Source organism: Lysinimonas soli (assembly GCF_042655435.1).
Classification (GTDB): domain Bacteria; phylum Actinomycetota; class Actinomycetes; order Actinomycetales; family Microbacteriaceae; genus Lysinimonas; species Lysinimonas soli.
On sequence record NZ_JBHSMG010000005.1, the window covers coordinates 1 to 57259 of the forward strand.

Annotated in this window: 54 protein-coding genes (1 of these 54 cut by a window edge); 29 read left to right on the forward strand and 25 right to left on the reverse strand. The window is 65.5% G+C overall.

Annotated features, from left to right (window positions below):
* Positions 1-175: integrase core domain-containing protein (locus ACFPJ4_RS14135; RefSeq protein ID WP_386741253.1), on the forward strand; the 175-nt coding region annotated here is incomplete at its 5' end.
* On the opposite strand, the gene ACFPJ4_RS14140 is transcribed toward ACFPJ4_RS14135, so the two are convergent.
* The 3 genes from ACFPJ4_RS14140 to ACFPJ4_RS14150 all read right to left on the reverse strand — a co-directional run bounded on the left by ACFPJ4_RS14140 (position 176) and on the right by ACFPJ4_RS14150 (position 3994).
* A complete protein-coding gene (locus tag ACFPJ4_RS14140; RefSeq protein ID WP_386741100.1) occupies positions 176-1765 on the reverse strand; it encodes a hypothetical protein in 1590 nt (529 codons plus the stop codon).
* An 82-nt stretch (positions 1766-1847) separates the two neighbouring features.
* The gene (locus ACFPJ4_RS14145) at positions 1848-2828 is read right to left on the reverse strand and encodes a glycosyltransferase family 2 protein (RefSeq protein WP_386741101.1); all 981 of its coding nucleotides are present in this window, start codon (positions 2826-2828) and stop codon (positions 1848-1850) included.
* Positions 2825-3994, reverse strand: coding sequence for a glycosyltransferase family 2 protein (locus ACFPJ4_RS14150; RefSeq protein ID WP_386741102.1), 1170 nt, complete (start codon positions 3992-3994; stop codon positions 2825-2827). Before ACFPJ4_RS14150 ends, ACFPJ4_RS14145 begins: the two co-directional genes overlap by 4 nt.
* Positions 3995-4005: 11 nt before the next feature.
* Here ACFPJ4_RS14150 and ACFPJ4_RS14155 point away from each other — a divergent pair, with 11 nt between their 5' ends.
* From ACFPJ4_RS14155 to ACFPJ4_RS14165, 3 genes are all read left to right on the forward strand, one after another.
* Entirely contained in the window at positions 4006-5055 is a 1050-nt protein-coding gene (locus ACFPJ4_RS14155; RefSeq protein WP_386741103.1) for a glycosyltransferase, read from the forward strand.
* A 65-nt stretch (positions 5056-5120) separates the two neighbouring features.
* Positions 5121-6197, forward strand: a complete 1077-nt coding sequence (locus ACFPJ4_RS14160; RefSeq protein WP_386741104.1) for a hypothetical protein — start codon at positions 5121-5123, stop codon at positions 6195-6197.
* Positions 6198-6244: 47 nt separating this feature from the next.
* The gene (locus ACFPJ4_RS14165) at positions 6245-7285 is read left to right on the forward strand and encodes a glycosyltransferase family 4 protein (protein ID WP_386741105.1); all 1041 of its coding nucleotides are present in this window, start codon (positions 6245-6247) and stop codon (positions 7283-7285) included.
* Here the strand turns inward: ACFPJ4_RS14165 and ACFPJ4_RS14170 are convergent.
* Entirely contained in the window at positions 7252-8412 is a 1161-nt protein-coding gene (locus ACFPJ4_RS14170; protein ID WP_386741106.1) for a glycosyltransferase family 4 protein, read from the reverse strand. The genes ACFPJ4_RS14165 and ACFPJ4_RS14170 overlap by 34 nt on opposite strands.
* A complete protein-coding gene (locus tag ACFPJ4_RS14175; protein WP_386741107.1) occupies positions 8409-10025 on the reverse strand; it encodes a DUF2142 domain-containing protein in 1617 nt (538 codons plus the stop codon). Before ACFPJ4_RS14175 ends, ACFPJ4_RS14170 begins: the two co-directional genes overlap by 4 nt.
* 52 nt (positions 10026-10077) lie before the next feature.
* Between ACFPJ4_RS14175 and ACFPJ4_RS14180 the strand changes: the two genes are divergently transcribed.
* The 9 genes from ACFPJ4_RS14180 (at position 10078) to ACFPJ4_RS14220 (ending at position 20611) form a co-directional block, all read left to right on the forward strand.
* A complete protein-coding gene (locus ACFPJ4_RS14180; protein WP_386741108.1) occupies positions 10078-11019 on the forward strand; it encodes an ABC transporter permease in 942 nt (313 codons plus the stop codon).
* Positions 11020-11023: 4 nt separating this feature from the next.
* Positions 11024-12247, forward strand: coding sequence for an ABC transporter ATP-binding protein (locus ACFPJ4_RS14185; RefSeq protein ID WP_386741109.1), 1224 nt, complete (start codon positions 11024-11026; stop codon positions 12245-12247).
* Positions 12248-12333: 86 nt separating this feature from the next.
* Positions 12334-12786, forward strand: coding sequence for a hypothetical protein (locus ACFPJ4_RS14190; RefSeq protein ID WP_386741110.1), 453 nt, complete (start codon positions 12334-12336; stop codon positions 12784-12786).
* A complete protein-coding gene (locus tag ACFPJ4_RS14195) occupies positions 12783-15080 on the forward strand; it encodes a hypothetical protein (protein ID WP_386741111.1) in 2298 nt (765 codons plus the stop codon). The genes ACFPJ4_RS14190 and ACFPJ4_RS14195 overlap by 4 nt, the downstream gene beginning before the upstream one ends.
* A gap of 84 nt (positions 15081-15164) precedes the next feature.
* The gene (locus tag ACFPJ4_RS14200; RefSeq protein ID WP_386741112.1) at positions 15165-16352 is read left to right on the forward strand and encodes a glycosyltransferase; all 1188 of its coding nucleotides are present in this window, start codon (positions 15165-15167) and stop codon (positions 16350-16352) included.
* Positions 16349-17275, forward strand: a complete 927-nt coding sequence (locus tag ACFPJ4_RS14205; protein WP_386741113.1) for a sugar nucleotide-binding protein — start codon at positions 16349-16351, stop codon at positions 17273-17275. The genes ACFPJ4_RS14200 and ACFPJ4_RS14205 overlap by 4 nt, the downstream gene beginning before the upstream one ends.
* Positions 17272-18303 (forward strand): polysaccharide biosynthesis protein, encoded by a 1032-nt coding sequence (locus ACFPJ4_RS14210; protein ID WP_386741114.1) that lies wholly within the window; start codon positions 17272-17274, stop codon positions 18301-18303. The genes ACFPJ4_RS14205 and ACFPJ4_RS14210 overlap by 4 nt, the downstream gene beginning before the upstream one ends.
* Positions 18300-19439: a non-hydrolyzing UDP-N-acetylglucosamine 2-epimerase gene (gene wecB, locus ACFPJ4_RS14215; RefSeq protein WP_465262171.1), complete on the forward strand. Its 1140-nt coding sequence runs from the start codon at positions 18300-18302 to the stop codon at positions 19437-19439. The genes ACFPJ4_RS14210 and wecB overlap by 4 nt, the downstream gene beginning before the upstream one ends.
* A 38-nt stretch (positions 19440-19477) precedes the next feature.
* Positions 19478-20611 (forward strand): glycosyltransferase, encoded by a 1134-nt coding sequence (locus ACFPJ4_RS14220; protein ID WP_386741115.1) that lies wholly within the window; start codon positions 19478-19480, stop codon positions 20609-20611.
* Here the strand turns inward: ACFPJ4_RS14220 and ACFPJ4_RS14225 are convergent.
* Complete coding sequence (locus ACFPJ4_RS14225) at positions 20572-22395, reverse strand: ABC transporter ATP-binding protein (RefSeq protein WP_386741116.1); 1824 nt, start codon at positions 22393-22395, stop codon at positions 20572-20574. The two genes, ACFPJ4_RS14220 and ACFPJ4_RS14225, sit on opposite strands and share 40 nt — an antisense overlap.
* Before the next feature lie 105 nt (positions 22396-22500).
* Between ACFPJ4_RS14225 and gmd the strand changes: the two genes are divergently transcribed.
* The 4 genes from gmd (at position 22501) to ACFPJ4_RS14245 (ending at position 26202) form a co-directional block, all read left to right on the forward strand.
* Positions 22501-23538, forward strand: coding sequence for a GDP-mannose 4,6-dehydratase (gene gmd, locus ACFPJ4_RS14230; protein ID WP_386741117.1), 1038 nt, complete (start codon positions 22501-22503; stop codon positions 23536-23538).
* Positions 23535-24269, forward strand: coding sequence for a glycosyltransferase family 2 protein (locus ACFPJ4_RS14235; RefSeq protein WP_386741118.1), 735 nt, complete (start codon positions 23535-23537; stop codon positions 24267-24269). Before gmd ends, ACFPJ4_RS14235 begins: the two co-directional genes overlap by 4 nt.
* On the forward strand, positions 24266-24646 hold the full coding sequence (locus ACFPJ4_RS14240) for a DUF2304 domain-containing protein (RefSeq protein WP_386741119.1): 381 nt from the start codon (positions 24266-24268) through the stop codon (positions 24644-24646). The genes ACFPJ4_RS14235 and ACFPJ4_RS14240 overlap by 4 nt, the downstream gene beginning before the upstream one ends.
* 86 nt (positions 24647-24732) lie before the next feature.
* Complete coding sequence (locus ACFPJ4_RS14245) at positions 24733-26202, forward strand: DUF2142 domain-containing protein (protein ID WP_386741120.1); 1470 nt, start codon at positions 24733-24735, stop codon at positions 26200-26202.
* A gap of 2 nt (positions 26203-26204) precedes the next feature.
* Here the strand turns inward: ACFPJ4_RS14245 and ACFPJ4_RS14250 are convergent, their stop codons facing one another.
* Genes ACFPJ4_RS14250 through ACFPJ4_RS14265 form a run of 4 tightly spaced genes read right to left on the reverse strand, consistent with a single transcriptional unit; the run spans position 26205 to position 30548 of the window.
* Entirely contained in the window at positions 26205-27389 is a 1185-nt protein-coding gene (locus tag ACFPJ4_RS14250) for a DegT/DnrJ/EryC1/StrS family aminotransferase (protein ID WP_386741121.1), read from the reverse strand.
* A gap of 5 nt (positions 27390-27394) precedes the next feature.
* On the reverse strand, positions 27395-28336 hold the full coding sequence (locus ACFPJ4_RS14255; protein WP_386741122.1) for an NAD-dependent epimerase/dehydratase family protein: 942 nt from the start codon (positions 28334-28336) through the stop codon (positions 27395-27397).
* A complete protein-coding gene (locus ACFPJ4_RS14260; protein ID WP_386741123.1) occupies positions 28333-29364 on the reverse strand; it encodes a hypothetical protein in 1032 nt (343 codons plus the stop codon). Before ACFPJ4_RS14260 ends, ACFPJ4_RS14255 begins: the two co-directional genes overlap by 4 nt.
* On the reverse strand, positions 29355-30548 hold the full coding sequence (locus ACFPJ4_RS14265; protein ID WP_386741124.1) for a glycosyltransferase: 1194 nt from the start codon (positions 30546-30548) through the stop codon (positions 29355-29357). Before ACFPJ4_RS14265 ends, ACFPJ4_RS14260 begins: the two co-directional genes overlap by 10 nt.
* A 477-nt stretch (positions 30549-31025) precedes the next feature.
* Here ACFPJ4_RS14265 and rfbF point away from each other — a divergent pair, with 477 nt between their 5' ends.
* Positions 31026-31796: a glucose-1-phosphate cytidylyltransferase gene (rfbF, locus tag ACFPJ4_RS14270; protein WP_386741125.1), complete on the forward strand. Its 771-nt coding sequence runs from the start codon at positions 31026-31028 to the stop codon at positions 31794-31796.
* 2 nt (positions 31797-31798) lie between these two features.
* Positions 31799-33601: a thiamine pyrophosphate-binding protein gene (locus ACFPJ4_RS14275; protein WP_386741126.1), complete on the forward strand. Its 1803-nt coding sequence runs from the start codon at positions 31799-31801 to the stop codon at positions 33599-33601.
* A 15-nt stretch (positions 33602-33616) separates the two neighbouring features.
* Here ACFPJ4_RS14275 and ACFPJ4_RS14280 read toward each other — a convergent pair whose 3' ends face one another.
* The gene (locus ACFPJ4_RS14280) at positions 33617-34546 is read right to left on the reverse strand and encodes an NAD-dependent epimerase/dehydratase family protein (RefSeq protein WP_386741255.1); all 930 of its coding nucleotides are present in this window, start codon (positions 34544-34546) and stop codon (positions 33617-33619) included.
* Between the two features lie 119 nt (positions 34547-34665).
* Between ACFPJ4_RS14280 and rfbH the strand changes: the two genes are divergently transcribed.
* Together rfbH and rfbG are read left to right on the forward strand one after the other, a co-directional pair.
* Positions 34666-35979 (forward strand): lipopolysaccharide biosynthesis protein RfbH, encoded by a 1314-nt coding sequence (rfbH, locus tag ACFPJ4_RS14285; RefSeq protein WP_386741257.1) that lies wholly within the window; start codon positions 34666-34668, stop codon positions 35977-35979.
* Between the two features lie 4 nt (positions 35980-35983).
* Positions 35984-37000: a CDP-glucose 4,6-dehydratase gene (rfbG, locus tag ACFPJ4_RS14290; RefSeq protein WP_386741127.1), complete on the forward strand. Its 1017-nt coding sequence runs from the start codon at positions 35984-35986 to the stop codon at positions 36998-37000.
* Here the strand turns inward: rfbG and ACFPJ4_RS14295 are convergent.
* The 3 genes from ACFPJ4_RS14295 to ACFPJ4_RS14305 are packed head-to-tail and all read right to left on the reverse strand — an operon-like array spanning position 36997 to position 40004.
* Positions 36997-37974, reverse strand: coding sequence for a glycosyltransferase family A protein (locus ACFPJ4_RS14295; protein ID WP_386741128.1), 978 nt, complete (start codon positions 37972-37974; stop codon positions 36997-36999). The genes rfbG and ACFPJ4_RS14295 overlap by 4 nt on opposite strands.
* Positions 37967-38896: an NAD-dependent epimerase/dehydratase family protein gene (locus ACFPJ4_RS14300; protein WP_386741129.1), complete on the reverse strand. Its 930-nt coding sequence runs from the start codon at positions 38894-38896 to the stop codon at positions 37967-37969. The genes ACFPJ4_RS14295 and ACFPJ4_RS14300 overlap by 8 nt, the downstream gene beginning before the upstream one ends.
* The gene (locus ACFPJ4_RS14305) at positions 38889-40004 is read right to left on the reverse strand and encodes a rhamnosyltransferase WsaF family glycosyltransferase (protein WP_386741130.1); all 1116 of its coding nucleotides are present in this window, start codon (positions 40002-40004) and stop codon (positions 38889-38891) included. The genes ACFPJ4_RS14300 and ACFPJ4_RS14305 overlap by 8 nt, the downstream gene beginning before the upstream one ends.
* A gap of 241 nt (positions 40005-40245) precedes the next feature.
* On the opposite strand from ACFPJ4_RS14305, the gene ACFPJ4_RS14310 reads away from it, so the two are divergent.
* Complete coding sequence (locus tag ACFPJ4_RS14310) at positions 40246-41133, forward strand: glycosyltransferase family 2 protein (protein ID WP_386741131.1); 888 nt, start codon at positions 40246-40248, stop codon at positions 41131-41133.
* Here the strand turns inward: ACFPJ4_RS14310 and rfbA are convergent.
* The 4 genes from rfbA to ACFPJ4_RS14330 all read right to left on the reverse strand — a co-directional run bounded on the left by rfbA (position 41114) and on the right by ACFPJ4_RS14330 (position 44341).
* Entirely contained in the window at positions 41114-41986 is an 873-nt protein-coding gene (gene rfbA / locus ACFPJ4_RS14315; protein ID WP_386741258.1) for a glucose-1-phosphate thymidylyltransferase RfbA, read from the reverse strand. The two genes, ACFPJ4_RS14310 and rfbA, sit on opposite strands and share 20 nt — an antisense overlap.
* A 5-nt stretch (positions 41987-41991) precedes the next feature.
* On the reverse strand, positions 41992-42603 hold the full coding sequence (locus ACFPJ4_RS14320) for a dTDP-4-dehydrorhamnose 3,5-epimerase family protein (RefSeq protein ID WP_386741132.1): 612 nt from the start codon (positions 42601-42603) through the stop codon (positions 41992-41994).
* A 23-nt stretch (positions 42604-42626) separates the two neighbouring features.
* Positions 42627-43700, reverse strand: coding sequence for a glycosyltransferase family 2 protein (locus ACFPJ4_RS14325; protein ID WP_386741133.1), 1074 nt, complete (start codon positions 43698-43700; stop codon positions 42627-42629).
* A 398-nt stretch (positions 43701-44098) separates the two neighbouring features.
* Positions 44099-44341, reverse strand: a complete 243-nt coding sequence (locus tag ACFPJ4_RS14330) for a hypothetical protein (RefSeq protein WP_386741134.1) — start codon at positions 44339-44341, stop codon at positions 44099-44101.
* Positions 44342-44477: 136 nt separating this feature from the next.
* Here ACFPJ4_RS14330 and rfbB point away from each other — a divergent pair, with 136 nt between their 5' ends.
* From rfbB to ACFPJ4_RS14345, 3 genes are read left to right on the forward strand one after another with little or no spacing between them, the layout of a single operon-like run.
* A complete protein-coding gene (gene rfbB / locus ACFPJ4_RS14335) occupies positions 44478-45461 on the forward strand; it encodes a dTDP-glucose 4,6-dehydratase (protein WP_386741135.1) in 984 nt (327 codons plus the stop codon).
* Positions 45458-46324: a dTDP-4-dehydrorhamnose reductase gene (rfbD, locus tag ACFPJ4_RS14340; protein ID WP_386741136.1), complete on the forward strand. Its 867-nt coding sequence runs from the start codon at positions 45458-45460 to the stop codon at positions 46322-46324. The genes rfbB and rfbD overlap by 4 nt, the downstream gene beginning before the upstream one ends.
* Complete coding sequence (locus tag ACFPJ4_RS14345; RefSeq protein WP_386741137.1) at positions 46321-47445, forward strand: glycosyltransferase family 4 protein; 1125 nt, start codon at positions 46321-46323, stop codon at positions 47443-47445. The genes rfbD and ACFPJ4_RS14345 overlap by 4 nt, the downstream gene beginning before the upstream one ends.
* Before the next feature lie 22 nt (positions 47446-47467).
* Here the strand turns inward: ACFPJ4_RS14345 and ACFPJ4_RS14350 are convergent, their stop codons facing one another.
* The 3 genes from ACFPJ4_RS14350 to ACFPJ4_RS14360 form a co-directional block, all read right to left on the reverse strand.
* Positions 47468-48976: an LCP family protein gene (locus ACFPJ4_RS14350; RefSeq protein ID WP_386741138.1), complete on the reverse strand. Its 1509-nt coding sequence runs from the start codon at positions 48974-48976 to the stop codon at positions 47468-47470.
* The gene (gene purE / locus ACFPJ4_RS14355) at positions 48973-49440 is read right to left on the reverse strand and encodes a 5-(carboxyamino)imidazole ribonucleotide mutase (RefSeq protein WP_386741259.1); all 468 of its coding nucleotides are present in this window, start codon (positions 49438-49440) and stop codon (positions 48973-48975) included. The genes ACFPJ4_RS14350 and purE overlap by 4 nt, the downstream gene beginning before the upstream one ends.
* A 94-nt stretch (positions 49441-49534) precedes the next feature.
* Positions 49535-50650, reverse strand: a complete 1116-nt coding sequence (locus ACFPJ4_RS14360; RefSeq protein WP_386741139.1) for a 5-(carboxyamino)imidazole ribonucleotide synthase — start codon at positions 50648-50650, stop codon at positions 49535-49537.
* A 130-nt stretch (positions 50651-50780) separates the two neighbouring features.
* Here ACFPJ4_RS14360 and ACFPJ4_RS14365 point away from each other — a divergent pair, with 130 nt between their 5' ends.
* Positions 50781-51347, forward strand: a complete 567-nt coding sequence (locus tag ACFPJ4_RS14365; protein ID WP_386741140.1) for a GtrA family protein — start codon at positions 50781-50783, stop codon at positions 51345-51347.
* Here the strand turns inward: ACFPJ4_RS14365 and ACFPJ4_RS14370 are convergent.
* Positions 51271-51804, reverse strand: a complete 534-nt coding sequence (locus ACFPJ4_RS14370; RefSeq protein ID WP_386741141.1) for a PH domain-containing protein — start codon at positions 51802-51804, stop codon at positions 51271-51273. The genes ACFPJ4_RS14365 and ACFPJ4_RS14370 overlap by 77 nt on opposite strands.
* 9 nt (positions 51805-51813) lie before the next feature.
* The gene (locus tag ACFPJ4_RS14375) at positions 51814-52602 is read right to left on the reverse strand and encodes a biotin--[acetyl-CoA-carboxylase] ligase (RefSeq protein WP_386741142.1); all 789 of its coding nucleotides are present in this window, start codon (positions 52600-52602) and stop codon (positions 51814-51816) included.
* 42 nt (positions 52603-52644) lie between these two features.
* Here ACFPJ4_RS14375 and ACFPJ4_RS14380 point away from each other — a divergent pair, with 42 nt between their 5' ends.
* The 3 genes from ACFPJ4_RS14380 (at position 52645) to ACFPJ4_RS14390 (ending at position 55380) form a co-directional block, all read left to right on the forward strand.
* On the forward strand, positions 52645-53445 hold the full coding sequence (locus ACFPJ4_RS14380) for a polyprenol monophosphomannose synthase (RefSeq protein ID WP_386741143.1): 801 nt from the start codon (positions 52645-52647) through the stop codon (positions 53443-53445).
* 76 nt (positions 53446-53521) lie between these two features.
* Positions 53522-55153, forward strand: a complete 1632-nt coding sequence (locus ACFPJ4_RS14385; protein WP_386741144.1) for an acyl-CoA carboxylase subunit beta — start codon at positions 53522-53524, stop codon at positions 55151-55153.
* Positions 55150-55380 carry an acyl-CoA carboxylase epsilon subunit gene (locus tag ACFPJ4_RS14390; protein WP_386741145.1) on the forward strand — a complete coding sequence of 77 codons (231 nt, stop codon included), beginning with the start codon at positions 55150-55152 and terminating at the stop codon, positions 55378-55380. The genes ACFPJ4_RS14385 and ACFPJ4_RS14390 overlap by 4 nt, the downstream gene beginning before the upstream one ends.
* Before the next feature lie 404 nt (positions 55381-55784).
* On the opposite strand, the gene ACFPJ4_RS14395 is transcribed toward ACFPJ4_RS14390, so the two are convergent.
* Complete coding sequence (locus tag ACFPJ4_RS14395) at positions 55785-56828, reverse strand: hypothetical protein (RefSeq protein WP_386741146.1); 1044 nt, start codon at positions 56826-56828, stop codon at positions 55785-55787.
* A protein-coding gene (locus ACFPJ4_RS14400; RefSeq protein WP_386741147.1) for a sensor histidine kinase crosses the window boundary here: on the reverse strand, positions 56825-57259 show its 3' end. It continues 843 nt past the right edge of the window; the window shows 435 of its 1278 coding nt (coding positions 844-1278); its start codon lies beyond the right edge, outside the window; it ends in the stop codon at positions 56825-56827. Before ACFPJ4_RS14400 ends, ACFPJ4_RS14395 begins: the two co-directional genes overlap by 4 nt.

Sequence of the window (57259 nt, forward strand, 5' to 3'; positions counted from 1 at the left end):
CCGCACCCTCGCCGACGGCTGGGCCTACTCGCGCCACTACAACTCCGAGTCAGCCCGCCGCGCCGCTCTCCCGGCATGGCTGCACTTCTACAATCAGCACCGGCCCCACACCGCCATCGGGAAGCTCTCACCCATCAGCCGCATCTCAAACAACCTGGCCGGGCACTACAGCTAGTCAGCTACTCGGTACCCGAAAGTTGTAGTTCTCGAACGTCCAGATCTCGCCAGCGTAGTACTGCTCGATGTAGGCCGTTTCTGCAGGGTTCATCGTGTAGAAGTGCTGCTGGTACCGCGGGCTCCAAAAACGTGCGACCTGGGTAGTAGCCGCGGCGCTCGTGCCTTCGGGGTACACGTAGAAATCGACACCCTCGTAGGACCACACATGGCTTGCGTACCGGGAGACAACCGCATCTCTCTCCTGCTGGCTAGCAGTGAAAAAGTGGCCCTGAAGGTCCGGACTCCAGAACCGATAGAGCGGTACAGTTCCCGATTCCTGTGTCGCGAAGGCTTGATAAGCGACACCCTCGTACCTCCAGAGTGACGGATAGAGGCGCAGAATCCCCTCGGCTTCGGTCACGTTCATCGTGAAGAAATGATCATTGCTGCTGGGGAGCCAGAAGCGGAACACGTTCTGCTCGGCAAGCGGAGTGATGACGTTGACCGATGGGTTGCCATGGTTGAAATTGATGACGTGCAGATTGCCACTCATAGTGTCCAATCCCGCGACGAAGGACTGAGCGCCGACCTGCAGTTCTTCAACAAACGATTTCGTCGCTGCGCTGAAGACGCTCACCATGCCGAGCGCAACGCCCGGGCCCGTCGGACCGGCAGGGTCGGTGAACGCACTGGTAGATGAGAGCCCATAGACGAGACTCCGTGACTCATCGATGTAGACCGATTCAACTTGGGCGTCGTCGTAAGCGAGCATGGTCGAGGTGACCGCACCTGTGGAGCCGTCTACCCCGTAGATCCCGTATGAAGTGCCCCCGTAGGAATCCCCTCCCGAGAAGCCGACGTACAGCGTGTTGGTCAGCGGATCGACATCGATACCGCTTAGTCGTATGGCACTGCCGTAGTAAGTCCTCTTCTTGACTGCCAGCGTTGAGCCATGGAGCACCGCGATGCTCGCATTGAGGTGATAAGCGTCGTACTCAACAACATCAAGAGTGCCTCGGCTGCGATCAATGGCGAGTCCCTCGACGGCCCCGACGGTGAGAGTGCTGGCAATTGCGCCGAGCGTCTGCCCGTCAAAGGCAGTCAGAACGCCTGGCTCAGTGGAAGGATTGTTGCTGGTGTAGCTGTAGATCGTGCCACTGGCGGTGTTCACCAAGAGCGCATTCACGGTTTCACTTGGGACTCCAGACAGGGCACCAAGGATCGTTCCCGTGGAGGGGTTGATCACCCAGACCTTCGAGCCGCCCAACTCCCCCACGTACAGGCGGTGGGTCTCGGAGTCGAAAGCGAGCGCGTTCGGATCGCCGGGAACGGAGATTGCTCTCATGATCGCATGCGTGGTGAGATCGACGACCTCGACGACACCCGTGTGGTCAGTTGTGTAGTAGACCCCCGCTGAAGAATCGATCACGACCTTGGTTTCGCTTGTGCTCAAAGCGATCGTCGGACTGACCGAGGGCGCCGTGCCGGGAGCCGGTACAGGAGCCGAGACCCGTACCGCGGGCATCGTCGACCCGTTGGCGGGCTCGGCGCCTGCAACAGAGGGCATAGCGAGGCAGGCACCCAGCATCAGAATCAGAATCGAGCGCATTCAGAGTCTTTCTCGAGGTTTTGGCCCATGCTACTGGATCAGGCAAATCACCCATAGGCCGAACGATTGAATGGCATAGGGGTTAGGGTCTCTGCACCAAGTCCCGAGCGATGTCGAGACTCCCCTGACTTGACAACCGCTGGTAGGAGCCGGAACGCAACTCACGCAGCGCAGGCAGGATCCGACGGAACCGGCGGGGGTCGTACCCCGCGCGTACATTCTCAAATGAAGCCTTGCGACGGGCAAGGGCGCGCCAGACCAGCGGGGCACCGAGCTGGTCAAGTCGGGCGGACAGTTCGACCGATCGCGCCGCAAGGACCTGATAGCGCGTTCCCCTGCTCTCTACCATCCGTTGTACTCGGTACCGAAGGGTCGGAGCCGTGACCCCGATGGTGTTCTCGCCGTGCTGTCGGTAATCGATGAGGGGCTGAGGGTCGACAGCAAGTCGTCCCACCGCCGCGGCCACGATCGCCAGCCATTCGTCGTGCACCCAATCCTGGGGGAACGGCTCAGCGGCCCTGAGGAGCTCGCGGCGAAACATTACCGTTGCTCCTGTGACGAGATTCCGCCGGATCAACAGTGCGAAAGCGTGACGACTACCAAGTTGCTCCAACTCACGTGCTCCGACGCCGAGGGCCCCAAACAGAGTGAGAGGCATAGCCACACCTGCCGCGTCGATGAGCCGCGCATCGCTGCTCGCGAGCATCACGCCGGGCTCGTCGAACCGAGTGACAGTCCGAGACAGTCGGTCCGGGCGCCAGACATCGTCTTGGTCGCTCAACGCGATCAAATCGCCGTGGGTGGCAGCGATCGCCCGCTGGAAGTTCTCTCGCACATTGAGACGCGAACCGTCCGCGAGTATCTGCCATCGGACACCCTCGCCGTCCCGTTCGAGCACCCCGCGCGCCACCCGCACGGTGTCATCCGTCGAACCGCCGTCCGACACCACCACTTCGTCGGGCCGACGAGTCTGGGCAAGGATGCTCGCCAACTGCTCGGCGATGAAGCGGCCACCGTTGTAGCTCGCGAGTGCGACCGAGACGACCGGGGCAACGGCAGTCATTGCCTCCGCAGCCCCACCGAGAGGACCCCCAAGAACATTCCGGCCATGACACTCTGTGCCCCGAGGATCATGAGGAGGACGGCGGGAACCGCGATGCGGATGGTCGCCGTCGGGTCGAGAGCGCCGAACCCGCTTGCCGCCCATGTCGAGAACTGAATGATCGCGATCACGAACCCGACCAGGAAGAGCACGACGCCCAGCACGGCGAGGCTCTCCAGGCTGACGCGTTTCTCGAGACGCTCGAAGTTGCGCCCACGTGGGATGTTGAATCCCTCGTGTTGCGCGTAGATCTTCGTCAGCACGGCGAACAACAGACCCTGGTACCCGACGATCGCGAGCGCCACCAAGTAGATCTGGCTCGAGACGTCGAGTCCGATCCCGCCGAGCCTGATCGGACCGAGCATCAGCAGCGCGCTTCCGAGCAAGCCGATGAGCATCAGTACGACGCCCGGAATCATGAACAGCCAGCGTGGGCTGAAGATCAGCAGAAAACGCAGATGTCGCCAGCCGTCCCGCCAGCTCCGAAGGTGCGGTGCACGCGAACGACCGTCCTTCTTCAAGGTGGTCGGCACCTCGCTGACCCGAAGGCCGCTCAAGGTCGACTTCACGACCATCTCGCTCGCGAACTCCATGCCCGTCGTCTGAAGGTGCAAGCCCAGGATCGATGCCCTGTCGAAGCCTCGAAGGCCGCAGTGGAAGTCCTTGATCGGGGACCGGAACAGGAGCCGACCGATCGTCGACAGAACCGGGTTGCCGAGGTACTTGTGCAGAGGGGGCATTGCCCCGGGAGCGATGCCACCCCGGAAGCGGTTGCCCATGACGAGTTGATCCCCGGCCCGCAGGCGCTGCAGAAACCCCCCGAGCGAACCGAAGTCGTAGCTGTCGTCGGCGTCCCCCATGATGACGTACTCACCGCGGGCAGACGTGATGCCGCCGATCAGTGCGCTTCCGTAGCCCTTCTTCGCAATCTCCACGACCCTCGCGCCGTGCTCCTTCGCGATCGCCTGCGAACCGTCGGTGCTCCCGTTGTCGGCGACGACCACCTCTCCGGACACGCCACTCGACGCCAGGTACTGCTGAGCCTTGTCGACGCAGACCGCAATCGTCTCGGCTTCGTTCAAGCAGGGCATCAGAATCGTCAACTCGACGGGAGACGAGGATGGCATGGAGATATCCCTTGGCGGATGGGCGGCACTGCACCCAAATCCTACTCAACGATTGGTGGCGGCCCGTGGCCAGGGCCGCCATGAGAGAGTTGGGCGAGCATCCACCAGCCAGAAGGGCGCCTAGCGTGAAGTTCACCGTGGACGTGATCGTTCCGGTCTACGGCAACTGGAACCTGACGCGGGTCTGTCTCGACAGTCTTGTGCGACAGACGATCCCCCATCGCGTGATCGTTGTCGACGATGCCAGCCCCGATGACACGCTCACACGCCTCGCCGCCGACTACCCGGCAGTCGAAGTGATCGCACTGGAGGTCAACTCCGGTTTCGCCGCGGCGTGCAATCACGGGCTGCGTGCCTCCACTGCCGACATCGTGGTACTGGTGAACAACGACGTCGAGGCGCAACCGACCTTGCTCGAACGCCTGATCGAGCCGTTCGCTGATCCGGCAGTCGGCAGCGCCAGTCCATTGGTCCTCCGTCCGGATGGTCGGATCGACGCCCTGGGGATCACCGCCGACGTCACGATGGCCGGCTTTCTGCGACTGCACGGTGCGCCCGATAACGCGGTCGACGGCCCGACTCAGCGACTTGCCGGGCCTTACGGCGCCGTCGCCGCCTACCGGTCGACGGCGCTCGCGGAGGTCGGGCTGCTCGACGAGGGCATCGTCATGTACGGCGAAGAACTGGACCTCGCTCTCCGTCTGAGTGCTGCCGGATGGAGGCCCGCCGCGGCGCCTGCCGCGCGCGCGGTTCACCTCGGCGGCGCGACATCGGGAAGGGGGTCGACGACGCAGCGGCTTCGAGCCGGCTACGGCCGCGGCTACCTGCTGCGCGCCTACCGTGTACTCCGGCGTCGGCATGCCGTGCGCGCGATCGTGACTGAGTTCATCGTGTGCCTCGGTGATCTCGCGCTGTCACACGATCTCGCGTCCGCCCGCGGTCGTCTGGCGGGGTGGCGGGCTGGTGCCCGCGCCACCCCGCGCACTGCGGCGGTCCCCGACGTGGATGCCTCGATCGGTCTCCTCGCCTCGCTCCGTCTCAGGGTCAGGGCTCGATCGTGAGCGCGCGGGGTGGCGGTCTCCCGGTGCGTCAAGCGTCGCTCTCGGTAGTCAGTCTCGTTGGCGGGGTGTCGTCGGCCGTGGTCCCCGCCGCCATACTCTCCATCGCATCGCACACCTTCTCGACATCCCAGCAGGGCTTCATCTCGGTCACGATCACGGCCTCGACGTTCGTGAGCCAACTGGTCTTCGCTGCGATCGTCGAGGCTCGACTCAGCTCCCCCTTGACGGCCCGCAGGGTGATCTTCCCGCGGTGGCTCGCCGGAGCATCGATCCTGGCCGCCATCGTCGTCGCCGTCGCATTCTCACAGCCGATCGCGCTCTGCGCCGCCCTACCGGTTCTTCTCACATCGCTGGAAGTCGGGCGCGGCGTCTCAGTCGCGGAACGCCTGGACAGCCGAGAAGCCGCCGCCGCGATCCTCGTCGGAGCCGGAGCGCTTGCGGGGGTCGTCATCTCCTACCTGGGCGGCCCGTGGGGCCTCATCCCATTGGCTGTCGGGATCGCCAGCGCCACGATCGTCCGCTCGTCACCGATGCAGCACGCGGCAGTCCCCCCGCAGCCCGGAGTGCGCGCCTGGGTCGTCGCCGATGTCGCGATCACCGGCGTGATCTACCCCGCCCTGAACACCCTGATCCTGCTGTTGATCGGTCCCGTCGGCGCGGTGCTCTTCACCGCGATCTCGACCGTCTCGGGCCTTCTTGCGATTCCCTTGAACTTCATGCGACTGCGGCTTCTCAAGGCCCACTCGTCCCTGGACGTCTGGGTCTCGGCCGCCGCGGTCGCCCTTGCGACGATCGTGATCGGAATCCTCGAGTTCAGCGGGATCCTCGGCTTCGTCTTTCGCGGTTCCTGGACCGTGCCGGCGACCGCAGCGGCTCTCGGGATCGCCTGCCTCTGGCGTGCCGCTTCCCTCGCGACGACCCTGCCGTTCGCTGCTCTTCGCCGGGCCGGACACGTCAAGCTGCTCACTGTTCTTCGGGGATGCTGCGCGCTGGTGACCTTCGGCGCGGGAGTGCTCTCACTCTCGCTGCACAGCCTGACGATCGTGTTCGTCGTGCTTCTCCTGGGAGAGCTCGCCCAAGCGAGCAGCTATGAGATCGCTCGGCGTCGGCTCAGGGCGCGGTTGGGCAGTTCGCCCGTATGACCCGCGTGCTTGTCGATCTTCTGTACTTCACGGGGAGGAAGGGCGGGATGGAGTCCTACGCCCATCAGCTCTACGAACACGCCGGTGATCGCGGAGTCGAATTTGTGGGCCTCGCCTCCACCGAGTTGATGGCGAGGGGCGCACCGTGGTTTCCCGGAGAACTGGTGCCCTCCGGCGTCTCGGGCGAAAGCCGAGTGGCATGGGCCGCCGGCGAGATCCTGAAGGTGTCGGCGGCAGCAACGCGAGCCGGAGCCGACCTCATCCACTGCCCCGCCAACATCGGTCCATGGTCCGGCACGATCCCCGTGGTCCTCACCGTGCACGACCTGCTTCCCTTCCGGCACCCCGAGTTCCTTCCGGGCCCCTACGGCCCTGTGCTGCGGACGCTCGTGCGCCGCGCCGTGGCCCATGCCACCCGGATCATCACGATCAGCGAGCACAGTCGCGTCGACCTCGACGAGGTCCTGCACCCTCGCGCCGCAATCGACGTGATCCCCCTTGCCGGTGGCACTCCGGTCCCGCCGGTGGTGACCCGACGCGAGGGAAGCCTGCTTCTCGCGCTCGGCAATCGGCTGCCGCACAAGAACTTCGAGCGGCTCCTCGCCGCGCTCGCAGGGATTCCGGAATCGGCTCGTCCGACGTTGATCCTCACGGGCGGCGGCGGCGACGACGACCCGTTGCGACAAGTTGTGGCCCGGCTCCGCCTCGAGCGGTGGGTCGAACTCGCTGGCTGGCTGGCACCGGACGAGGTCGAGGCACTGTACGCCCGCGCGACGGCGGTCATCATTCCCACCCTCTTCGAAGGCTTCGGGCTCCCCGTCCTCGAGGCCATGAGCCGCAGCTGCCCCGTCATCTGCTCAGACCTGCCGGTACTCCGCGAACTCGCGGGAGACTCGGCTGTGTACTTCGATCCGCTCCAGACCGATTCCATCTCGACGGCGATCGTGACGACCCTGGCGAAGCCGTCGCTGCTCGCCGAACTCGCCAGCCGAGGCCTCGTTCGGAGCAGAGGTTACTCGTGGCTTCGCACCGCCGAGTCGACGATCGAGACGTTCTATCGGGCTCTGGACCGCCGCCACCGCGAATAGCGCAACAACAACTCGTCGACCGAAGCGCCGAGCCCGTGCGCGACGCTCTCTTGGAGATACCACTGCGCCGTCCTCCGACGCATGGCCCCGTCACGCACGACCCGAACGATCGCCCCTCCGAGGTCTTCGGGGGCGACCGACGAGGCAACCGTGCCGTTCACACCGTCCCGGATCAGGTCGACAGCGGCATTGTCGACGCCCGCGACGACCACACTGGGGACCCCGGCCGCCGCCACCTCTGCGACCACGAGACCGAAACCTTCGCGGGAGGACGGGTTCACTAGGGCCGATGCCCCCGCGACGAGCGCTGCGAGACGGTCGTCGTCAACACGCCCGACCACCTCGGTGAAGGCGGACATCCCGGTGCGCTCCAACTCTCTGTGCAGCGCGGGCGTATCGGGGCCGTCTCCAGCCACGATCAGACGAAGATCGCGAATCGACGATCTCGCAACGGCGAGAGCAGCGGGAAGGGCCGCGATCCGCTTGTCGGGAATGTGACGGCCGACGAAGAGGATGTAGGGCGGAGACGAGGCACTCACCGCGGGGCGCGGTGCGCCTCCGAGATCGACCAGTCCGAGGACCAGCGGATCCATGCCCGCTCGAGTGAGCCTCGCCGCCGTGAAAGAGCTGTTGACCGTGTCGAGATCCGCACAATGCACGCCCAAGGACTGCAGCACGAAGGCAGCCGTGCCCGAGAGCGCGCCGGCGTACCCACGCCACTTCGACCAAGACCACACTTCAAGCCAATCCCCGACCAGCCAGACTCCGGTCCCCCTCAGCGCCAGCCGCACCGCGATGAGCGTGAGAACGGGAAGAGCGCTGGCGACCACGATGTCGTACTCCTGGCGGGTACGGCGCACGTGGCGGTAGCTCGCGAACGCGAATGCCAACGCTCCCGATGTGGTCCTCGCGCCTCGCGCGTCGTAGACGTCGCCGCGCCAGATCCCCTCGACGCCGAATCCAGGGCGAGGAGGGTCCGCCGCGCCCCACAGCTGTCGCGTGAGGTAGCGAACGGTCGCGCCTCGTTCGACGAGAAGCTCGCACAACCTGCGATAGACGCGCTCGCCACCTCCTGTCGTCAGTGGGAAGAAGCTGTCATAGACCACCGCCACGCGCGGGCCGCTCATGGCGAGCCGACGAGCGCGGGACCCGCGCGCTCCTGCCGATGTGCGGCGAGCACCGCGACGCGGATCACCCATGCGGACCAGCCCGCCACCACGAGAGCGAACAGAACAAGGAGCGCGACCCAGCCGAGGGGAGGCTGCCAGCCACGCGCGTGGACGATAGCGAACAGCGGCGCATTCATTCCCACGATGTACCGGTGGAGCGCGATGAAGAACGCCATGATGCTGAAGACCGCGAGCAGCGATGCCGCGATGACGGTGACCCGCACCGAGAGGAAGTCGACGCGGGGGCTTCGAACATTCGACAGAAGCCACCCTCCGATCACGGGAACGGCGAGGTAGAGGAATATCCCGTAGCGTCCCTGCCAGATGATCCCGGTTTGATGCACCGAGTAGCCCTGGACGAGGATGGGCACCGCGAACGCGGCCACGAGCAGCAGGATCATGGTCATCGCACCGCGTCGCCCCGTGGCCATGGCAGCCAGAACCACGACGAGTCCGAATGCCAGGTAGAAGAACGCGTAGAGCGAACCCGGAAGCCAGGTGTCCAGCCAGCCGAACACTCCCGCCGCCTGCTGGAAGTATCCCGAGGTGTTACGAAAGGTGTTCCAGACACCCTGCAGGAAGCTCCCGCCGACCAGGGGCGCATCGGTGGCGCCCGCCTGGCCCGACAGGCTCCCCGTGGCGAGGGTCCACCCGATCGAGAAGATGCCGGCGACCGCGACCACTCCGATCGGAAGATAGCTTCGGCGGGTCATCAATACACGCTTGGCCGCACCCCATCCGACGGTTGCCACGCTGATCGCCACCACGATCACGAGCCAGAGCGGACCAAGGGAACGGGCACAGGCCAGCAACGAGGCTGCGATCACGACCAAGATCCAGAGCTGACGACGCGATAGGACGTCACGATCATCGGGATCGGCGCGGTGGCGGGTGAACAAGCGGATCAGTCCGATCCACAAGGCGGCGGACGCCGCGATTTCAAGCCCTTGCGGGTTGATCATCGCCGCCAGGTACGAGACCATCGGACTCGCGAGGAAAAGCAGGCCGGCGGGCATCCATCGGGATCGCTTTGACGCCATGCCCGCCGTGAATCCCCATGCGAGCAGCGCCGCCGAGAGCAGCGCGCTCACGAGACGCATCGCCATGATGCCGACCGAACCGCCGAAGATGAGGCTCGGCCACCCCACGAGGTAGTAGTAGATCGGGTTGTAGCCGCTCACCCATGTCGCGAAGTAGTTCTGACCGTTCGCGTCGCCGAGCTGCGCCTTGCAGTCCGCGGACACGTCGGGGTGGGCCGCGAAGCAGATGATCTGCGGGCTGTAGCGGTACGAGTCGGGAAGATCGACGACGGGATACGCAGCACCGACCCGCTGGTGACCGGTGATCTCACCACGGAGTTGAGCGATCGCCTTGGTCGCGTGAGCGGTCTCGTCCGGGCCCGACAGGATGGGACTCGCCAACGCCCACAGGGCCGACATGGCCGCCAAGATGAGGAAGGTGGGAACGAACACCCGCCAACCGACGAATGGCCCACGAGTCGGCCGACTCGAGTCGGTCGTTCTCGACTCCTTGAGCTGCGGGCCGGTGCCTCCCGACGCGCGCGAAGTCATGCGTTTAGACTATCTGGCTAGGCGCATGGCCCCCCTGAACGAAAAGACACCCGTGGAATCGACGACTCTCGAAGACCAGCGCAAGCAGGAGCGAGAGCATCACATCGCCGATTCGCCTTTCGTCGATGTCGGCAGGAAGCCGGGGTTCTTCCGCGGAACTCTCGGGTCCCTCTCCGACATCTGGACGTTCCGCGAGTTGCTCGGCCGGCTGGTCCGCCGTGAGATCAAGGCCCGTTACAAGGACAGTTCGCTGGGCATCGTCTGGAGTCTCTTCCGGCCACTCGTCCAGCTGCTGATCTATTTCTTCGCGATCGGCAAGATCCTGGGCGCGGCGAAGTCAGTCCCCGACTACGCGATCTTCGTGTTCATCGGCTTGTCGATCTGGACGCTCTACGCCGAGACCATCACGGGCAGCACCATCTCGATTCTGAACAACGCGGGTCTGATCAAGAAGATCTACCTTCCGCGCGAGATCTTCCCGCTCGCCTCCATCGGCAGCGCGTTGGTCAACTTCGGCGTCCAACTCGTCGTCCTTCTCGCGGGCATTCTCATTCTCAGCCACTTCAGGCTGAGCTGGGACCTGCTGCTGGCACCTGCCGCATTCATCATGATCCTGACGTTCGGCACCGCCCTCGGCCTGCTGTTGTCGGCTCTCAACGTGTATCTCCGCGACGTGCAGCATTTCGTCGAGATCTACCTGATCGTGTTCTTCTGGGTGTCTCCGATCGTCTACCCGATCACGGCCGTCCAGCGCGTGCTCCAGGGCAACTGGCTCGAGCAGATCTACCTGGCGAACCCTGTCACGATGGCGGTCATCGCGATGCAGAAGGCGCTGTGGTCCGGTGGCGCGAGCGGCACGGGAGCCCTTGCGCAGACCTGGCCGGACCACCTCCCGCTCCGTCTTCTCGTCGTCTTCTTGGCGAGTCTCGCCCTTCTCTGGATCTCGCAGCGCATCTTCGCTCGGCTCCAGGGCAACTTCGCGCAGGAACTGTGATCTCGTGACCGTACCCACGATCGTCTCCGTCTCGGACGTCTCGAAGAGGTTCACCCTTCACCGTCACAAGTCGCTCAAGGAGCGGATCGTCAACCGCGGAACCGAAAGGGCCCACCGCGAGGACTTCTGGGCGTTGCGCGACATCAGCTTCGACATCCCGTCCGGGAGCACTCTGGGCCTCGTCGGCCACAACGGCTCCGGCAAGAGCACCTTGCTCAAGGTGATCGGCGGCATCATCGAACCGTCCTCGGGAACGGTGAGACGGCGGGGCCGCATGGCGGCGCTGCTCGAGTTGGGTGCTGGATTCCATCCCGACCTCACCGGGCGCGAGAACGTCTACCTCAACGCCGCGATTCTGGGACTCACACAGAAGGAGATCGATCGTTACTTCGACGCGATCGTCGACTTCTCGGGTATCGAACCCTTCATCGACACGCAGGTCAAGTTCTACTCGTCGGGGATGTACGTTCGGCTCGCATTCGCGGTGGCCGTGCACGTCAACCCGGATCTCCTGCTCGTGGATGAGGTGCTCGCCGTGGGCGATGAACCTTTTCAGGCCAAATGCATGGACAAGATCGAGGAATTCCAGCGCGAAGGCCGAACCATCGTGGTCGTCAGCCATTCGGCGGCGCAGGTCGCACGTCTGTGCGACCGCGTCGTGGTGATGAATCATGGCGAGATGGTCTTCGACGGCCCGCCCGCGGATGGCCTGCACGTGCTTCGATTCGGTTACGACGAGCAACGTCGCATCGACTCCCTGGGCGAGGAACTGGCGCTGGGGTCCAATTCCCACCAGAATCCCGCGATGATCACCGACGTTTCGATCGTCTCGGATCAGCCCGCCGACAAGAAGTCAGTCGCGACCGGCGATGACATGCGGGTCTCGTTCTCGTACGAACTGACCAAGTCGCACCCTCCGCTGGTCGCCGAGATCTCGATCGAAACTCCCGAGGGCGAGCCGATCTACCGGTTGAACACGGCCGACACGGCAACGGTCATCCCCGACACGGCGGGACAGCACGTGATCGACTTCGCCTTCGCGCGCGTCCCGCTCGGCGTCGGAGAGTACTCGTTACGGGGCAATCTCGAGACCCGAGAAGGCGTCTCGCTCGATCGTTCGCTGTCGTCCTCGTCCTTCTCCGTGACGGGCGCCGTGCCCAGTACCGGCTACCTCACGATGGATGTCGAGGTCGCGACGCGCTCCGATACCTTGAACCCCACAGGGTGACCCCCTGAACTGGCGGCAACCCCACTAGTCACATTCACCACTCCAGCATCTATGCTTGATTTCGTCAACGGCTCGGGGAGGGAACGATGACATCGTCGCGACGCACCCGGTTGACCGCTGCGCTCGTGCTGTCGTGCACCCTGCCCCTCGTCCTGACCGGCTGCTTCGCGGGTAATCCCACGTCAGTCGATTCGCTCGCGCAGACATCATCGACGCCAGGGCCGAGCGCACCTCCCAAGATCGCGGCCCACATGACGATTGCGAGCGTCGACGTCGACGGCAAGAACGTCACGGTGTCCGGCTACGTGAGCGGCATCGTCCAAAACAAGGGCACGTGCACCTTCATCGCCACGAGCGCGGCGACGAAGGCCACCGTCGAGATCGCAGGTACTGCGGTGTCCAACGTGACGACCACTTCGTGCGGAACGAAGTCGGAGCCGATCGGCTCGTTCTCGAAGGGCAGTTGGTCTGTAGAACTCCGCTTCGCCTCGCAGGACCTCGAGGCCACTTCCGAACCTCTCGCTCTGGAGATCCCATGACCGTTCGTGCAACTCTGGCTGCGGCGCTCGCGATCGTGGTCGCCGCAGGACTCATGACCTTCGCGTCTCCGCAGATCGAGTCGGCAAAGGCCGCCGACAGCTCGCAGTTCGACCCCGGCAACATCATCAGCGATGCGCTCTTTTACAACAACAACGCGATGGGATCGGCCGCGATCCAATCCTTCCTCGTGTCCAAGGAACCCGGCTGCACCAGTTCGTACGCCTGCATGTGGAACTACGGCCAATCCACTCCGGCGATGGCAGCGTCGAGCTACTGCTCCGCGATCGCCGCCACCGGAGTGATGAATGCCGCCAACATCATCTTCACTGTCGGACAAGCGTGTGGCATCAGCCAGAAGGTTCTGCTCGTGCTGTTGCAGAAAGAGCAGGGCCTCGTTACAGCGACGGCACCCACCTCTCGGAACTTCACCTACGCGACCGGCTTCAACTGCCCCGACACCTCGGGGTGCGACCCGTCGTACGGAGGGTTCTTCTACCAGGTCTACTACGCGGCGCGGCAATTCAAGATCTACCAGGCCCACCCGACGAGCTTCAACTTCCAAGCCGGGCGGGTGAACAACATCCAGTTCAATCCCAATGCGGCGTGTGGCTCCAAGTCCGTCTTCATCCAGAACGCTGCCACGGCAGGCCTGTACGACTACACGCCGTACACGCCCAATGATGCGGCCATGAGCAACCTCTACGGCACGGGTGACGGCTGCAGCTCCTACGGCAATCGCAACTTCTGGGCCTATTACACAGACTGGTTCGGGTCCACGACGCTGGGGACGAGCCTGGTCCGCACCAGTATCGACGCAACGGTCTACCTGGTGTCGGGCACGACGAAGTACCCGGTCACGTCGCCCGCCATCCTGGCTGCCCTGTTCCCGCTCGGCCAGACGGCGACCGTCTCGCAGAGCTACCTCGACAAGTTCACGACCAGTCACGCGGTTGGCCGCAGCCTCCGGGGCCCTGACGGAAGCATCTACTTCTTCGACGCTGGAATCCTCCTTCCGTTCACCTCGTGCACTCAGGTGACCGACTACGGCGCCAGTTGCGACCCGTCCAGCTACACGCAGTTGACGGACGCTCAGATCAAGTCCTTCTACCCCGGCCCGCTCGTCACGCCCGTACTCGGCACGACGAGCGGCACCCGATACTGGATCACCGGCGGTACCAAGCGGGAGATTCTCGACAACCAGTCTCAGGCGGCAGCGGGGCTTCCCGCGGCGATGAACGTGCTATCCGACAACGCGGTGGCCGATCTTCCCTATGCCGCTCCGGTCGTGCGCGACTCCGTGTTCATCGGCCAGAAGGGCACCGCCACCGTCGACTACTTCCAGACGAATGCGCTCTACCAGGTGAGCGGAGACCCGGCCCAGCTTGGTGCAACGAGCCGACTCGCGGGATCCCTCAGTTCTTCGAGCCTCGCTTTGCTCCCCGCGGGGACAGGGTCGTTCTCGGGCGCCGTCACGGCGCCGGGCGACAGCCGCACCCAATTCCTCGGAGCAGCCGGGCGTTACGTGTGGCCGGCGGGAGTCGGGGGATTCTCGGGAACCGGCGCCTTCGCGGCGAGCCAGACCCTTATTGACAGCTACCCCGTCGCAGGCACCATCGCGGTGGGCACCTTCGTGATGGCCTCTGGGAACGCGACCGTGTATGTGGTCACCGCCACGTCGCTCAAGCCGATCTCGTCCTGGTCTTCGCTCCTGTCCCTCTCGTCGACTCCCAACCCGACGATTCTGACCGTCCCGGCCGCCGCTATTGCGGCTGCTGCCACCGGACCGGTCGCCCTGACCGCCGGCTCGCTCGCGTACTCCCCGGGAAATGCGACGGTCTACTTGATCAACGGGCTCACCGACAAGATCCCGGTGTCGAGCTTCGACATGACGAGTCAGGCGGGAGTCACCGCTCTGGCGCAGTTCCCGGTTAGCCAGCTTGAGGCCTACCCGACGAACCCCTCGATTCTGGGATTCGGCTACGTCTGCGGAACCACGAAATACGTGGCGGCGGCGGGCAGCCTTCACCCGATCGCCGCCGCCGACCTTCCGAGGTTCCCGATCAGCTTCATCACCCTGGACTCCTACACCTGCACCCAGATGAAGATCGGAACACCCGCCGTCATCTTCATCCGCACCTCCGATGGGTCGATCTACCTGCTGGACTCGGACGGAACGAAGCGCCCTGTCTCGTCTCTCCAGCGCTTCCTGTACCCCTTGAACGGCGTGAACATCGGCTACCTGCAGGTCAGCCAGAAGCTCGCCGATCTGATTCCCACCGGCATCCCGGCCTGAGGCCGGGTCGCCGGTGCCCTCTTGTAGTCTGAGACGGCGAAGTGCGGCGGCCGGCCGGCCGGCCGCCGACTCGGGAGGAACATCGTGCGGGTGCTGTTCATCCACGAGGTGAGCTATGAGAACAAGGTCATCTACGAGATGCACGAGTTTCCCGAGCTCCTCGCGCTGCGGGGCCACGATGTCACGTTCCTCCAGTTTCCCGAAGGCTCGGGGCGCGCACGTCGATCGGCGGCGTCCGACACTCGCGAGATCAGCGGACGGGCCTACCGCGATGCGCGGCTTCGACTGGTGACCCCGCCCACCTGGGGCGGTTCGACGCTCGAGCGTTTCGTCGCTCCGATCATCGATGTGCCGACGATCCGCCGCGAAATCAGATCCGGTCGATACGACCTGGTGGTCCTCTACGCTGTGCCGACAACCGGGTGGCAGGCGGTATCGATTGCCCGACGCGCCGGCGTTCCTGTCGTGTTCCGGGCACTCGATGTCTCGCACAAGATCCGCAACACGATCGTGTCGCGACTGGTCCTGGCCGCCGAACGCTTCGTCTACCGCAACGCAACCCTGCTGTCCGCCAATAATCCGGCGATGGGCGAGTACTGCTCCTCGATCTCCGGACGAACGGGACCCGTCGTGGTCAACCTTCCCCCTCTCGATCTGTCGCACTTCGCGCGGGAGCCCCGAACCGACCTTCGGGCGGAGCTCGGCCTGGATTCCTCACACCGGGTCATCGTCTACATGGGCAGCTTCTTCAGTTTCTCGGGCCTCGACATCGTGGTGCGCGGCCTCGCTGCGGAGTTCGCCGCGCGGCCCGAACTGCGGCTGGTCCTGGTGGGCGGTGGGGAGCTCGATGAGGTGCTCCGGGCCACCGTCGACGAGCTCGGCCTCACGGAACGCGTCATCTTCACCGGGATCATCGACTACCAAGACCTGCCGGAGTACCTGCGCATCGGCGACGTCGCGATCAACCCGTTCGAACCGGAGTTGCTGACCAACGTCGCTCTTCCGCACAAGGTGCTTCAGTACATGGCAGCGGGAGTTCCCGCCGTCTCGACGTCGCTCTCCGGCTTGCGCGGGGTTCTCGGCGAGGAATCCGGCATCACCTGGGTCTCGGGACCGGAGCAGCTCGCTGCCGTCGCGAGTTCGCTCGCCGCCGGCGACCCCGCCGACCTCGCGCGGATCTCGCGAACGGAACGGCAGTTCGCCCAGGCGACATTTTCGAAGGAGAGCGCCATCGAGTCATTCGAACGGACCCTGGAATCGGTGATCCGATGAGCGCGACATTGCCCTCGGTCCTCGTCCTCGGGGGGGCCGGAATGATCGGGCTCGGCCTCATGCGGCACCTCGCGACGCTCGGCATCGAGGTCGCCGGGACGAGCCGCGAACCCCAGGGCGCTCCCCCGGAGCTGCGTGACCGTCTCGTCCGGTTCCGGCTGGGCGCCGATGATCTCGCGGAGGTGCTCGCTCCGTATGGGCCAGGAGACCTGGTCGTCAACTCGCTCGGCTTGATCAAACACCATATCGACGACAACAGCGCCGCGGACCGGCGTGCGGCGATCGCCGTGAACTCCGCCTTCCCTTACGCGCTGGCGGCGCTCGCCGAGGAACGCGGATTCCGCGTCATCCAGATCGTCACCGATTGCGTGTTCTCCGGGACGACAGGTGGGTACTCCGAGCAATCCCATCACGACGCATTCGACGTCTACGGTCACTCGAAGAGCCTGGGAGAGGTCCCGAGCCCGAACGTGCTGAATCTCCGTTGTTCCGTGATCGGGCCGGAACTCGACTCGCACGTGAACCTGCTCGAATGGGTGCTGTCCCACCCGAGCGGCAGCACTTTCTCCGGTTACACCGACCACACGTGGAACGGGGTCACGACACTGGCATTCGCTCGAATCGTCGCGGGCGTTCTGCTCAGCGACGAGCCCCTCGCGGGCACGGTTCACGTCGTTCCCGCCGACCATGTCAACAAGTCGGAGTTGTCGTCGATGATCCTGCGCGCCTACGGCCGCGAGGGAGTCACGGTCGAGCCTCGGCAGACGGGCACCCCGGTCGATCGCACCCTGACGACCATCGACCCGGCGCGCAACGAGCGCCTGTGGCGCCACGCGGGCTATCCGACGATCCCTAGAATCGTAGAGATGGTCAGCGAACTGGCGGAACACGAGACGAGCGGGAACACAGGACAGGTGTCATGAGCGGCAGACAGATCCCGGGCTCGGTCGTGACGATCACCGGCGGGACGGGATCCTTCGGGTCGACGATGACCCGCCACCTCCTCACGCAGGATGTGGCCGAGATCCGGGTCTTCAGTCGCGACGAGTCGAAGCAGGATGCGATGCGACACGCCATCCAGGATTCGCGCGTGCGGTTCTACATCGGCGACGTCCGCGATGAGAAGAGTGTCAATCAGGTGATCCGGGGAACGGACTTGGTGTTCCACGCGGCTGCGCTCAAGCAGGTTCCCTCTGGGGAGTTCTTCCCCATGGAGGCGGTGGCCACGAACGTGACCGGCAGCGCGAACGTACTGCAAGCTGGGCTCGAATACGGCGTGAAGTCGATCGTCTGCCTCAGTACCGACAAGGCCGTCTACCCGATCAACGCCATGGGGATGTCCAAGGCCCTCATGGAGAAAACGGCGATGGCATATGCGCGCAACAATCTCGACGCGGCAACCTCCATCTCGGTCACGCGGTACGGCAACGTCATGTACTCACGCGGGTCGGTGATCCCCCTCTTCGTCGACCAGCTGAAGCGCGGTGCGCCTCTCACCATCACCGATCCGACGATGACGCGATTCCTGATGTCGCTCGCCCAATCGGTCGACCTGGTCGAGTACGCGTTCACTCAGTCGGACACCGGCGATCTGTTCGTACGAAAGGCCCCCGCCAGCACTGTCGCGACCCTTCTCGCGGCGGTAGCCCGGATCGCCGGGGTCGACGATCCCGATGTGACGGTCATCGGAACCCGCCACGGCGAGAAGCTCTACGAATCCCTGCTCAGCACAGAGGAGATGGCGCACGCTCAGGACTTCGGTGACTACTACCGCGTCCCCCTCGACACGCGCACCCTCGACTACGCCCCGTACTTCGAAGAGGGCGAACAGCAGGCTCCTCTCGAGGCGTACACCTCGCACAACACCACCCGCCTCGGCGTGGAGGAGACGGTCGCTCTGCTCGAAACCCTCCCCGAGATCCAGCAACTGATTGGCAGCCGCACCTCGTGAAGATCCCCACTATCGTGACCATCGTCGGCACCAGGCCCGAGATCATCAGGCTCTCGCGGATCATCCCGCGGCTGGATGGAGCGGTCAATCACGTCCTCGTGCACACCGGTCAGAATCATGACCGCCAGCTGAACGAGATCTTCTTCGAAGAGTTGGGCGTTCGCACCCCCGACCACTTCCTCAACGTGGACACCTCGTCGCTGGGCAGCGTGCTGGGCGACACGCTGATCAAGATCGAGAAGGTCTTCCTCGAGGTGAAGCCCGATGGCGTGCTCATCCTGGGCGACACGAACAGTGCGGTCTCTGCCCTCATGGCCCGTCGGATGAACATCCCGGTATACCACATGGAGGCCGGCAACCGATCGTTCGACGAGAACGTCCCCGAAGAGATCAACCGTCGGATGGTCGATCACGTCTCGGACTTCAACATGCCCTACAACCAGTATTCGCATCGCAATCTGATCGCCGAGGGTCTTCATCCGCGACGACTGTCGATGACTGGCTCGCCGATGCGCGAGGTGCTCGAGTTCTATCGCGAGAAGATCGACTCGTCGGATGTTCTCGATCGGCTCGGACTCTCGCCGAAGTCCTTCTTCCTGGTCAGCGCGCACCGCCAGGAGAACGTGGACTCACCGCAGCGCCTGACGGAGCTTCTGGCCACGTTGAAGGCCGTTCACGAGAAATGGGGGCTGCCGGTGCTGGTCTCGACGCATCCGCGCACTCGTCGCCAGCTGGAGGCGCTGCCGGGATTCACCGAAACCGACGGCGTCGTCTTTCACCAACCGTTCGGCTTCCTCGACTACAACAAGCTGCAGCTGTCGGCACGTTGCGTCATCTCGGATAGCGGCACCATCAGCGAGGAGTCCGCGCTCCTCGGCTTCCCGGCGATCACGATCCGCGACTCGATGGAGCGGCCAGAGGCGCTGGACGCCGGCAGCATCGTCATGACCGGTCTGAGGCGCGACGAGGTCATCGCGGGAATCGAGGAGGCGACCTCGCAGCCCCCTCGCAACACTCTTCCCGCCGGGTACGAGGTCGATGATGTGTCGACCCGAGTCCTGCGGTTCATCCTCTCCACCGTGGGGCGCCACCACGCGTGGGCCGGGATTCGACGACCGGATCTCGACGAAGGATGAATGTCGACGCACCGCGTCGAACCGCCGTACTGGTCTGCATGGCCGACAGCATTCACACGGCACGGTGGATCGGTCAGTTCGTCGATCAGCCCATCGACTTCGTGCTCTTCCCCTCCACCCCGAACCGCCGACTTCACCCTCTGATCGCCGGGTGGGCCGCCGGAGAGCAGAACATGACGGTCAGGGTCGTCCCGTTCGCCGGCGCATTGTCGATCCCGCTCTGGGGGCTGGACCTGATCTTTCGAGACCGCGTCAGGGGCCTCCTGCTCCGGCGCGTGCTTCGACGCGTCAGCCCTGACTACATTCACGCGCTCGAGCTACAGCACGGCGGCTACATCACGAGTCGCGCGATCGATCGGCTCTCCAAACATCCCCCGTTCATCGCAACGAACTGGGGCAGCGACATCTTCTGGTTCCAGCAGTACCCGTCGCACCGTCGACGGCTCGCGCATCTGCTCGAACAGGCCGCCTTCTACTCGGCAGAATGCCAACGCGATGTCGACCTCGCTCGAGCCCTCGGCTTCCGCGGCCTCGCATTCCCGGTGTTTCCCAACACCGGCGGATTCCCTCGGCAGGTGCTGGCGCGGCCGACGAGCGCGCCGTCGACCCGGCACGTGATCGCGGTGAAGGGCTACCAGGGCTGGGTCGGACGCGCGATCATCGCCCTGAAGGTCATCGAACGCCTGAAAGACCAGCTGAAAGATTTTCGGATCGTGATCTTCTCGGCCAATCTGACGACCCAGCGGTTCGCCGCCGGCGTTGCCAAGCGAACCGGGCTCGACATCAGCTGGCACTCCAAGAAGTCGTTGTCCCACGATCAGATGATGGACATCTTCGCCTCAGCTCGCGCATACGTCGGGGTGTCTCTCTCCGACGGGATCAGCACCTCGCTCCTCGAGTCGATGGTCAACGGCGCGTTCCCCCTGCAGACCAACACCTCGTGTGCAAGCGAATGGATCACCTCGGGCTTGAGCGGGTTCAGTATCGATCCGGACGACCCCGATTCCCTCGCAGAGGATCTTGCCCGGGTGGTGCGCGATGATGCCTTGGTCGACGCGGCCGCCGCCATCAACGCTGAAACGGCGCGCACGCGCCTCGACGATCGGATCGGCCGGTCGTACGCCTTCGCCTTCTACGATCTCTCTTCGTCGAGCGACATCAGTTCGGCGTAGTGAGCCACCTGCGGCACCGTCTTCACCAACTGCGCGAACGGGCCGGACGCGACGATGCGGCCCCCGTCGACCAGGTGGACCACATCGGCGTGCTGCACCGTCGAGAGCCGATGGGCGATCACGACGAGAGTGACTTTGCCGTAGAGCTTCTTCAGGGACTCCCCGACGATGGACTCGGACTCCGCGTCCAAGGCGCTGGTCGCCTCGTCGAGCACGAGCAGCCGCGGGTCAGCGTAGAGCGCTCGCGCGAGGCCGAGTCGTTGGATCTGCCCGCCGCTGAGCGCGTTGTTCTGCTTTCCGACTGAGGTCAAGACCCCGCTGTCGAGTCCCGCGACGAAAGCGTCGAGGTTGGCTTGCGCGAGCGCCCAGTCGACCCTCTCAAGATCGATCTCATCGAGGTCGCGCCCGAGGGCGACGTTCTCGGCGATCGATCCGCTGACGAGTCCCGGCTTCTGCGGGACATAGGCGATCGAGCCCGGCGCGGAAGTGTCGAGCTCACGCGGGGTCGCACCGCCGAGAGTGATCGTGCCCCTCGCCGGTTGGATGAGGCCGAGCAGCAGATCGGCGAGGGTGCTCTTGCCCGCGCCGGAAGCCCCGATCACGGCCGTGTAGGTCCCCGCAGGAATCGTGAGATCAACCGCAGAGAGCGCGTCCTCGGATGCGCCGTCGTAGCGGAAGAACACATCCTTGAGTTCGACCGTCAAGCCGCCGGGTTCGTGCCCTGTTGGCGCCGGCTCCGCGACTACGAGCGTGGAGGACTCGGCCGGACGAGCTGGGTAGCTCGCGAGAAGGCGATGCGCGACTTCGGCCTCCGACGACACGAGCCCGATCGACCCCGCCGCGTTCTGCAACGGGAGCAGCGACGCCATGATCCGAAACCCGGCGGTCAGGAAGATGCCGAGCGTCGATGCGGCCGACGCGAGGTTGTTGGTCAGCAATTGCGAGGCGATGAGGGCGACCGCGCCGAGCATGAGCGCCGCCTCGACGACGTAGCGCGGAAGGCTCATGAGGTATTGGTTGTCAGCGTTGCCGTAGGCCATGGCCGCTCGGGCACGACCGAAACGCGCCACGAAGAAGTTCTGCCTGCCCATCGTGAAGATCTCCCGAAAGGCCCCGACGGTTTCGTCGAGAGCGTCGGTTGCGAGCACGGTCGACTCGGCGATCACTGCGCCCGCCCGTTGCTGCCGACGCCCGATGAAGACCTGGATGATCGCGCCGATGACCGCGAAGTATCCGACCACCACGAGCATCGTCACCGGACTCACGACGAAGAGCACTGCCGCGATCAGGACGAGCAGGAACCCCTCGGTCGTCACGGTCGCAAAATGGCTGAGCAAGCGACCGTACGCCGCATTCATCGAGTAGTTGAGGCCGTAGCTCAGCTCTGACTTGCTCCAGCGCTCGACCTCGGAGAGGGAGCCGCCCAGAATCCTCGACACGAGAGCAGTCGAGGTGCGGTGCTCGAACGCGGCTATGAACGTCGTCGTTCGTTTCGTCAGGGCGGCGGCCAGGGCGGCCTTGACGATGAAGAAGGCGAGAGTCACGCCGGCGAGAGGCAGAAGGTACTGCGGTCCGAGTGAGCTGAGCGGGAAGCCCAGGATCGTGATCTTGGACGCCGCACCGGTCGAGAGTGTCCCCGCCGCGATCGCGGCGATCACGCCGATGAGGAGCACCCCGAGGATGTCGAGCACCCCGGTGAGGGCTCTCGCCACCAGCAGCGCGATGAACTTCCGGCGCTCGGTGCGGGAGAACTGCCGCATCGAGATGCGAACCGCCGGAAACATGAACTCGAGCCTATCCGACGGTCCGTTGAGCGGGTTGACCGCTGCCCCGGGCGAACACGGATAAGCTGACCGTGCCGATTTCACTCGACAAGGCAGGTCCACACAATGTCCAGCATGGCTCCCGCCAAGACGGCCCTCATCACCGGAATCACGGGACAGGACGGTTCCTATCTGGCGGAGCTTCTCCTTTCACAGGGCTATCAAGTCCACGGATTCATCCGCAGGGCCTCCACCTTCAACACCGTGCGGATCGACCACATCTACCGAGACCCCCACGATCTCGCGTCAAAGCTGCACTTGCACTACGCCGACATCTCCGACGGGTCACGCCTCTCGACCCTGATCGCGCAGATCCAGCCTGATGAGATCTACCATCTGGCGGCTCAGTCCCACGTGCGCGTCTCATTCGACGAGCCCGAGTACACCGGCGACGTCACCGGACTGGGAACGACTCGCCTGCTCGAGGCCATCCGGCAGACCGAATTGCCTGTGCGGTTCTACCAGGCATCGAGCTCAGAGATGTTCGGAGCGACGCCTCCCCCGCAGGGCGAAGACACCCCGTTCTACCCGAGGTCCCCGTATGCGGCGGCGAAGGTCTACTCGTACTGGATGGCGAAGAACTACCGCGAGGCGCATGGAATCTACGCTGTCAACGGAATCCTCTTCAACCACGAGAGTCCGCGGCGCGGCGAGACCTTCGTGACGCGCAAGATCACGCGAGCAGTCGCGAGGATCAAAGCCGGCCGTCAGGACGAGCTCTATCTCGGCAATCTGCACGCCCGACGCGACTGGGGCTACGCCCCGGAATACGTCGTCGCGATGTGGCAGATGTTGCAGCAGCCGGAGGCCACCGACTACGTCGTCGCGACTGGAACCGACTACAGCGTTGAAGACTTCGTCCGATTCGCCTTCGAACACGCCGGGCTGGAATGGGAGCAATACGTGCGCACCGATGCGAACTACTTCCGACCGACCGAAGTCGACTCGCTGATCGGCGACGCGTCCAAGGCGCATGCCCAGCTGGCGTGGAAGGCAACGGTGCTTCCGCAGCAGCTCGCTCAGATCATGGTCGACCACGATCTCGCCCAACTCGATGGGCATGTTGTCGACGTCCCGGGGATCGCGCCCTGGAATACCCCGTGAAGACTCTGATCGCCATCCCGGCGTTCAACGAACAGGACTCGCTGGGCAAGGTGATCGCAGATGTGGCGGGTCATTTCGACCTCGACGATGTGGTCGTCGTCGACGACGGTTCGACTGACCGCACCTTCGAGATCGCGCAGGGGGCCGGCGTCCACGTCTTGCGGCACTCGGTGAACCTCGGAGTCGGCGCGGCGATGGGCACGGCGTTCCAATACGCCGCGCGGCGCGGCTATGAGCGCCTCATCCAATTCGACGCCGACGGTCAGCACCGCCCGGAGTTCCTGCAGTTGCTGCTCGACGACATGGGCGACTTCGACATCGTGATCGGGAGTCGGTTCGCCGACGGCGGCTACTTTCGCACGACCTGGGCGCGACGCAACGTCATGCGCATCATCGCCTGGGTCGTGTCGCGTTACGCGCGTTCACGGTTGACCGACGTCACGTCCGGATTCCGCGCGAGCGGACCTCGCGCGATCGCCTTATTCGCACAGCACTACCCGGTGGAGTACCTGGGCGACACGGTGGAGTCCATCGTTCTCGCTGCTCGGCAGGGGCTTCGAGTCAAGGAGGTACCGGTGCAGATGAACGAGCGCTTCGCGGGGCTCCCCTCGCAATCTTTCCTCCGCGCCTTCCTCTACACCGGGCGGATCTTTTTGATCCTCGTACTGGCCACTTTTCGAAACGCGCCCCCGAGCATCGCGAAGAAGCGTGAAGAAGCGAAGGTCGAATGAATCCCCAGGCTCTCGCGATCATCCTGTCGATCGTGTTCCTCATCTCGGTACTGCTCCTGCTGCGCTTCTACTTCCTCCCCGAGAAATACGCCGTGATCTGGCTGGTCGCCGCGGCCGTCAGCGTAGTGCTGTCGTTCTTCCCGCAGATCTTGGCGGCAGTCGCCGACTTCTTCGGCATCGCACAACCGATCAATCTGCTCTTCTTCTCCGCCTTCTTCGTCGTACTACTTCTTCTCATGCAATTGAGCCTCGAACTCGCGAGGACTCGAGACGAGTTGCGGCGGGTGGTTCAGCGAGTCGCCGTCGATCTGGAAGAGAAGGCGCAGCGCGAGCCGTCCGAACCGCGCAAGCATGACGAATCAGGGGACCCGAAGTGAAGGTAAGACCCTCCCGATCGGCATCGGTCGGGACGAGCGGACTCGACCGCCGACGACGGCGCTTCCGTGCTTTGTACCTTGCGCCGGTGCTCGCACTGCTCGCTCTCGTGGCGTGGTCGCTCGCTTCGCCGATCGGGTCGAGCCCCGATGACGACTACCATCTCGCCAGCATCTGGTGCGCGAACTCCGCCAACACTGCGGCATGCGAACCTGGGCCGAAGGCAGACGAGCGGTACGTGCCCGAGGCAGTTCATCGCGCTCCGTACTGCTACAACTTCAAGTCCGGGGTCAGTGCAGCCTGTCAGAGCAGCTACTTCTCGCTCGACCCCTCCAAGAAGGTGCTCACCGATCGCGGGAGTTTCACGGGCAGCTACCCGCCGGTATATTACGCCACGATGAGCCTGTTCGTCGGCGACAACATCCTGCTGTCGGTCATTGTGATGCGCATCGTGAACTCGGCACTCTTCGTCGCGCTCACGACAGCGCTCTTCCTGCTTCTGCCGCGCATCAGGCGCCCGACGCTGATCTGGAGTTGGCTCGTCACGACCGTGCCGCTCGGGCTGTTCCTGCTCGCATCGAACAACCCCAGCGCGTGGTCGATCATCGGGATCGGGTCGCTCTGGATCGCTCTTCTCGGCTACTTCGAAACGGCGGGACGGCGCCGGATCGGACTCGGCGCGATCGTCACCATCGCGACCATCATGGCTGCAGGCGCGCGTGCTGACTCCGCGGTCTACGCGGTGATCAGCATTGCGGTGGTCTTCGTTCTGACCTTCCGGCGCACCCGGTCGTTCTATCTCGCCGCGATCTTGCCGATCGGTCTCGCGATCATGTCTGGAATCTTCTACCTGACCTCGGGCCAGTCCTCGGTGGCATCGACAGGGCTCAACACTCCCGGTGCGGCCCCTGCGAGCCTGTCAACGATCCTGCTCTACAACCTCGAGAATGTGCAGCAGCTGTGGGTCGGAGCCTTCGGGGTCTGGCAACTCGGCTGGGTCGACACGCCGATGCCCTGGATCGTGATCTTCGGTGCAGTTGGCGCGATCTTGGTGGTCGTCTTCTCGGGTCTCGCCAAGGTGTCCCGACGCAAGCTCACCTCGGTGGGCATCGTGGGGTTGGTGCTCTGGCTGCTTCCCCTGTACGTACTGCAGCAAGGGCGGAGCATGGTCGGAGAGGCGGTGCAGCCGCGCTACCTGCTGCCGCTCATCATCCTATTCGTCGGACTGGCGCTGTTGCCCGTCGGGCACTGGTTCGTGCGCTTCTCCCGGCTGCAGTTGATCCTCATTGCCGTCGCTGTGATCGTTGCTCAGTCGGTGGCCCTGCACGAGAACATGCGTCGCTACATCACCGGAATTGACGTCGGCGGACTGAACCTGAATCGGAACATCGAGTGGTGGTGGCCGATCCAGATCAGCCCTATGACCGTCTGGATCGTGGGCTCATTGGCATTCGCCGGTGCCACGATCATCCTGATCAGGGAGATCAGCCGCGCGAGCGCCACACCCGCGACCGCTCCTCATGCGATCCCGCCGTCGACGACGGCTCTGACCGACTGAACTCAGCGGACCTCGGCGAGCGCTTCATCCACCAGCGCGAACTTGTCAGCAACGGGATAGTGATGATTGCCGATGAACAGGCCGTCGTCGTGCACCTTGTCGGCGTTCGGCAACGGAGGGAGAGGCACGTGCTTCAAGTGCTTCAGAACGGGATTTCGAGTGAAGTTTCCGGTGACGATGGGGCGCGACTCGATTCCAGCGGCCGTGAATGCCGCCACCACGTCCTTGCGACGCCCCGCCAACCTGCCCTCGAGAACCAGCGAGAAGCCGAACCAGCTGCTGTCGCCGGTCTCCTTCTGCACCCTCAGCTCGTCACGGCCCGAGAATCGCGTTATGAAATCGACCGCGTTGGCTCGACGCCCCGCAACGATCGCGGGGAGCTTCTTGAGTTGCTCGGTGCCGAGAGCCCCCGACATCTCCAACGGACGGACGTTGTAGCCGGGAAGAACGAACCGGAAGAGATCCTCGAAGGCGTCTCCGGACTTCGGGTAAACGAGGTTGTCATCGGGAAGCTCGCGGGTCCAACCGTGAGCACGGGTCGACACCATGGCCTGATAGAGGTACTCGTCATCGGTCAGGACCATGCCACCCTCCATGGTCGAGATGTGGTGCGAGAAGAAGGAACTGAAGGTGCCCAGCACACCGAACGTTCCGGCGGCGCGACCCTGGAGCGTCGCGCCCATCGACTCGCAGTTGTCCTCGATCAGCAGCAGAGAATGCTGTCGACAGATCTCGACGAGGCGTGTGAAGTCGACGGGGTTGCCCAGCAAATTGACCGCCAACACTGCCTTGGTCCGCGGCCCGACTGCCGCCTCCACGGCGTCAAGATCGATGTTGAGAGTGTCGATGTCGACGTCGACGAACTTCAGCGTCAGGCCGTGCTGAGTCAGCGGATAGTAGGTGGTCGCCCATGAGACGGCCGGAACGATGACCTCATCTCCGGGGTTGAGGTCCATGTCGGGATTGATCACAGCGGCGGCCACTGCGACGAGGTTCGCGCTGCTGCCAGAATTGACCATGACCGCGTATCGGGCGCCGAAGTGGTCGGCGAACTCCAACTCGAACTTCCGGACCGCGGGACCCATGGTGAAGCGACCACTCGCGATCACGCGCTGGAGCGCGGCGTATTCGTCCTCGTCCCAGGTGGAGGTGGCCAGAGGCAGCGCAGGGCTGTGCGAATCAGACATGAGAATCAGATTTCCGAAGGTGCGGCGGAGGCGTCGGCCAAGAATACCTCGTAGGCTCGCGCGATCCCGTCACGCAGCTCGGTCGACGGGTTCCAGCCGAAGCCCTTGGCCACGGCCGAATCCATCAGCTTCTGACGCATCCCCGTGGGCTTCGAGGTGTCGTAGACGAAACCGCCCTCGAACCCGACGACCTCCCTCGCCAGCTCGTAGAACTCGGTGACCGTGCGGTCGTACCCGCAGCCGACGTTGAGAACGGGTGGCCATGCACCCATCTCCTCGATGGCGCCGACAAGCCACTCGGCCAGATCGCCGACGTAGGTAAACTCGCGACGCGCGGTCCCATCACCCCAGATCTCGACGCTCGACGCCCCCGCCTGCTTCCCCGCATGGACCTTGCTGACCGCGGCCGCGATCAGGTGGCTTCGACCCGTGCTGTAGTCGTCCTTCGGGCCGTACAAGTTCGAGGGGATGATCGTGCGGTAGGTGAGACCCAGCTCACCGCTCGCGTACTCGCAGAGCTTGGCTCCGGCGATCTTCGCGATGGCGTAGCCCTCGTTGGTCGGCTCGAGTGGGGCGGCGAGGATGTCTCCCTCCACCAGGGGCTGGCGGTAGTCCCTCGGGTACATGCAGGAGCTTCCGATGTAGAGGAGGCGCTGCACGCCGAGCTCGATGGCACTGCCGATGACGGAAGTGTCGAGCAACAGGTTGTCCAGCAGGAACTCGGTCGGATGAGCGACGTTCGCCGCGATCCCGCCTACCTTCGCCGCGCAATGGATGATGATGTCGGGCGCGATCTTCGAGAGGACCGAGAAGGTAGCCGCTCTATCTCTGAGGTCCGCGTCAGCCCGGCTGATGCCGACCATCTCGTCCCCAGGTCTGATTCTCGCCCACTGCTCGCGAACACTCGAGGCGAGCATTCCGTTGGCTCCGGTGATCACGACCTTCACGATTCTTCTGCTCCTCGCTCAATTGTCTGATGAATCTCGTTCGCCAAGCGGACGAGGGCGTGCGGCATCGCCCACGTCTGATAGGTCTGGTCGTCGGCCAACCATGCCGCGCCCGCCCGGAGCACCCCCGCCTTCTGCGCGGTGCCCAGAGTCCGCACCGTTTCGGTAAATGCCTCCGGTTTCGGCGCGCGACCCAGCTGTATGGCGACGTCATCGGGGATGCCCATGTGCTGCAGCGGAGGACCGACATAGAGCGGAACACAGCCGGCCATCACCGCATCGAAGAGCTTCTCCGAGACGTAGTTCGCGCTGTTCTCGATCACGACCGCGAACTCGTGCTCCGCCAGGACCGCCTGCTTGTCTGCGACGATGCCGACGTTGTTGACAGAGCCTCCGAGCGGCAGACGAGAGCTCCATTCCCCGGGGTCAATGCGCTCCCGCTTCACGATCGCGTACGCGAGAGCACGTGCGTTCTCGATCTGGACTCGAGCCCCGCGACGTGACCAGTTCGATCCGGCAAGGGTGAGCGGCAAGTCATCCCGGTCGAACGCGCGGATCACGTCGCGTCGCAAGCCGTAGAGACTCCCCGAGATCATCGAGATCTTGTTGGAGTTGACCAGCACCGATGTCCCGGCGACGTGCTCTCCGGCAGGAGTCGGATGGGCCCGCCAGTCGTGCTGAGGCCATGGGATGATCACCATACCTGGCGTTGCGCTCTCGGCTCCGACGCTCAGAACGTCGCCATACTGCGCCCTGACCGACACCCAGTAGTTGTCCGGCAGCACGACTCGTGGTTCAAAAACGATCAATTGCCGCCGGTGGCGGGGCACTCGATCGGCAATCGCCGAAAAACTCCTCCGGTCGTGATCCATCGCCACGAAATGGGTTGCATCCGTGCCTGTGGGCTCAACTAGACGATGCCCGCGCTCGCGCAGGAGATCGAGCAACACGCCGTACTCTGTTGCGGCGTATCCGGCCAGATCGCCTGCGGCTGTTGCCCCGACGACGCTGAGAGCGATCACCGCCATTCGAAACGCCAAGCGCTCAGGGGATTGTCCCGCGTGATCAGGCGGATCACGATGCGCGCGGCTGCCCGACGGATCCCGTACGGAACGAGGTGGCCGATGCGCTCATATGCCGTCATCAGAAACGAAGGGATGGCACGCGCCGGGCTCGCCGGGTCGGTCGCCGTCACCATTCCGCCTTCAGGCAACGGAGCGATCGATGTCGATCGGTCGGGATCACCGCCCGCCGCGGCGGACATCCGATCCAGTAGGCCGGAAGTCGCGGTCGCCCCCAACCCGCCGTAGATGCCCGCCAGCTCCGCGAGACCGGTGGATTCGAAGTTGTCCCACAGCTGTTCGAGTCGCTCGAGGGCGCCCGCCCTCACGAGCGCAGCGCGGTCCGTCTCTCCGAGCCTGACGGTGATCGAGTTCGAGAGCCCCGTGACGAATGATGCCCGGTCTGTCGGCGAGATGGCCCGCGCAAGGGAGGCGAACTCGGCGCTGTTGAAAACGCGGAACAAGGACACCGTCGCACCGAACTTGCGCTCGCGATCGTCGATCGACCGCGACTCACTCGCCATGTTGTCGCGGTACCGCATCGTCTCCCGCTCGACGTGGATGAATCGGCCCCGCCCCGCGAGCCGCATGGTGATCTCGGTGTCTGGGAACGCGGTGCTGTGCCACGGGGCCTCGGTCTCGCGGAAGACCTGGGTGCGCACGGCGAGGGCCGACCAGGGGATGCAGTGATTCCGCAGCAGAGCCAGAAACACGGTCGGCGGGTCGAGATCGGGAAGCATCCAGATCAACGGGGGGAACGATCCGATGGCGCGCCCCTCGTGGTCGGCTCGTGCCATGTCCGAGAAGACACCGACAACGTCCTCTGCCGCGGCAGCTGCGGTCTCGTCCAGGATGCGAAGGTGATTCGGCAGGTAGATGTCGTCTTGATGGATGAAGGTCACCCACTCGGTGGTGACCAGATCCAGGTTGACGAAGATCGAGCCGGTTGCCCCCAGATTGAAGCCGTTGCGCACGATCGTGATATCGCGATCAGCCGCCGTCGACCATTCCGTCAGCCGACTCCATGTGTCGTCGGAGGAGGCGTTGTCGACGAAGAGCCAGCGGACCGCTCCGGCCGTCTGGGACTCGATCTGCGACAACAGGTGATCGAAGTAGGGGATCGCGTTGTACAGCCCGACGAACACGGTCATCCGAGCCGTCTCATCGGCTCGACCCGTCGTCACGACGCTGCGGCCTGCTCGGTATTCCGCGTGAAGGAGCTCAGTCCCGGCCAAGCTGCATCCAATCCGGCAGAAGCCATTCCTTGGGCTCCTCGGCGCCGCCGGGAGCAGAGGAGAGAAACGCAGGCCACCGACTGAACGAGCTGATTGTACGGATGACCCTGGCAGCGCTGCTGAGGCGAAGGCGCGAATCGCCAATACCTCGTTGTAGAGGCCTTCGCCGCGCACGGCCGCGGTCCTTGCCCAAGCCCCCGCGGAGTTGAACAATGACGGTCATGCGACGGTCATCCTCTCGCGGTACTGGTGCTCGCTCGTGCGATCAAGCCTGTCCAGCTTACTGAACGACCCGATTCGGGCGCGTTCGCCCAGGCCACCATAGGGTAGGAGCGCACACCATGTGGGTCTACTCGCTCGATGACCCCGCCAAAGACGAAGAGGGTCTGAACGATGAAAGCGGTTCTCCTGGCCGGCGGTCTCGGCACGCGCATGCGGGAAGAGACGGAGTTCCGCCCCAAGCCGATGGTCGAGGTGGGCGGCCGCCCCGTCCTCTGGCACATCATGAAGATCCTCGGGCAGAAGAGTATCCAGGATTTCGTGATCTGCACGGGGTACAAGAGCGAGATCATCAAGAACTACTTCGCCAACTACGACGCCATGAACTCCGACTTCACCGTCAAGCTCGGCTCACGGAAGAGCATCGAGTACCACGGCGAGCATGACGAGTCCGACTGGAGCGTCACCGTGGCGTACACCGGGGCCGCGACCATGACGGGCGGGCGCATCAAGAAGGTCCAGAAGTACGTCGGAGACGAACGGTTCCTCTGCACCTACGGAGACGGCATCGCCGACGTCGATATCGATGCCCTTCTGGAGTACCACGAGTCGCACGGCAAGATCGCCACGATGACCACAGTGCAGCCCCTCAGCCGCTTCGGAGTTCTCGACCTCGACGCGGATGGTTCGGTCAAGAGGTTCAAGGAGAAGCCTCAGGTCGAGGGCTGGATCAATATCGGCTACTTCATCTTCGAACCGGAGATCTTCGACTACCTCGACGACGATTCAGTGCTCGAGGAGGAGCCGTTGCATCGTCTCGCTGCCGACAACCAGATCGCCGCCTACAAGCACCAGGGTTTCTGGCAGCCCATGGACACCTATCGCGAGACACTGATGTTGAATGAGCTGTGGGACTCGGGGAACGCGCCCTGGAGGAGTTGGTGAGCATGAGCGACCGCGAAATGTCGAAGCATCCGACCGGATCCGACCTGATTGCAGCTTTCGTGGAGGAGCACTGCTTCTCTGACGTCTTCGTCGTCAACGGTGGGGCGTGTGCGTTCATGATCGACGCGCTCGGGCGCAATCCCGGCACCGGTTATGTCTGCGTCCAGCACGAGCAGGCGGCCGCCATGTCCGCAGACGCGATCTGGAGGACCACCGGACGTGCCGGCGTCACCATGGTCACGAGCGGCCCGGGCGCAACGAACCTCATCACGGGCATCGCATCATCGTGGTTCGATTCGATTCCTGCCCTGCACATCACAGGACAGGTGAACGATCGCGAGAGCAAGACGACGATCGGGGCCGACGTTCGACAGGCCGGTTTCCAAGAGACCGACATCGTCTCGATGGTTTCGACCATCACGAAGAGCGCGGTGAAGGTCACGTCGGTCTCCGAGCTCGCTCGTGCGCTCCACGACTCCCTCGAAGTCGCGATCAGCGGGCGGATGGGACCCGTCGTTGTCGATGTGCCCATGAACGTTCAGCAGGAGCCGGCCACCGACCTCGACTTCGCCATCGCGCTCGCTCCTGTCGAGAAGCGAGCCGAAGACACCACGCCGCCGGCCGTGCTGTCGAGTCAGCTCGAATCCTTCCTCGCCGGTGCCGAGCGACCCCTCGTGGTCATCGGAGGCGGGCTCGGGCTCGCAGGGACAGCTCGCATCGCGCAGGACTGGTGCGAAGCCCACCACATTCCGTACATCGCGAGCTGGGCGGGATTGACCTACCTGGATCGCTCCCGAAAGGGATATCAGGGTTCACAGGGGGTGTACGGGTCTCGCCACGCGAACTGGACGGTCAACGCGGCGGATCGGATCCTGTCCTTCGGCAGCCGTCTCGACAACCGTCAGCGCACCGGCAACCCTCGCGCTTACGCGCCCTTTGCCGACTTCTTCATCATCGACATCGACATCGAAGAGATCCGCAAGTTCCACGCCGACCGCCGCTACGACGGGGCAGCATTCGATCTGGCCGGAATCGAGTCGGTGCTCGAGGGAACCGAGTTCAGCTACGACAGCGCACCGTGGGTCTCGCTCATCGAAGCCGACCGCGGATCCAACTCCTCGGGTTGGGAGGCATCGGTGAAACCGGGCGAGTTCAACCCGTACAGCGCGGTCACCGCACTGCAGCCGTTGCTCCCGCAGGAGGCGATCGTGATCGCCGACACCGGTGCGAACCTCGCCTGGCTGTTCCAGGCGTACGCACCAGACGACAGCCTGCTGTTCACCTCGGGTGGCAACTCGCCGATGGGCTACAGCCTCCCGGCGGCGATCGGGGCCCAGCTCGCCAATCCGGATGCCAACGTCGTCTGCGTCATCGGAGACGGAGGTCTTCAGATGAACATCCAAGAACTGCAGACCGCCGCCTTCTACGGGCTGCCGATCACGATCCTCCTTTTCAACAACTCGGGCTATGGCATCATCAAGCAGTTCCAGGACTCGAACACGAGCAGCAGACACTTCGCAAGCGGTGACGGGTACTCCACTCCGGATTTCGGGCAGATTGCCGCGGCATACGGCCTGCCCTATCAGAGGATCGCCTCGGTCGAGGAGATCACCGGCGAGCTCTTCGAGCGTGGACTCCGACTCATCGAGCTCGTCATCCCGCCGAATGCCCTGATCACTCCCAAGGTCGAGAGCGACCACTTCATCCACGATCAGTTCCCTTACGACGATTCCCCCCGGTACCAGCCGCTGCCGTTCGCGTATCCGGGGCGCCCGAGTGAACTGGTCGTCAGCTCGGCTTTGTGAGCCAAGCGTCTGCAATCACCGACGCCCAGGGAGCGTCCGCGAGGGATCGAATGGATCGGCGACCGGCAACCCGCTCAGCCATCGGGCGGTGAGTTCGAGCCCCGTTGCGAGCTCCACGCTCGCGACCCAGCCGAGGGCTTCCAGTCGCGAGGTGTCCCCCGCGAGGCGAGGAGGTACGGCCGCCTTATTCAGCGCGAACTCCAGCGCCGTCGCTCCTCCCAGATAGTCGGTGAAGAGCGATATCGAGTCGCGCAGAGGGGGAGCCTCCGGGTGCGCGACGTTGTAGACCCCTTCGGCCGACGAGTTCGTGGCGAGAGCGGCGAGCGCCGTGCCTGCGTCGGAAGCGTAAAGATGGCTCCACCCCTGCCGAGCCTCACGGATCGTAAGACGGGTCCCCGACGCTGCTGCGTCGGCGATCGAGGGGAAGAGAGTCCGGTCGCTATCGAGCGGCCCGAAGACCGAGAAGACCCGCGCCCATACCCAGGATCGATCGGCGGCTTCGCGAACCCGCACGAGCTGCTCAAAGGCCTGCACCTTGGCTCGACCGTAGGCCGTGACGGGGGACGTCGGAGTCTGCTCTGAAGTCCTCGTATCGATCGGTCCGTACTCCGCCTGGCTGCCGACGCCCACGACGCGCCCGACGTCGGACTCCTCCGCGGCGCGCAGGAGAGCGGCTTGCCTGCCGATGTTGCCCGACTGAATAGACTCTTGGTCCCGTTCGGATGCAGAAACGCCCTCCCAGTCGAGAGCGACGATGCAGTCAGGGGACTCGCGGGCGATCAAGCCCGCCCAGCCGTCGCTCATAGACGGAGCGCGGCGGACCGGGACCCCCTGCAAGCGCCAAGGGTCGCTGCTCGGGCGATGAACAGCGATCGCGTCGTGGCCTGCCGCAGCCAGCGCGCGCACCGTCCAGGACCCCACGAAACCCGTCGCTCCGAAAACCATGACCTTCACGACGAGCCAGGCTATCCGGCGGGGCCGCGCGGCGGCCACCGTGACAGCGTGCGCCGCACAATGGCCGGTAGAATCGGAAGTCCGCTTCGAGCATCTCGGGGAGATACCCAATTACTGAGTCGGCTGAGCGTCAGCAGATCCTGGACCAGGTCCGTTCATTCGCAGCAACCTCCCTCGCGCGAAGCACCTTCGTCGCCGGCGAGAGCACTGTCCCGGTCTCGGGAAAGGTGCTCGACCCCGAGGACCTTGTCGCCCTGGTCGACTCTTCGCTGGATGGGTGGCTGACCGCCGGTCGGTTCCACATCGATTTCGAGCGCGCGCTCGCGAAATACGTCGGCAGCCGAAGCGCGATGTTCGTCAACAGCGGCTCAAGCGCGAACCTCGTGGCCCTCAGCGGCCTGACCAGCTCCAAGCTGGGAAAGCGGGCCCTCAAGCCGGGCGACGAGGTGTTGACCGTGGCCGCCGGATTCCCCACGACCGTCAACCCCATCATCCAGAACGGCCTCCGACCCGTCGTGGTCGATGTCGAGCTCGGCACCTATGACGCAATCGCCGAGCGGCTGCGAGAAGCCGTCGGGCCGAAGACCAAAGCGATCATGATGGCGCACACGCTCGGAAACCCATTCGACCTGGATGTCGTGCAGGAACTGTGCAAGGAGCACGGCCTCTGGCTGGTCGAAGACTCCTGCGACGCCCTCGGCTCAACCTACAACGGCAAGCGGACCGGCAGCTTCGGCGACACCGCCACCGTGAGCTTCTACCCCGCGCATCACATCACGACGGGAGAAGGCGGCGCCGTTTTCGTCAAGTCGCCCCTGGTGCGTAAGCAGGTCGAGTCGTTCCGCGATTGGGGCCGCGACTGCTACTGCGAGACCGGCCACGACAACACCTGCTTCAAACGCTTCGAGTGGCAACTCGGCGATCTGCCTCTCGGCTACGACCACAAGTACATCTACAGCCACATCGGGTACAACCTGAAGGCGACCGACATGCAGGCCGCGCTCGGCCTCTCGCAACTCGCCAAGCTGGATGGTTTCGTGGATGCACGCAAGCGCAACTTCAGCCACCTTCATTCCCGGCTCAGCGGCGTCGAGGGCCTCATCCTCCCCCGTGCGACACCGAAGTCCGATCCGTCGTGGTTCGGATTCCCGATCACCCTCGACCCCGAGCATCCGGTCGATCGCAACGCGCTTCAGCGCTTCCTCGACGAGCGCAAGATCGGAAGCAGACTGATCTTCGCGGGGAATCTCATGAAGCAGCCTGCGTACCGCAACGTCGACTTCCGAGTCGTCGGGGACATGACCAATACCGACATCATCATGAACCGCGCCTTCTGGGTCGGCGTCTATCCCGGACTCACGATCCCCATGCTGGACTACATCGCCGACTCGATCATCGAGTTCATGGAATCGGCCAACAGGTAGCCCGATGCACTACCTCATCACGGGCCACACGGGGTTCAAGGGGTCATGGTTGTCGCTCTGGCTCACGGAGCGCGGCCATCGCGTCTCAGGGCTGGCGCTCGATCCGCTTCCCGGCGGGTTGTTCGAGCGCGCGGGCATCGGCGCACTGCTGGCTCAGGACCACCGAGTCGACATCCGGGATGCGGCGGCGGTCTCCGCGGCGATCACCTCGGTCGCCCCGGATGTCGTGTTCCACCTGGCAGCGCAGCCTTTGGTTCGCGAATCGTACGCGCACCCGCGCGAGACATTCGAAACGAACGCCATCGGAACCTTGAACGTCCTCGAGGCGGTGTCCGCCACCCCCTCGGTCTCCGCGCAGGTCATCGTCACGACCGACAAGGTCTACCGGAACGTCGATCGCGAGGCCGGCTACACCGAGTCGGATCCCCTCGGCGGCGACGATCCGTACAGCGCGTCGAAGGCGATGGCCGACCTGTTGACCCAGTCGTGGGTGAAGAGCTTTCCCGCCGCTCCGACCGCGATCGTCCGCGGTGGGAACGTGATCGGCGGTGGTGACGTGAGCCACGACCGGCTGCTCCCGGATCTGCTCGCCTCCTTCGTCGCGGGAAGCGCGGCTGAGATCCGTTATCCCGGTGCTGTGCGTCCCTGGCAGCACGTGCTCGACTGTCTGAACGGCTACCTCACGGTGGCCGACGCCTTGATCGCGGGGACGGGAACGGGTGCCTGGAATATCGGTCCCGGTCGCGACAGCTTCGTCACCGTCGGAGAGCTCGCCGACCTCGCGGCCCGATACTGGGGCGGCGGCGCGAGTTGGTCGACGGCAGACGGTGAGAAGCCGCATGAGGCGAACCTGTTGGCGCTCGATGCCGCCAAGGCGGAACGCTTGCTCGGATGGCGGAACCGCCTTCGCTTTGCGGACAGCGTCGAGTGGACCATCGATTGGCAAAAGGCGGTCCTTGCGGGAAGCGACGCGCTGACCATCAGTCGCGCGCAGCTCGCCGCCTTCGAAGCGCTCGGCTAGACCTTCTTGCGACGCATCTCGAGGGATCCGGCGGCGACGGCGGCAGCATCGTTCACATCGACCGTGGTGGCGCGTCGGTAGCTGGTCCACTTCCGCACATGGAAGAAGGGATTCACCACGAGCCAGTACAACCTCCTGCGGAGGCCGAAGGCGGGGTCGCGCGCGATCCGGAGGGAGTCGGCCAACGATCCGCGCACGACCCGGCGCAGCACGGCGCGTCGGCGCATCGGAGGGATGGCAGTGCCGATCTGGCGCAACCCGACCGTCTCGTCGAAGATCCGGGCGCCGAACTCGTCATAGTTCAGGTCATTCGAGTGCTCGACCGCGGCGCGGGGCGCGTAGGCCTTGTGATAGCCGGCGTCGATGACGTCTCGTCCGAACAGCTGGTCCTCGGCGTACCGGACGTCGCGGTACGGGATCGTGTTGACGAGGAACGCCCGGCGCGCCGCCGAGTTCACGTCGGAGTAGAAGGCTAGGGCGCCAAGGGTCGCCTCATCCTGCGCGAACTCGCCACGGTAGAAGAGCGTGGTTCCGAAGTCCGGTCCGAACTGGGCGAAGGCGCCGATGATGTCGTACTTCATCAAGGGAAAGCAGTTGGGGCGAGGCACCTGCTTCCCCATCACCGCGACCACCTTCTCATCCAATTCGAAGGGCGCGAGAAGCTCTTCCAGCCACAGCGGCGACATCGGGATCGCGTCGTGAGTCAGATACGCGACGAACCGACCGGTGGCCAGCTCTGCAGCGAGGTTGCGTGTCTTACCGTGCCCGAACTCAGAATTGGGGATGCGATGGAGCACGACAGCGGGAAAGTCGGCGACGATGTCCAAGGTCGAGTCGGTCGACCCCGAATCGATCACGAGGATCTCGATGCCGCCCGCGAGCCGCTGCGCGGACACCGCCTCGAGGATCCGCCGCAGATACGTCTCCCCGTTGAAGGTCAGGATCGCAACGGTGGCTGTCGGTTGCTCAGGCACTCAACTGTCCCTTGATCTCGCGATAGGTTCGGCGGATTCCTTCATCGAGAGTGGTCAACGGCATCGCTCCGAACTCGGTCCGGAATCGCGAGGTGTCGAGCACGACCCGATCGACGAAGGTGGGGGGTACCGCCAGTTGGCGGATCTCGAAATCGACATCGGTCACGCGACGCAGGGCATCCAGGATCTGGGTCACGGAGTGCCCCGTGCCGCTGCCCAGGTTGTAGGTGTCGAATCGCGGCGTCCCCGCCACCAGAGTGCCGATCATCGAAACCAGGTCCTCGACGTACAGGTAGTCGCGGACCATGCTCCCGTCACCGAAACGATCGACGGCGAGACCCAGCGCGATCTGACGGAGGGCGATCGGGATGAGGCCCTGCCTCCTGTGAGCCCGCTGCCGGGTCCCATAGGGATTGGAGATACGAAGGATGGTCGAGTTCAGCCCATGCACGGTTCTGAAGTACCTGAGGTAGTTCTCGATGGCCAGCTTGCCGATCGCGTACGGCGACACCGGAAGGGTGTGATCGTCTTCGACGTATTCGGACCGCCCCTGGGGACCATAGATCGCGCCCCCGGTCGAGGCGAAGTACAGGTGCTCCGTGCCGGCAGCGACACAGGCTTCCAGCAGCTCCACCGTCTGGGCGACGTTGGTGCGGATGTCGAGTGTGGGGTCGTTCTCCGCGGTCGCGGGGTTCGTGGACGACAGAAAGTGGAAGACGAGCTGTTGACCCGCCACCGCTGCCTCGAGGTCGCCGCGACTGAGGAACTCGCCACGGACGATCGTGACCCCCGTGGCATCGAACGTCGGCTCTTGTGAGCTGAATCGGTCGAATGCCGTCACGCGATGTCCGGCGCCGGACAGGGCATCCACCAGGTGCGAGCCGAGGAACCCGTTCGCCCCGATCACGAGCGCCTTAGCCACGCATGGCTCGTTCGAACGCCTCGACGAATTGCCCTCCCGAGCGTTCCCAGGTGACATCGTTCAGAGAATCGGACATCTTGACGGATCGCTCGGCTGCATCCGGGCGGTCCAGCACCTCGACGAGTCGGTCGGCGATCGCCGACGGAGTCGGTGCGACGTACTCGATGTACGGGTTGTCGGAGACGAGGCGATTGTTGGGCGCGTCGTTGACCACCGGCGCCACACCGCTCGCCATCAGCTCGAGCGGGAGGAGGGACATGTTGGTCGCCGAGATCACCAGACCCGCGGCACAGCGGTTGTAGATGTCATTCAGCTGCGAGATCGCCAGCCCAGACAGATTGACGTGGGGGAAAGGGACCGTCCACCTCGAGATATCCCATCCTGCGAGGTTGATCGTGACATCGGGCCGACGACGCGCGAACTCCTGGAGACCGAGGATGCCGAGTTCGAACCCCCGGCGCGGGGTCACCGGACGCGCATAGAAGAAGACCTCGTTGCGCGGTTCGTTGTTCGTAACGAAGTACGTCTCCTTGTCGACAGCGAAGTCGAAATGATCGGTCGGCATACCGAACTCGTCGTGGAGCTTGCGGGAGAGCCAGCCGCCGGCTGTGATCCCGTGGAAGCCGAAACGGTAGCTGTTGGAGGCGAGGATCTCCTCCGACCCTGCGGGGAAGAACGATGGTTCGAAATCCTGAACGAAATAGAAGCGTCGCGCCGTCGACTTGTCGAGATAGACCGGATACGCCGTCTCCCACGAGGTCGCGAAGATCGCCTGCACTGACGGGTCGACCCCCGCGTCGTCGTCGTACATCGCCATCTCGGCAGAGAGGTTGGGATAGGCCGGTGAGCCGTCGAGCATCGCCTTCATATCCGGGATGTTCACGACGATCGGCGTGTTCGTGTAAAAGTAGATCAGGCAGCGATGACCTGCCTTCTCAGCGAAATCGATGAAGCGGAACAGGTTGTGGTGGCCACCGCTCATTGCGCTTGGCGGTGGCATCAGCCAGGCGATGGTCACCGGACCCGAGCCGACGACGGTCGGACGCGCGAGGTGCTGTGGAGGGTTCGTCCAATCGACGGCGAGAGCGTCTCGCGTCTTGACTGCCATGTCGACCGACTGCCCGAGGATGTCGGTGCCCAGTCGTTTCCGAGTCCGTGCCAGAGCAGACGGGAGACCTTCACTCTTGATGATCCGGATGCCGGTCGCCACGAGTCTGATGAACTTTCTCAAGAGGGTCCCATCCGGGCCGTCAGGCCGATGATTGCGACGAACGCCCCATCGTAGCAAGCGCGCCTGGCTCGCTCCCCGCGACCGGGAGGCACGGGCGGCAACGGTATGATCGAACACCATGGCCGCGCCAGGACTCTCTTCGACGGCCATCGTCACAGTGAGCTACAACTCGAGCGCGCATCTGCGCCCGTTCCTCGAGTCGATCCGGGCCAGCGAATCCGAGCAGGTCCTCGTCGTCGTGGCCGACAATGCCTCGGATGATCTCGATCGCGTTGAAGCCCTCGCCCGCGAGTTCGACGCGCGCCTCGTGCGGCTGGGCGAGAACCACGGTTACGGAGGCGCGATCAATCGCGCGGCATCGACGCTGGCTCCCGAGATCACCTCGATCCTGGTCGTGAATCCTGATGTGAGCTTCCTGCCTGGCTCGATCACGACGCTCATGCAGACTCTGGCTGCGAACCCCGCTGCTGGTGCGGTCGGTCCACGGGTGCTCAACTCCGATGGGACTGTCTACCCCTCCGCGCGACGGCTGCCCTCCCTGCGGACGGGCGTCGGGCACGCCCTCCTCGGCAGGGTCTGGCCCTCCAACCCGTGGACGCGCCGCTACCTCTCGGATGCCTTCGAATCGTCCACCATCACGCCGGCGGGCTGGCTCTCCGGCTCATGTGTGCTCGTTCGGCGTTCGGCGTTCGACGCGATCGGCGGATTCGATGAGAATTTCTTCATGTATTTCGAGGACGTCGATCTCGGATACCGTCTGGGCAAGGCCAACTGGTTGAGTCTGTACGACCCCGCGGCCACGGTCGTTCATACCGGCGCCCACTCGACGAGTTCCGAGTCGCGCCGCATGCTCGAGGTCCACCATCAGAGCGCGTACCGCTATCTGCAGAAGAAGTACTCTGCTCTTTACCTTGCGCCGCTCCGGCTGGCGTTGCGTATCGGGCTGGCGATCCGCTCCAAGGCGCAGGTCGCCCGAGCCGAACGGGCTACTCGAAAGGCCCGCTGAGCAGTCCGAGCAGATAGTCGCCGTAGCCGCTCTTGCGCAAGGGCTCGGCGAGTTCGCGCAAGCGCGCATCGTCGATCCAGCCGGCCCGCCACGCGACTTCCTCGATACAGCCGATCTTGAACCCCTGACGGTCCTCGATCACACGAACGTATTCCGAGGCCTGCATCATCGACTCGAACGTCCCAGTGTCGAGCCAGGCCGTGCCCCGATCGAGCACCTGAACACGAAGTTTGGACGCCTTGAGATAGGTCTCGTTGACCGTTGAGATCTCATACTCGCCGCGAGCACTACGCTCAATCGTCTTGGCGATCCCCACGACGGCGTTGTCGTAGAAGTAGAGGCCGGGGACTGCGTAATTGCTCTTGGGGTTCGCGGGCTTCTCCTCGATCGAGATCGCCGTCATCTCCGCATCGAACTCCACCACCCCGTACGCATTCGGGTTTGCAACGTGGTACGCGAAGATCAGCCCGCCGTCGATGTCTCCGTCGGTCGTCAACGATGTTCCGAGTCCGGCGCCGTGGAAGATGTTGTCGCCGAGCACGAGCGCAACGCTCTGATCCCCGATGAAATCCTCGCCGATCACGAAGGCCTGGGCGAGACCGTCCGGCGACTCCTGCACGGCATACTCCAGCCGGATCCCGAGGTCACTGCCGTCGCCGAGAAGAGACCGGAACTGGGCGTCGTACTCCGCCGTGGTGATGATCAGGATCTCGCGAACGCCCGCCATCATCAAGGTGGAGAGCGGGTAGTAGATCATCGGCTTGTCGAAGATGGGCATCAGCTGCTTCGAGATGCCCTTGGTGATCGGCCAGAGCCGCGACCCGGTTCCCCCGGCAAGAATGATTCCGCGCACGCGACTCACGCCCTCGTCTGATTGAGTTCGGCGTAATACAGTTCCGTCTGCGCCCAGTCGGGGAGCAGTCCGAGTGCCTTGGCTTCGCTCAGGCCCGGCGCGTCGGTGTCTTTCGGAGACAGAACCAACTCGCCCGCCTCGGCCGGAAACCGCAGACCGATCTCCTCATCGAGCGGGTTGATGCCGTGCTCACGCGACGCGTTGTAGACATCGGAGACGAGATAGTTCACAACCGTCTTCTCAGCGAGCGACACGAAGCAGTGGCCGAGGCCCTCGGCGAGGTACACCGCCTTGCGATCGACATCGTCGAGCAGCACGGAATCCCAGGCGCCGAAGGTGGAGGAGCCGACCCGGATGTCGACGATGAAATCGACGATCGCCCCCGTGGCCACGGTCACGTACTTCGCCTGCCCGCGAGGAATGTCGGCGAAATGGATGCCGCGCACCACCCCGCGAGCCGACACCGAGGCGTTCGCCTGCCGGAGATCGAGCGGGTGACCGACCACATCGCCGAGCTTGTCGAAGCGATACCACTCAAGAAAGACACCGCGCTCGTCGGGGAACTGCCGCGGCGTGATCTCCCAGGATCCCGGGATCGAAAGCTCGCGGATCTGCACCCGCAGAGCCTATCAAGGACCGACTAGGCCACCGGCCGGTTGAAGGCGTGCGGCCAGTACTCGGATTCCTCCATCCTGAAGCCCCAGCGACGCCAGGCCACATCGATCTCGAAGGCGTGCACGGAGGCATCCCGGGTCTTCGACTCGAAGTGGTAGAGCTCAGCGTGCGGCGTCCAGTAGATCTCGTGCTCCTGCCAAGTCGTCTTGAGGCAGAGGTCAACGTCGTTGAAGCTCCCGGGGAGAAGATTCGTCAGCCCCCCCACTTCGCGGAAGACCTTGGTGGGCATCAGAGCGCAGGCCGCCGTCACGCCGGCGACCTCTCGTTCGACGCGATAGCCGTTCAGCGGGCCGGCGTCTCCGCGGGGCGCATCCAGCCCGATGTGGCTCACCTCTCCCCCGTCGTACTGATGGCCGGCATGCTGGATCGTCTCGTCGGCGTAGTAGAGCATGCTGCCGACCATCCCTGCGCCGGGGCGCTGAGCGAGCGCGAGCATGGCCTCGATCCACTCCGGGGTGATGATCTCGACGTCATCGTTGAGCAACAGAACGTACTCGCCGTCGGCGTGGAGGACGCCCAGGTTGACCTTCTCCGAGAAGTTGAATGGTTTCGACCACACGACGAACCGCAGGCGCGGCCCCCCGATCGCGACGAGTTCGTCGACGACCCGCTGCTCGGCGACGGAGTCGATCACGAGCACGATCTCGTAGTTCTGCCAGGTCGATTTCGCTCTGATGCTTCGCACCGCATCGACGACGAAGCAACGCAGAACCCCATCGACCTCGATGTACTGGCCCCGTGTCGGGATGACGATCGAGATCAACGGCTCGCCCGCGACAGTACGCCGGGTGTCGTGCACTCCGTCGGCCCCCACCGACCGCACCTCTCCCCCGCCGGTCTGCTCGAGGTGCGCGAGCAGGGCACCTCTCGTCGATTCCAGTGCCTCGGCGTCGAGCGGGGGGTCGATGGCGACATCGCGTGCGAAGAGATCGAGCGCCATGTGCTCGACCGATTCGGCCCGACGCGTGGCTCGCAGCGCGAGATCGTAGAGCTCGGCGCCGGGACGACGTGAGTCGAGCCCATCCACGGCCGAGAACAATGAGCGACGGTAGAAGACGAGTTCCCCCAAATAGTTCTGACAGCGAAGCCGTTCGGGAGAGTAGACCGGCTTGAGCAAGGACTCGGGCCGCCCTCGCGATCCCGGCGCAGTTTCATTTCCGTACACGACGTCCGCCGTCGCCACCGCCGCGGCACGGTCCCGAACAGCCGCGACGGCACCCGGCAGCAGAATGCCGACCGGTCGGATCACTGCCACGTACTCGGCAACGCTCTCCGCTAGGACACGGTTGACCCGCGATGCCACATCGCCGCCAGGCGACACGACGATCACCTCGGTCGTGCCCTCCTCCTGGTCAGCCAAGGAGGTGACAAGCGCGGAATGACGGTGCCCCACGCCATCCGAAAGCACCACGATCGTCACGAACGGGTGGGCGACGGTCACCTCGTGCCGCCGCGGTGAAAGAGCTTGCTCACGAAGACGATGGGGCTCAGAACGAGCGTTCCCACCCTCCAGGTCGTGGAACTCTTCACCAGGGCGATCTGGTCGCGCGCGACCTTGCCGAGCCCGTAGGTCGCCGAGAGATTCGCCACCTCGGCCTCGAGTCCGATGATCCGGTCGACCAGAGCGAGCTGCCGAACCTCCTGCGAGACATCTCGTTCATCGGTTGGAAACTCAGTCATGCTCTCATCCCACGTGGTACGGCTCGTGCAGAGCTCACAGTGTAACAATCCCGAGGAAACGGCCCCGATACGCCTGTAACCTGTCTGCGGTGCACCTCCCGCGCTCTCGACCGACCTCGACCCAGAAATGCGCATCGTGAAGATCCTCGTCACCGGCGGAGCCGGATTCATCGGCTCCAACTTCGTCCGACGCACCCTCGAAGACGCCTATCCCGGCCTCGAGGGGGCCGAGGTGCTCGTGTACGACGCACTCACCTATTCGGGCAACCCGGCCAACCTCGCGCCGGTCGCCGAGTCGCCGCGGTTCTCGTTCGTCCAGGCCGACATCCGGGATGTCGGCGCCCTCGACGACGTGCTGCCCGGCGTCGACACCGTCGTGCACTTCGCAGCCGAGTCGCACGTCGACCGCTCGGTGCGCGACTCGGGCATCTTCGTCGAGACCAATGTGCTGGGCACGCAGCGCCTGCTGGACGCCAGCCTGCGGGCCGGCATCCAGCGCTTCGTGCACGTCAGCACCGACGAGGTGTACGGCTCGATCGCCGAGGGCTCGTGGACCGAGGACCGGCCACTCGAACCCAACTCGCCCTATTCGGCGAGCAAGGCGGGCAGCGATCTGCTGGCGCGCAGCTACTTCCGCACTCACGGCATGAACCTGTCGATCACGCGCTGCTCGAACAACTACGGGCCGTACCACTTCCCCGAGAAGGTCATCCCGCTCTTCGTCACGAACCTGATCGACGACAAGCACGTACCGCTCTACGGGTCGGGCGAGAACATCCGCGACTGGTTGCACGTCGACGACCACACCCGCGGCATCGCGCTCGTCGTCGCCAAGGGCCGGGCCGGCGAGACCTACAACATCGGCGGCGGCACCGAGTTGAGCAACCTCGAACTCACTCAGAAGCTGCTCGACGCCACCGGCAAGGACTGGTCGTACGTCGACAAGGTCGACGATCGCAAGGGCCACGACTTGCGGTACTCGGTCGACATCACGAAGATCCGCACCGAACTCGGCTATGAGCCGCTGGTCCCCTTCGATCAGGGGCTGGCCGACGTCGTGCAGTGGTACCGGGACAATCGCGCCTGGTGGGAGCCCCTGAAGGCGCGCGCGGCCCTGTGACCCGTTACCTCGTCACCGGCGCCTCCGGGATGCTCGGCCAGGATCTGCAGGCGGCGCTGGCCCGGGATCCCGACGCGCGGCGCGAGGTGACCGCGCTCAGCCGAGCCGAGTTGGACGTGACCGACAGGGATGCCGTACTGGCTGCGGTCGGGGGCCACGACCTGGTGATCAACGCGGCCGCCTACACGAACGTCGACGGCGCCGAGACCCACGAGGACGAGGCCTTCGCGATCAACGCGGCAGGCATCGAGAACCTCGCCGTGGCCGCCCGCGAACACGGCGCACGGCTCCTGACGATCTCGACGGACTACGTCTTCGACGGTGCGGGCACCAGCCCCTACCCCGAGGATGCCCCGCGCGATCCGCTCAACGCCTACGGGCGCTCGAAAGCGGAGGGCGAGAGACTGGCCCTGGCCGCGCATCCGGCGGGTGTCTTCATCGTCCGCACCGCCTGGCTCTACGGGGCGGGCGGACCGAACTTCGCCGCCACCATGCTGCGCCTCGCCGCCTCGAACCCGACGGTCTCGGTCGTCGACGACCAGCTCGGCCAGCCGACCTGGACGGCCGACCTCGCCGCGGCGCTGGTCGAGCTCGCCGAATCGGATGCCACGCCCGGCATCTACCACGCCACCAACGGCGGTCAGACCAGCTGGTACGGCTTCGCCCGCGCCATCTTCGCCGAGGCGGGACTCGACCCCGAGCGGGTGCTCCCCACCGACAGCGCGTCGTTCGTGCGGCCCGCGCCGCGCCCCGCCTACTCGGTGCTGGGCCACGCCGCCTGGGATCGGGCGGGGCTCGCGCCGCTGCGGGACTGGCGCGAGGCGCTCGCCGCAGCCGCGGCATCCGGAGCGCTGCCGGCATGACCGCCCTGCGCGTCATCCTCGATGAGATGACGACGGCGCCGAACAGCGCAGCGGCTCGCTATGCCGAAGACCTCACGCGGCAGCTCATCGCCACTGCGCCGAGCGGCGCGACCGTGGCGGGCATCGTCTCGGCCGCTCCCGAAGCGGACTATGCGCGGATCGTCGAGCTCCTCCCCGGACTGACGGTGCTGCACAAGAGTCCGCTCGCCCATCGGGAGCTCTCCGCCGCATGGCGCCACGGCATCACCAGGATCCCGGGCGGCGGGATGGTGCATGCGCCCAGCCTGTTCGCCCCCTTGGGCCGGCACGAGCGCGCGGGAGTACGCGGCATCCAGGTCGCCGTGACCGTGCATGACGCGACCCCCTGGACCGACCCCGAACTCGTGGCGCCTCGTGTCGTCGCCTGGAACCAGGCCATGGTGAAGCGAGCCGAGAGGTTCGCCGATGCCGTCATCACGCAGACCCACGCGGTCGCCGAGGTGCTCGCCGAGCGATTCGACTTCGGCGACCGACTGCGCGTCATCAACGGCGCCCCCAGCTCGCGACTTCACCCGGTCGTCGACGCCGCCGAGCGCCGCGAACGTCTGGGCCTTCCGGCTCCGTCCGGAGGCTATCTGCTCACCTGGTCGAGCCTCGGCCGTCGCGACGGCCTGGGTGCCCTGATCGTCGCGCTCGACATGCTTCCCGAGCTGACCCTGGTCGTGATCGGCGACGACGCGCCCCCCGAGGGTTCCGATGCCGCGCTGCCGAATGGTCGCGTCCTCCCGCTCGGTCCGCTCGAGGACGACGACCTCGCCGCCGTGCTCGAAGGAGCAGAGCTGTTCGTCCAACCGGGCCGCTCCGAGTCGGTCGGGCTCGCCCTGCTCGACGCCCTCGCCTTCGGGCTGCCCGTCATCCACTCGGATGCGCCCTCCCTCGTCGAGATCGCCGCCGAGGCCGGCGTGGTGGTCCCCGGTGATCGGTCCGACGGCTACTCCGAACGACTCGCGGATGCCATCCGCGAACTGATCGAAGATGCAGCCAGGCTCGAGCGACTCTCGATCGCGGCCTCCGATCGGGTGCGCGCCTTCAGCTGGCGCGACTCCGCGGAGCAGGTCTGGCGACTGCACGCCGAACTCTGAGGGATCGAGCGCGAGCGCGGCCTCAGCCCGTCTGCCCTTTCGAGCAGGTCGACTGATCCGCGGCCTGACCCGAGATCCCCGACGGCAACTGCACGGGCACTCCCCCGCTCGGGGTCGCGGAGGCGCTCGGGGTCGGCGTCGCCGAGGACCCGCTCGGTGCGCCCGAGCTGACCGCCGCCCCCCCGAGCTTCTGGGTCACGACGGCCTGATCGGCGGCGAGGGCCGCCGTGAGGGCCGACGCGTCACCGTCGTTCGGCAGGGTCACGCTCTGTCCGTGCACGGTTGCCGGCGACGACGGGTACTGCACGAACGCGATCCGGTCGAGCGGGATGCTGCGCAGGGCCAGGGCCATCGACACCATGGTCGAGGTCTGTGCGAGCTCGGTGCTGAGTTGCATGTTCTGTGCCGCCGCCTCGGCCAGGGCGATCACCTTGACGGGGTTGCCGAGAGTCTCCGAGCTCTTGATGGTGCGCATCAGCGACGAGAGGAACACCTGCTGGTTGCTGATCCGCTGCAGGTCGCTTCCCGTCGAGAGGCCGTGCCGGGTCCGCAGGAACGCAAGCGCCTGGGCGCCTTGCAGGGTGTGCTCGCCCGCGCTGAGCGTGAGACCGCTGTACGGGTCGTTGATCGCGGTCGCGAGACACACCGGCACTCCGCCCACGGCGTCGCTCATGGCGACGACCCCGTCGAACTCGATCTTGGCGGCGTACTGGATCGGCAGGCCCGTCAGGGCGCTCGCGCTCGCCACCACGCAGTTCAGCCCGCCGCGCGAGAGGGCGGTGTTGAAGCGGGCCTGCTTCACGGCCGGTGAGACCGTGCCGTTGGCCTTCGTGCACTGGGGCTGCGCGACGTAGAGGTCGCGCGGGATGCTCACCGCCGTCACCGAGTGCGACACCGGCGACAGGTGGATGAGGATCGTCACGTCGTTGAGCGACTCGCCGCGCGGTCCGTATGCGGCGTTGCCGTCACCGCTGTCGTCGCCGACCAGCAGGATGTTGGCCGGCCCGGTGAGGGCACCGACGGCGACCGGCTTGCCGTCCGGTCCCGTGATGTCGATCGTGTTCGAGGCCACCTTGGCGAGGATGTTCGCCGTCGTTCCCGCCGTCCAGGCCGCACCGAAGGCGGCACCGCCGGTGACGACGAGTGCGGCGATCGAAACGACGGCGACCGCGACGCGAGCCCGCCCGCTCACCCGCGCGAGGCGGCTCAGTCGCAGCGCGTCGATCGCGCAGATCACCCAGAGCAGTCCGTACAGACCGAGTACCGCGGCCATGGCCCACAGCACGACCGGTTGGGTCACGACGGGCAGCACCGCCTCCCGGCCGATGAGCGCCGCGAGCACCCCTATCACGACGAGCGCCCAGAACGCGAGGGTGGTGCCGAGCGCGAACCGTCCGAAGCGGCGGTTGCCCGCCAGGGTTTGCGCGGAGCCCGGGACCAGGACGTTGAGACCGACGAGCCACCAGGCGCGCTTGGTCATCAGCGCGGTCGACGTGGTGTCCGGATCGCGGACGATGCTGGTCGAGCTCACAACTCGCGCTGCAGCTTCGCGTTCTTCTCGATCACGAGGGCCTCGAGACCGATGGCGAACTCCTCCAGGCGCACGGCGAGCGCGGCATCGGACGTCGCCAGGATGCGCGCGGCGAGCAGACCGGCGTTGCGGGCCCCGCCGATCGAGACCGTCGCGACGGGGATGCCCGCCGGCATCTGCACGATCGAGAGCAGCGAGTCCAGGCCGTCGAGCTTCGCGAGCGGCACCGGCACGCCGATGACGGGCAGGGTGGTGACCGAGGCGAGCATCCCGGGCAGATGGGCGGCACCGCCGGCACCCGCGATGATGACCCGGATGCCGCGGGCGGCCGCCTCGGACCCGAACGCGATCATCCGCTTGGGGGTCCGGTGCGCCGACACCACCTCGACCTCGTGGGGGATCTCGAACTCCGCCAGGGCCGCCGAAGCTTCGGACATGACATTCCAGTCCGAGTCGGATCCCATCACGACCGCGACGAGCGGGGCCGCGCCAGCTGTCGAAGGCACGGGTGACATGCTACGGCGCCCCGCCTGTCAAGACGCTGCGGCGCGCCTCCGATCAGATCTGAAAGAACCCCGCGGCCGCGCGTGCTCGAGCCACCGTGTCGTCGAGCTCGGAGCCGGTTGCGGTCACGTGCCCGACCTTGCGTCCGGGGCGCGACGGCTTGCCGTAGGAGTGGAACTTCGCCTCGGGGCGGTCGCCGAGCGCGGTGGGGTAGCGATCGGGCATCGTGGCGCCCTCCGGGCCCCCCAGCACGTTGACCATCACGCTCCACGGCGCCGTCGGCGACGGGTCCCCGAGCGGCAGGTCGAGCACGGCCCGCAGGTGCTGCTCGAACTGGCTCGTCACGGCGCCGTCGATCGTCCAGTGGCCGGTGTTGTGCGGGCGCATGGCCAGCTCGTTGACGAGCAGCCGTCCGTCGGCCGTCTCGAACAGCTCGACGGCGAGGACTCCGGTCACCTCGAGTTCGGTGGCGATCCGCTCTGCCAGGGCGCGAGCGGCGACCGGCAGCTCGCCCGCATCCGGGGCGGGGGCGAAGACCTCGGCGCACACCCCGCCGCGTTGCACGGTCTCGACGAGAGGCCAGGCCCTGACCTCACCCGAGGGCCGGCGCGCGACGAGCTGGGCCAGTTCGCGACGGAACTCGACGAGCTCCTCGGCGAGCAACCCGATGTCACCCGCGTCGGCGAACCAATCATCGGCGTCCTCGGCCGCGGAGACCACCCGCACGCCCTTGCCGTCGTAGCCGCCGCGGGGGGTCTTCACGACCGCCCGTCCTGCGTGGTCGGCGAGGAACGCAGCGAGATCGTCGGCGTCGCGCACGCGCGCCCAGTCGGGAACGGGCGCCCCGATCGCACTGAGCCGTTCGCGCATGACGAGCTTGTCCTGCGCGACAGCCAGGGCATCCGGTCCTGGATGCACCGGGTGGCCGGCGGCGGTCAGCGCCGCCAGCACGCTCTGCGGGACGTGCTCGTGGTCGAAGGTGATCACGTCGACCCCGGCGGCGAACGCCAGAACCGTCTCGACATCGCGGTAATCGCCGACGGCGGTCGCCGCGATCGCCGCCGAGCTGCCCTCGACCTCGGCGAGCACCCGGATGTCGATCCCCAGCTCGACCGCGGGCGGCACCATCATGCGAGCGAGCTGCCCGCCCCCGATGACCCCGACCTTCACGAGCGGTTCCTGAACGAAGTCGAAGGTTTCATGAGGGGCTCTCCAGGAGACGGCATGGGGCCGAGGTTAGACTTTTCGCCTGTTCGACCCTAATAGCCCGAACGATCCCCGAACGAGGTGGACCCCCGCGATGCGCAAGTTGCTGCTCCAGTTCACCCGCTTCGGGCTGGTGGGAGGGGTCGGGCTGGTCGTCGACTTCGGTGTGTTCAACCTGCTTCGTGCCACGATCTTCGAACCCAGCCACGTTCACGAGGGTCCGGTCTTCGCGAAGATCGTCTCCACGATCCTGGCCATCATCGTCAACTGGGTCGGCAACCGCTTCTGGACATTCCGGGAGCATCGCGGTCGGCAGCTGCTGCGGGAGGGCATCGAGTTCGGCGTCGTCAGCGTCGGGGGCATGCTGATCGGGCTCCTGTGCCTGTTCGTGTCGCACTACGTGCTCGGATACACCTCACTGCTGGCCGACAACATCTCGTCGAACGTGATCGGCCTTGCGCTCGGCACGGCGTTCCGCTTCTCGCTCTACCGCTTCTGGGTGTTCTCGCCCCGGCGCGGTGAACCGAAGCCCGCGCTGTTCCCGGGGCACGAGTCCCCGGGCCTCGACGCGGCTCCTGCGGCGCTCACCGCCGCCCCCACGCCGTCGTCTCGTCACCCGGCCCCGACTGCGCCTGTTGTCGTCGCGCCGCAATCGGATTGAAGCTGCGCTCCATGAGTTCGTTCAGCGCCGACTGCACGAGGTTGGCGCTCGGAACGTCGCGAAGCACCGTCGGGTGTTCGAGCCCGGTGTTGATGATCACGTCGCCGCTGCCGAACAGGGCCTGAAGCCCCGCCTTGCGGACGGTCACGTCGTAGCCGCGGCTGTGCAGCAGCTCTTGACGGGTGCGCACGAGCAGGCCGGAACGGATCACGATCCGGCGCGTGGTGATCGTGTAGTTGTGACCGAGCCAGGACAGCAGCGGACCGACGAAGACCACGAGCGACAACACGCCGCCGACGGCGGGAACCGCGGTGTTCATCCACGGTTCGGGCAGTGTGCCGGTGAAGAAGGCGACCAGGGCGACATCCACGAGCAGGAACGCGGTCGGCCAGAACAAGGCGCGCGAGTGCCGGTGGAGACGCGCGACCACCGACTCGGGAACCGCGTCGGTCGACATGGCTCATTCCTACCGCAGGTGGACGATGTCCCCCGCCGCAATCGCGTGGACACGCCCGGAACCGTCCTCGACCTCCAGACGGCCGATCGAATCGATCGAGACCGCCGTGCCGAGCAGTTCGGATCCTCCGGGCAGCTCCACCCGCACCGAGCGCCCCAGGGTGGTGCAACGCTCCATCACAGCGGCGCGCAGCCCGCTGCGCTGAGCGTCGCCGCCGTCGGCCCAGAACGCGGAGAGCGTGGATCGCAGAGCCGCCAGGTAGGCCGCGAGCACCCGATCGTAGAGCTCATCGTCGCTCGGAGCCCCCGCGATGACGAGGGACGTCGCGGTGGGAGCCGGCAGCTGCGCCGGAGACATCGAGACGTTGAGTCCCGCTCCGATCACGACACCCGATCCCCCCTCGATCACCTCGCACAGGATGCCGCAGACCTTGCGTCCCTCGATCTGGACGTCATTGGGCCACTTGATGCCGACCGGCAGCCCGGGCGCGACCGAACGGATGGCGTCGTGCATGGCGACCCCCGCGGCGAGGGGCAGCCAACCCCCGGCTTCGACGACGAGCTCGCCGCCGACGGGCGGGCGCACCAGCACCGAGATGGCCAGAGAGGTTCTCGGCGGAGCGACCCAGACACGATCGAGGCGACCGCGACCCGCCGTCTGGTTCATCGTGACCACCGTCGTGAACGTCGCCACCTCAGCGGCACTCGCCAGCGCGACGAGTTCCGAGTTGGTCGACCGCACCTCGTCCTGCACGATGAGCGACGGCACCTCACGGCGGGCCAGGGTGAACGCGGTCATGAGGTCAGCCTAGGGTCGTCGATCCCATACTCTGGAGCGATCATGTCCTCCGCACACCCCGTCCCGGTGAGCATGGAGCACGCGGTCGTCATCGTCCCGACGTACAACGAGGCCGAGAACATCGAACGGGCGATCGCTGCGATCCGCTCGGCGTCGCCCGACATCCACATCCTGATCGTCGACGACTCGAGCCCCGACGGAACCGGACAGATCGTCGACCGCCTCGCCCAAGGCGACGCCCGGTTGTCGGTGCTGCACCACGGCGACCGCGGTGGTCTCGGCGCCGCCTACCTGGCGGGCTTCGAGCGCGCACTCGACGACGGGTACACGGTGCTGATCGAGATGGATGCCGACGGCTCCCATCCGGCTGCGGCATTGCCCGCGATGGTCTCCCGGCTCGACGACCCCGATCACGCCGACCTGGTCATCGGCTCCCGCTGGATCACCGGCGGCGGCTTCGTCGACTGGCCGGCCTCCCGCCGCGTACTCAGTCGCGCCGGAAATGCCTACACGCGACTCGCGCTCGGCATCCAGGTGCGCGACGCCACAGCCGGGTTCCGCGCCTATCGGGCCGCGGCGCTGCGCACGCTCGATCTCGACGGAGTCGAGTCGCGGGGCTACTGCTTCCAGATCGACATGACGCGGCGCGTGCTGGACGCCGGGTACGTGGTCGCCGAGGTTCCGATCGTCTTCCGGGACAGACGTCACGGAGCGTCGAAGATGAGCACCGCCATCGTCGCCGAGGCGATGCTCCGCGTCACGGTGTGGGGGCTCGCGCGACGGTTCGGTCGGCGCACCGGTCGGCGTCCTGCTCTGACGCGGCCCGCCGATCCGGTGGAGTAGTGCCGAAGTTCGCCCCATCCTTTTGTCGACATCCCCCAACGCCCGACCCCACCCGCCCCTCGGTAGGCTGAACGGCGTGACTGCCGACGCCGCCCCCTCGCCCGCACCGGTGCCCGCCCCCTCGAGGGCCGGCGACCTGTTCACGACGGCGGGCAAGCTCGCCGATCTCAAGGTCCGCTACCACGAGGCGGTGACGGCGAGCGGCGAGGCCGCCATCCAGAAACAGCACGCCAAGGGCAAGAAGACCGCGCGCGAGCGCATCGAGCAGCTGCTCGACCAGGGCTCATTCGTCGAACTCGACGAGTTCGTGCGGCATCGCACCCACGCCTTCGGCATGGAGAAGACCCGGCCCTACGGCGATGCGGTCGTGACCGGCACCGGCACGATCCACGGTCGGCAGGTCGCCGTGTACTCGCAGGACTTCACGATCTTCGGCGGCTCGCTCGGTGAGGTGGCCGGCGAGAAGATCATCAAGGTCATGGAGCTGGCGCTCAAGACCGGCGTGCCGATCATCGGCATGCTCGACTCGGGCGGTGCGCGCATCCAGGAGGGCGTCGTCGCCCTCGGCAAGTACGGCGAGATCTTCCGGCTCAACACGCAGGCCTCGGGGGTCATCCCGCAGATCTCGATCATCATGGGCCCCGCAGCCGGAGGCGCCGTGTACTCGCCGGCGCTCACCGACTTCGTCATCATGGTCGACAAGACCAGCCACATGTTCGTGACCGGGCCGGACGTCATCAAGACCGTCACGGGAGAGGACGTCGGCTTCGAGGAGCTCGGCGGCGCGCTCACCCACAACACCGTCAGCGGCGTCGCGCACTACCTCGCCAGCGACGAGGATGATGCGCTCGACTACGCACGCGGCCTGATCAGCTTCCTGCCCGACAACAACCTCGCGGGGCTGCCGGTCTACGAGAGCGAGGTCGAACTCGAGATCACGGACGAGGACCGCAAGCTCAACACGATCATCCCCGATTCGCCGAATCAGCCGTACGACGTGCACGTGGTCATCGACCACCTCGTCGACAACGGCGACTTCCTCGAGGTGCAGCCGCTCTACGCCCCGAACATCGTGGTCGGCTTCGCCCGGGTGGAGGGCCGCTCGGTCGGCATCATCGCCAACCAGCCGAGCCAGATGGCCGGAACCCTGAACATCGAGGCGGGCGAGAAGGCGGCGCGGTTCGTGCGCTTCTGCGACGCGTTCTCGATCCCGATCGTGACCCTCGTCGATGTGCCCGGCTACCTGCCCGGGACCGATCAGGAATGGACGGGCGTCATCCGGCGCGGCGCGAAGCTCCTGTACGCCTACGCCGAGGCCACCGTTCCTCTTGTCACCGTGATCACCCGCAAGGCCTACGGCGGCGCCTACATCGTCATGGGGTCCAAGCAGCTGGGCGCCGACATCAACTACGCGTGGCCCACTGCCGAGATCGCCGTCATGGGCGGCCAGGGCGCGGTCAACATCCTCTATCGCGGCGAGATCCGCGCGGCGGAAGCGGCGGGCGAGGATGTCGCGGCCGTCCGCACCAAGCTGGCCAACGAGTACACCTACAACGTCGCGAGCCCGTTCCTGGCGGCGGAGCGCGGTGAACTGGATGGCGTCATCGAGCCGGCCGCGACGCGCATCGCCGTGATCAAGGCCCTGCGGGCGCTGCGGACGAAGCGCGCCAGCCTCCCGCCCAAGAAGCACGGGAACATCCCGCTGTGACCGCGGCCGACGGGGGGCCCCACCAGGCCTACGACATCCACATCAGCGGGGGGTCCCCGACTCCGGAGGAGATCGCGGCGGTGACGGCGGTGCTCACCGCGGCTCTCGAGGAACTCGCGGGCGAGAGTCGACGACGGCAACGCCTGGCCCCGACGGCGTGGGAGCGTAGTCAGCGTGCAGTTCGTACCCCGTTGGGGCCGGGAACCTGGGCGACTTTCGGCCGTTGACGGGCCGACGAGCGGCCGTCGCCGTTTCGGAATCCGTCGCAGAAGCCACGGAATCGGTCGTTCAGGAACCACGCGACCGACGATCTCGGCGTCGAGCGAGCGGTTGTCCCCCGATCTCAGCGAACCCCGAAAGGGGGCGCCCGCGGTCGCAGGGGACCCGAGACGTCTGTCCCCGTTCGTGTCCCCCGAAATACCTACTGCGGGAACGCAGCGGATGGTGCAGAGTTATGGACTAACAGATGTGTCTCATCGAGACGCATCGCCATTCATCGGTCGACTAGGGTAAGCGGACCGATGATGTGGGGGCGAGTCAGGGCGATATTCGGGTTGTCGCCCTGACTCGGATTGTGACGAAGGGCCGGGCGTGAACGCCCGGCCCTTCGCTCTCTCTGCATGACTCAGGCTCATGGTTCGAGCGTGCGCGGGATCTCCAGCCAGAGCTCGACTTCATCGTCTTCGAGCGAGTCGCGGCCGAGCAGACTCGCGCTGCCGTCGTCGCTCGTGCGCAGCCCGACGACCGTGACCGCGATGTCCGACCCTTCGGGCACTGTCCGGGCGATCACCTTGTCGGCCGTCGTGTCGCGGATCGCCGCCGCGAGCCGGTCGAGGATCCGATCGAGGTCGGGCTCGTCGATGTCGTCGATGCCGCCCTCATCGAGCAGGGTCACCGTCGTTCCGCGCCGCCGCGCCAGCATGACCTGTTCTCGAACGGCGTCGTTGAGCAGCTTTCGGCCGCGGATCTCATCGCGGATCGCGCCCTCGAGATGGAGGCACTCCGCCCGCTGCGCGGGGGTCAGGTCGCCCCGCGACTGCTGGATGGTCCGAAGCATCGGCAAGGCCATCACGCTGGTCTGACTCAAGCGGAACTGCCGCTCGTTGAGGTGCGCCTCCTGGGCCGCTTGCCACTCGGTAGCCTCCCGCTCGGCGAGGGCGAAGCGGCGCGAGTCGCGTGCCGCTTTGGAGAGCGTGTTGGTGAGGATGTGCGAGACGCCCACCCACGCCGCGCTGCCGATCACGCCGATGCTCGGAAGGGCCGCAGGACCCGCCCACAGCAGCGTCTGCGCCACGAGGAAGCCGATTCCGACCCAGGCGAACCCCGGGCGACGTCGAGTGGAGATGATCGTCATGAGGGTGCCGACGGCCGCCACGTACCAGGTGCCGTAGCTGTATCCCCCCGGATAGTTGGGGATGAGCACCGACGTCACCAACAGCGGCAAGGCGACGGCGACCGCGAGGCTGAACGCCGCCATCCAGATCGGCATCTGCGCGCCCTTGCCGGGGACGAGCACCACGATCGTCGTGATGGCGTACAGGATGATCGCCGCGATGATGGGGCCCGTGGAGTAGATGTAATCGCCCGACAGCGAGTAGAGGGCGAGCACGATGTGGTAGCTCGAGAACAGGGCGGCGAGGCCCACGATGAGGGCTCGAGGCACGCCGATCGTCATGACTCGCCCCGCTTGCGTTCGGCCTCCGCGACGAATCCGGCGAACTCGGGTGCGCCGGACGAGCTGCCGTCGGGCCACCGCAGGGTGATCTTCGTGCCGGCACCGGGTGTCGACTCGATCTCGGCGCGCCCCCCGGCCGTCGCAAGACGCTCGATGATCGAGACCCGCACGCCGAGCCGCTCCTGGGGAACCGATGCGAGGTCGAAGCCGGCACCCCGGTCGCCGATCTGCACCTCGATGCCGTTGTCGGCGCGGCCCCGGATGGTGACCCAGCGCTCGACCGCTCCACCGGCGTGCTGAAGGCTGTTGACCATGCCCTGCACCGCTGCCGAGTACACCGCCTCGGCGACCACGAGAGGCATCGAACTGTGACCGACCCCGATCGTCCGCACGCTGATGGGCTGCGACATCGCGGCCGCCGCCTCGGCGAT

Excerpts from the sequence above, each read along its gene's own strand:
- ACFPJ4_RS14140 (WP_386741100.1), bottom strand. The coding sequence starts at position 1,765 with ATGCGCTCGATTCTGATTCTGATGCTGGGTGCCTGCCTCGCTATGCCC.
- ACFPJ4_RS14145 (WP_386741101.1), bottom strand. The coding sequence starts at position 2,828 with ATGACTGCCGTTGCCCCGGTCGTCTCGGTCGCACTCGCGAGCTACAAC.
- ACFPJ4_RS14150 (WP_386741102.1), bottom strand. The coding sequence starts at position 3,994 with ATGCCATCCTCGTCTCCCGTCGAGTTGACGATTCTGATGCCCTGCTTG.
- ACFPJ4_RS14165 (WP_386741105.1), top strand. The coding sequence starts at position 6,245 with ATGGAGTCCTACGCCCATCAGCTCTACGAACACGCCGGTGATCGCGGA.
- ACFPJ4_RS14170 (WP_386741106.1), bottom strand. The coding sequence starts at position 8,412 with ATGAGCGGCCCGCGCGTGGCGGTGGTCTATGACAGCTTCTTCCCACTG.
- ACFPJ4_RS14175 (WP_386741107.1), bottom strand. The coding sequence starts at position 10,025 with ATGACTTCGCGCGCGTCGGGAGGCACCGGCCCGCAGCTCAAGGAGTCG.
- ACFPJ4_RS14190 (WP_386741110.1), top strand. The coding sequence starts at position 12,334 with ATGACATCGTCGCGACGCACCCGGTTGACCGCTGCGCTCGTGCTGTCG.
- ACFPJ4_RS14195 (WP_386741111.1), top strand. The coding sequence starts at position 12,783 with ATGACCGTTCGTGCAACTCTGGCTGCGGCGCTCGCGATCGTGGTCGCC.
- ACFPJ4_RS14205 (WP_386741113.1), top strand. The coding sequence starts at position 16,349 with ATGAGCGCGACATTGCCCTCGGTCCTCGTCCTCGGGGGGGCCGGAATG.
- ACFPJ4_RS14210 (WP_386741114.1), top strand. The coding sequence starts at position 17,272 with ATGAGCGGCAGACAGATCCCGGGCTCGGTCGTGACGATCACCGGCGGG.
- ACFPJ4_RS14220 (WP_386741115.1), top strand. The coding sequence starts at position 19,478 with ATGGCCGACAGCATTCACACGGCACGGTGGATCGGTCAGTTCGTCGAT.
- ACFPJ4_RS14225 (WP_386741116.1), bottom strand. The coding sequence starts at position 22,395 with ATGTTTCCGGCGGTTCGCATCTCGATGCGGCAGTTCTCCCGCACCGAG.
- gmd (WP_386741117.1), top strand. The coding sequence starts at position 22,501 with ATGTCCAGCATGGCTCCCGCCAAGACGGCCCTCATCACCGGAATCACG.
- ACFPJ4_RS14240 (WP_386741119.1), top strand. The coding sequence starts at position 24,266 with ATGAATCCCCAGGCTCTCGCGATCATCCTGTCGATCGTGTTCCTCATC.
- ACFPJ4_RS14250 (WP_386741121.1), bottom strand. The coding sequence starts at position 27,389 with ATGTCTGATTCGCACAGCCCTGCGCTGCCTCTGGCCACCTCCACCTGG.
- ACFPJ4_RS14260 (WP_386741123.1), bottom strand. The coding sequence starts at position 29,364 with ATGGCGGTGATCGCTCTCAGCGTCGTCGGGGCAACAGCCGCAGGCGAT.
- ACFPJ4_RS14265 (WP_386741124.1), bottom strand. The coding sequence starts at position 30,548 with ATGACCGTGTTCGTCGGGCTGTACAACGCGATCCCCTACTTCGATCAC.
- rfbF (WP_386741125.1), top strand. The coding sequence starts at position 31,026 with ATGAAAGCGGTTCTCCTGGCCGGCGGTCTCGGCACGCGCATGCGGGAA.
- ACFPJ4_RS14275 (WP_386741126.1), top strand. The coding sequence starts at position 31,799 with ATGAGCGACCGCGAAATGTCGAAGCATCCGACCGGATCCGACCTGATT.
- ACFPJ4_RS14280 (WP_386741255.1), bottom strand. The coding sequence starts at position 34,546 with ATGGTTTTCGGAGCGACGGGTTTCGTGGGGTCCTGGACGGTGCGCGCG.
- rfbG (WP_386741127.1), top strand. The coding sequence starts at position 35,984 with ATGCACTACCTCATCACGGGCCACACGGGGTTCAAGGGGTCATGGTTG.
- ACFPJ4_RS14305 (WP_386741130.1), bottom strand. The coding sequence starts at position 40,004 with ATGGCAGTCAAGACGCGAGACGCTCTCGCCGTCGATTGGACGAACCCT.
- ACFPJ4_RS14310 (WP_386741131.1), top strand. The coding sequence starts at position 40,246 with ATGGCCGCGCCAGGACTCTCTTCGACGGCCATCGTCACAGTGAGCTAC.
- ACFPJ4_RS14330 (WP_386741134.1), bottom strand. The coding sequence starts at position 44,341 with ATGACTGAGTTTCCAACCGATGAACGAGATGTCTCGCAGGAGGTTCGG.
- ACFPJ4_RS14345 (WP_386741137.1), top strand. The coding sequence starts at position 46,321 with ATGACCGCCCTGCGCGTCATCCTCGATGAGATGACGACGGCGCCGAAC.
- purE (WP_386741259.1), bottom strand. The coding sequence starts at position 49,440 with ATGGGATCCGACTCGGACTGGAATGTCATGTCCGAAGCTTCGGCGGCC.
- ACFPJ4_RS14365 (WP_386741140.1), top strand. The coding sequence starts at position 50,781 with ATGCGCAAGTTGCTGCTCCAGTTCACCCGCTTCGGGCTGGTGGGAGGG.
- ACFPJ4_RS14370 (WP_386741141.1), bottom strand. The coding sequence starts at position 51,804 with ATGTCGACCGACGCGGTTCCCGAGTCGGTGGTCGCGCGTCTCCACCGG.
- ACFPJ4_RS14375 (WP_386741142.1), bottom strand. The coding sequence starts at position 52,602 with ATGACCGCGTTCACCCTGGCCCGCCGTGAGGTGCCGTCGCTCATCGTG.
- ACFPJ4_RS14380 (WP_386741143.1), top strand. The coding sequence starts at position 52,645 with ATGTCCTCCGCACACCCCGTCCCGGTGAGCATGGAGCACGCGGTCGTC.
- ACFPJ4_RS14395 (WP_386741146.1), bottom strand. The coding sequence starts at position 56,828 with ATGACGATCGGCGTGCCTCGAGCCCTCATCGTGGGCCTCGCCGCCCTG.